At 69.9% G+C, this 57,671-nt stretch carries 41 protein-coding genes and 1 pseudogene (1 of these 42 running past the window's edge); 19 read left to right on the top strand and 23 right to left on the bottom strand.

Translation table 11 applies throughout. The features are described from left to right. The 7 genes from BG90_RS18520 to BG90_RS18495 form a co-directional block, all read right to left on the bottom strand. Positions 1–3,245 carry the beginning of a thioester reductase domain-containing protein gene (locus tag BG90_RS18520; protein ID WP_045568346.1) on the bottom strand. It extends 9,202 nt beyond the left edge of the window, so the window shows 3,245 of its 12,447 coding nt (coding positions 1–3,245); it begins with the start codon at positions 3,243–3,245; its stop codon lies off the left edge, out of view. A 42-nt stretch (positions 3,246–3,287) separates the two neighbouring features. Further along, complete coding sequence (locus tag BG90_RS18515) at positions 3,288–4,700, bottom strand: gamma-aminobutyraldehyde dehydrogenase (RefSeq protein WP_045568345.1); 1,413 nt, start codon at positions 4,698–4,700, stop codon at positions 3,288–3,290. Next, the gene (locus BG90_RS18510) at positions 4,694–6,118 is read right to left on the bottom strand and encodes an aminotransferase (RefSeq protein WP_010117944.1); all 1,425 of its coding nucleotides are present in this window, start codon (positions 6,116–6,118) and stop codon (positions 4,694–4,696) included. Before BG90_RS18510 ends, BG90_RS18515 begins: the two co-directional genes overlap by 7 nt. Before the next feature lie 8 nt (positions 6,119–6,126). Continuing rightward, positions 6,127–7,152 (bottom strand): TauD/TfdA family dioxygenase, encoded by a 1,026-nt coding sequence (locus tag BG90_RS18505; protein WP_010117945.1) that lies wholly within the window; start codon positions 7,150–7,152, stop codon positions 6,127–6,129. A gap of 133 nt (positions 7,153–7,285) precedes the next feature. Continuing rightward, on the bottom strand, positions 7,286–7,543 hold the full coding sequence (locus BG90_RS36475; protein WP_162486585.1) for a hypothetical protein: 258 nt from the start codon (positions 7,541–7,543) through the stop codon (positions 7,286–7,288). A gap of 262 nt (positions 7,544–7,805) precedes the next feature. Then, positions 7,806–8,324 (bottom strand): SET domain-containing protein-lysine N-methyltransferase, encoded by a 519-nt coding sequence (locus tag BG90_RS18500; protein ID WP_010117948.1) that lies wholly within the window; start codon positions 8,322–8,324, stop codon positions 7,806–7,808. A 99-nt stretch (positions 8,325–8,423) separates the two neighbouring features. After that, positions 8,424–16,703, bottom strand: a complete 8,280-nt coding sequence (locus tag BG90_RS18495; protein ID WP_045568344.1) for a type I polyketide synthase — start codon at positions 16,701–16,703, stop codon at positions 8,424–8,426. Between the two features lie 1,213 nt (positions 16,704–17,916). On the opposite strand from BG90_RS18495, the gene BG90_RS18490 reads away from it, so the two are divergent. From BG90_RS18490 to BG90_RS18460, 6 genes are all read left to right on the top strand, one after another. Continuing rightward, positions 17,917–18,621 carry a LuxR family transcriptional regulator gene (locus tag BG90_RS18490; RefSeq protein ID WP_197964314.1) on the top strand — a complete coding sequence of 235 codons (705 nt, stop codon included), beginning with the start codon at positions 17,917–17,919 and terminating at the stop codon, positions 18,619–18,621. A 341-nt stretch (positions 18,622–18,962) separates the two neighbouring features. After that, complete coding sequence (locus BG90_RS18485; protein WP_010117952.1) at positions 18,963–19,793, top strand: MetQ/NlpA family ABC transporter substrate-binding protein; 831 nt, start codon at positions 18,963–18,965, stop codon at positions 19,791–19,793. A gap of 16 nt (positions 19,794–19,809) precedes the next feature. Continuing rightward, positions 19,810–21,204, top strand: coding sequence for an LLM class flavin-dependent oxidoreductase (locus BG90_RS18480; RefSeq protein WP_010117953.1), 1,395 nt, complete (start codon positions 19,810–19,812; stop codon positions 21,202–21,204). A gap of 20 nt (positions 21,205–21,224) precedes the next feature. Next, positions 21,225–22,406, top strand: a complete 1,182-nt coding sequence (locus BG90_RS18475) for a methionine ABC transporter ATP-binding protein (protein ID WP_010117954.1) — start codon at positions 21,225–21,227, stop codon at positions 22,404–22,406. Beyond that, positions 22,399–23,055: a methionine ABC transporter permease gene (locus BG90_RS18470; RefSeq protein WP_010107774.1), complete on the top strand. Its 657-nt coding sequence runs from the start codon at positions 22,399–22,401 to the stop codon at positions 23,053–23,055. The genes BG90_RS18475 and BG90_RS18470 overlap by 8 nt, the downstream gene beginning before the upstream one ends. A gap of 826 nt (positions 23,056–23,881) precedes the next feature. Then, a complete protein-coding gene (locus BG90_RS18460) occupies positions 23,882–25,084 on the top strand; it encodes an acyl-CoA dehydrogenase family protein (RefSeq protein ID WP_010117956.1) in 1,203 nt (400 codons plus the stop codon). Positions 25,085–25,130: 46 nt separating this feature from the next. Here the strand turns inward: BG90_RS18460 and BG90_RS18455 are convergent, their stop codons facing one another. The 3 genes from BG90_RS18455 to BG90_RS18445 form a co-directional block, all read right to left on the bottom strand. Beyond that, entirely contained in the window at positions 25,131–25,871 is a 741-nt protein-coding gene (locus tag BG90_RS18455; protein WP_025990129.1) for a hypothetical protein, read from the bottom strand. Between the two features lie 241 nt (positions 25,872–26,112). Continuing rightward, complete coding sequence (locus BG90_RS18450; protein WP_010117957.1) at positions 26,113–26,682, bottom strand: hypothetical protein; 570 nt, start codon at positions 26,680–26,682, stop codon at positions 26,113–26,115. A gap of 65 nt (positions 26,683–26,747) precedes the next feature. Beyond that, on the bottom strand, positions 26,748–27,467 hold the full coding sequence (locus BG90_RS18445; protein WP_010107781.1) for a FadR/GntR family transcriptional regulator: 720 nt from the start codon (positions 27,465–27,467) through the stop codon (positions 26,748–26,750). 355 nt (positions 27,468–27,822) lie between these two features. Here BG90_RS18445 and BG90_RS18440 point away from each other — a divergent pair, with 355 nt between their 5' ends. The 6 genes from BG90_RS18440 (at position 27,823) to BG90_RS18415 (ending at position 33,636) form a co-directional block, all read left to right on the top strand. After that, complete coding sequence (locus BG90_RS18440) at positions 27,823–28,629, top strand: (Fe-S)-binding protein (RefSeq protein ID WP_010117959.1); 807 nt, start codon at positions 27,823–27,825, stop codon at positions 28,627–28,629. After that, entirely contained in the window at positions 28,626–30,071 is a 1,446-nt protein-coding gene (locus BG90_RS18435; RefSeq protein WP_010117960.1) for a LutB/LldF family L-lactate oxidation iron-sulfur protein, read from the top strand. Before BG90_RS18440 ends, BG90_RS18435 begins: the two co-directional genes overlap by 4 nt. After that, positions 30,068–30,793 (top strand): LutC/YkgG family protein, encoded by a 726-nt coding sequence (locus tag BG90_RS18430; RefSeq protein ID WP_010107787.1) that lies wholly within the window; start codon positions 30,068–30,070, stop codon positions 30,791–30,793. The genes BG90_RS18435 and BG90_RS18430 overlap by 4 nt, the downstream gene beginning before the upstream one ends. Positions 30,794–30,865: 72 nt before the next feature. After that, positions 30,866–31,009, top strand: a complete 144-nt coding sequence (locus tag BG90_RS18425; RefSeq protein ID WP_235363852.1) for a hypothetical protein — start codon at positions 30,866–30,868, stop codon at positions 31,007–31,009. A gap of 215 nt (positions 31,010–31,224) precedes the next feature. Further along, positions 31,225–32,943 (top strand): lactate permease LctP family transporter, encoded by a 1,719-nt coding sequence (locus BG90_RS18420; protein WP_010117961.1) that lies wholly within the window; start codon positions 31,225–31,227, stop codon positions 32,941–32,943. A gap of 255 nt (positions 32,944–33,198) precedes the next feature. Beyond that, positions 33,199–33,636: a DoxX family protein gene (locus BG90_RS18415; protein WP_010107891.1), complete on the top strand. Its 438-nt coding sequence runs from the start codon at positions 33,199–33,201 to the stop codon at positions 33,634–33,636. A 291-nt stretch (positions 33,637–33,927) separates the two neighbouring features. On the opposite strand, the gene BG90_RS37395 is transcribed toward BG90_RS18415, so the two are convergent. The 11 genes and pseudogenes from BG90_RS37395 to BG90_RS37870 all read right to left on the bottom strand — a co-directional run bounded on the left by BG90_RS37395 (position 33,928) and on the right by BG90_RS37870 (position 48,824). Next, the gene (locus tag BG90_RS37395) at positions 33,928–34,791 is read right to left on the bottom strand and encodes a hypothetical protein (RefSeq protein WP_232239097.1); all 864 of its coding nucleotides are present in this window, start codon (positions 34,789–34,791) and stop codon (positions 33,928–33,930) included. Positions 34,792–35,097: 306 nt separating this feature from the next. Beyond that, complete coding sequence (gene efeB, locus BG90_RS18405) at positions 35,098–36,420, bottom strand: iron uptake transporter deferrochelatase/peroxidase subunit (protein WP_045568342.1); 1,323 nt, start codon at positions 36,418–36,420, stop codon at positions 35,098–35,100. An 8-nt stretch (positions 36,421–36,428) separates the two neighbouring features. Then, positions 36,429–37,574 (bottom strand): hypothetical protein, encoded by a 1,146-nt coding sequence (locus BG90_RS18400; protein ID WP_025990496.1) that lies wholly within the window; start codon positions 37,572–37,574, stop codon positions 36,429–36,431. A gap of 78 nt (positions 37,575–37,652) precedes the next feature. After that, a complete protein-coding gene (locus tag BG90_RS18395; protein ID WP_010121796.1) occupies positions 37,653–39,119 on the bottom strand; it encodes a carbohydrate porin in 1,467 nt (488 codons plus the stop codon). 431 nt (positions 39,120–39,550) lie between these two features. After that, entirely contained in the window at positions 39,551–41,071 is a 1,521-nt protein-coding gene (locus tag BG90_RS18390) for an MFS transporter (protein WP_045568341.1), read from the bottom strand. 379 nt (positions 41,072–41,450) lie between these two features. Beyond that, complete coding sequence (locus BG90_RS18385) at positions 41,451–42,743, bottom strand: MFS transporter (protein WP_010117964.1); 1,293 nt, start codon at positions 42,741–42,743, stop codon at positions 41,451–41,453. A 331-nt stretch (positions 42,744–43,074) separates the two neighbouring features. Continuing rightward, on the bottom strand, positions 43,075–44,106 hold the full coding sequence (locus BG90_RS18380; RefSeq protein WP_010111125.1) for an Ldh family oxidoreductase: 1,032 nt from the start codon (positions 44,104–44,106) through the stop codon (positions 43,075–43,077). Next, complete coding sequence (locus BG90_RS18375; RefSeq protein WP_010117965.1) at positions 44,099–45,691, bottom strand: aldehyde dehydrogenase (NADP(+)); 1,593 nt, start codon at positions 45,689–45,691, stop codon at positions 44,099–44,101. The genes BG90_RS18380 and BG90_RS18375 overlap by 8 nt, the downstream gene beginning before the upstream one ends. Positions 45,692–45,765: 74 nt before the next feature. Beyond that, positions 45,766–47,391: an APC family permease gene (locus BG90_RS18370; RefSeq protein WP_010117966.1), complete on the bottom strand. Its 1,626-nt coding sequence runs from the start codon at positions 47,389–47,391 to the stop codon at positions 45,766–45,768. Positions 47,392–47,709: 318 nt separating this feature from the next. After that, the gene (locus tag BG90_RS18365; protein ID WP_010117967.1) at positions 47,710–48,630 is read right to left on the bottom strand and encodes a dihydrodipicolinate synthase family protein; all 921 of its coding nucleotides are present in this window, start codon (positions 48,628–48,630) and stop codon (positions 47,710–47,712) included. A 10-nt stretch (positions 48,631–48,640) separates the two neighbouring features. Next, positions 48,641–48,824, bottom strand: a pseudogene (locus tag BG90_RS37870) (hypothetical protein). A gap of 57 nt (positions 48,825–48,881) precedes the next feature. Between BG90_RS37870 and BG90_RS18360 the strand changes: the two are divergent. Genes BG90_RS18360 through BG90_RS18340 form a run of 5 tightly spaced genes read left to right on the top strand, consistent with a single transcriptional unit; the run spans position 48,882 to position 53,344 of the window. Next, positions 48,882–49,814: a 4-hydroxyproline epimerase gene (locus tag BG90_RS18360; RefSeq protein WP_010110985.1), complete on the top strand. Its 933-nt coding sequence runs from the start codon at positions 48,882–48,884 to the stop codon at positions 49,812–49,814. Then, on the top strand, positions 49,811–50,944 hold the full coding sequence (locus BG90_RS18355; protein WP_010117969.1) for an NAD(P)/FAD-dependent oxidoreductase: 1,134 nt from the start codon (positions 49,811–49,813) through the stop codon (positions 50,942–50,944). The genes BG90_RS18360 and BG90_RS18355 overlap by 4 nt, the downstream gene beginning before the upstream one ends. Beyond that, a complete protein-coding gene (locus tag BG90_RS18350) occupies positions 50,941–51,174 on the top strand; it encodes a (2Fe-2S)-binding protein (protein ID WP_010110983.1) in 234 nt (77 codons plus the stop codon). The genes BG90_RS18355 and BG90_RS18350 overlap by 4 nt, the downstream gene beginning before the upstream one ends. Then, a complete protein-coding gene (locus BG90_RS18345) occupies positions 51,171–52,463 on the top strand; it encodes an NAD(P)/FAD-dependent oxidoreductase (protein ID WP_045568340.1) in 1,293 nt (430 codons plus the stop codon). Before BG90_RS18350 ends, BG90_RS18345 begins: the two co-directional genes overlap by 4 nt. A gap of 35 nt (positions 52,464–52,498) precedes the next feature. Further along, entirely contained in the window at positions 52,499–53,344 is an 846-nt protein-coding gene (locus BG90_RS18340) for an AraC family transcriptional regulator (RefSeq protein ID WP_010117971.1), read from the top strand. Positions 53,345–53,755: 411 nt separating this feature from the next. Here the strand turns inward: BG90_RS18340 and BG90_RS18335 are convergent, their stop codons facing one another. Continuing rightward, the gene (locus BG90_RS18335; protein ID WP_025990132.1) at positions 53,756–54,025 is read right to left on the bottom strand and encodes a hypothetical protein; all 270 of its coding nucleotides are present in this window, start codon (positions 54,023–54,025) and stop codon (positions 53,756–53,758) included. 308 nt (positions 54,026–54,333) lie between these two features. Next, on the bottom strand, positions 54,334–55,116 hold the full coding sequence (glcC, locus tag BG90_RS18330; RefSeq protein ID WP_010122711.1) for a transcriptional regulator GlcC: 783 nt from the start codon (positions 55,114–55,116) through the stop codon (positions 54,334–54,336). A gap of 204 nt (positions 55,117–55,320) precedes the next feature. Here glcC and glcD point away from each other — a divergent pair, with 204 nt between their 5' ends. Together glcD and glcE are read left to right on the top strand one after the other, a co-directional pair. Continuing rightward, positions 55,321–56,820: a glycolate oxidase subunit GlcD gene (gene glcD, locus BG90_RS18325; RefSeq protein ID WP_010122710.1), complete on the top strand. Its 1,500-nt coding sequence runs from the start codon at positions 55,321–55,323 to the stop codon at positions 56,818–56,820. Further along, the coding region (glcE, locus tag BG90_RS18320; protein ID WP_045568339.1) for a glycolate oxidase subunit GlcE at positions 56,820–57,671 on the top strand (852 nt) is incomplete at its 3' end. The genes glcD and glcE, both read left to right, overlap by 1 nt.

Raw genomic sequence — 57,671 nt, 5'->3', positions numbered from 1 at the left:
AGATCGAGATCGAACGTGCGGCGGCCCGACGCGGCCGGCACTTCGCGAATCCATGCATGGACGCTGTCCGCGAGCGGCCCGACGAATTCGATGCGCGCGAGCGCCGCGGGCAGGAGCGCGCCGTCGATGCGTCCCGCATCCGCGAGCTGCAGGCCCGCGATCGCCTGGAACGCGCCGTCGAGCAGCGCGACGAGCCGCGCGTCGTCCGTCGTGCGCGCGAGCGCCGCCGCGTCGAACTCGGCGAGCACTTCTTCGCGGCCGACCGCGAGCGCGCGCAGCGGGCGAAAGGTCGGTCCGTAATCGATGCCGATCGCGGCGAATGCGTCGTAGCACGCGTCGGCCGAGATCGGCTGTGTGCAGCGCGCGCGGATCGCTGCGATGTCGAACGCGGGGGCCGCCGATCGGGAGCTCGCGGCGCGGGTCGCGCGTCCGCGGCCGAGCGGCGTGTCGATGGCGGGAGGGATGGCGATCGCGAATCGCGCGGCGCCTTCGTCTCCGTCGCGGTCGTCGTCATCGTTGCGGTCTTCGTCTTCGTCTTCGTCTTCGTCGCGCGCGAGCGTGACGTGCAGATCGGTCGGCGCGCCGATCGCGATCGGCGCGAGCCATTCGATATCGTGCAGCGCGACGTGCGTCGCGGCGCTTGCGTCGATCCCGTCGATCGAATGGCGCGAATCGTTCAAATCGTTCGAACGGTCGGAATCATGTGAACCGTTCGATTCATGCGATTCGCCCGGCCCGCTCGCGCTGTGCGCGCCGCCCGCGCTCGTGTGCGTTTCCAGCGCGCGCCATGCGATCACGATCTGCGCGGCGGCGGCGAGCACGGGTTCGCCCGCGAGCCGATGATCGGCGACGAGCGGCGCATCGGGTGCGATGTGCAGCCGGTACGCGCCTTCGCCCGCAGGCGCGAGCGCGAAGCGCGACGGCGTTGCTTCGTCGGTCGGCCAGTGCCGCTCGCCTTCGAACGGATAGACGGGCAATCGCAAGCGCGGCGTCGCATCGCGCCACGCGACGGGCAGCGGCGCAGGCTCGCCCGCGAGCCACGCGGCATGCGCGGGGGCGTGCGGCCGCAGGCGCGCGTCGTCGCGCGCGAGCGCCTCGGCGTTGCCGTCCAGCGCGATCGCGAGCTGCGCGCGGAGCGCGTCGAGCGACGCGCACGTGACGCCGAAGCGGCGCGCCATCGGCTCGCGGCCGATCGACAACGTTTTCGCGATCGCCGGCAGCAGTGAATCGTCGGCGCGCTCGGCATCGAGCCAGCGCGCGAGCTGCGCGGCGCGCTCGCGCAGCGCGGTGTCGGTGCGTGCCGACAGCGGAATGAACCAGGTCGGCGAATCGGTCGCGTCGGCTGCGTTCGCGGAAGCGGAGACGGATTCGGAGACGGATTCGGAGATGGATTCGGAGATGGATTCGGAGATGGATTCGGAGACGGACGCTGGCCGCGACGAGTCCGCGCCGTCGGCCGGCCGAGCATCGGCCGACTGCAGCACGACGTGCGCGTTCGACCCACCGAACCCGAACGAGCTGACGCCCGCGCGAAGCGGCGTCGGCGTCGCGTCGCCCGGCCACGGCGTCGGCTCGGTGACGATGTGGTAGCGGCTGTCGTCGAGCTTCAGGTACGGATTCGGCTCGCGGCAATGCAGGCTCGGCGGCAGCATCCGCCGGTTCATCGCGAGCACGACCTTGACGACGCCCGCGAGGCCCGCCGCCGCTTCGAGGTGCCCGATGTTGGTCTTGACCGAGCCGAGGCCGCAGCGCGCCGGCGCGCGCGCATCGGCGCGCTCGCGAGCGCACGCGTCGAAGCCCTGGCGCAGCGCCTGCACTTCGATCGGATCGCCGAGCGACGTGCCGGTGCCGTGCGCCTCGACGTACGAGACGGTCGCCGGATCGACGCCCGCGTCCCGGTACGCGGCCTCGATCAGCGCGGCCTGCGCATTCACGTCGGGCGCGGTCAGGAACGCCGCGCGGCCGCCGTGATTGATCGCGCTGCCCTTGATCACCGCGAGCACCGGATGCCGGCCCGCGCGCGCGCGTTCGAGCGGCATCAGCACGAGCGCCGCGACGCCTTCGCCGCGCACGTAGCCGTTCGCCGACGCGTCGAACGTCTTGCACCGCCCGTCGGGGCTCAGCATGCCGGCGGCGGCGAGCGCGCGATGCAGCCGCGTCGTCAGCATCACGTTGACGCCGCCGACGATCGCGACGCCGCTCTCGCCGCGCCGCAGCGCGCGCACCGCGCGGTGCAGCGCGACGAGCGAGCTCGAGCATGCGGTGTCGACGACCTCGCTCGGCCCGTGCGTGCCGAGCAGATGCGACAGGCGGTTCGGCAGCATCGCGTGCGCGTTGCCGACCGCGAGATGGCCGTCCGCGCCGGGCAGCAGATCGAGGTAGTCGGACGTGCTGACGCCGACGAACACCGCCGCGTCGCTGCCCATCAGATCGGACGGGCGGATCGCCGCGTCTTCGAGCGCGGCCCACGCGGTCTGCAGCAGCAGGCGTTGCTGCGGGTCCATCTGCTCGGCTTCGCGCGGCGAGATGCCGAAGAACGCGGCGTCGAAATATTCGATGCGCGGAATGAAGCCGCCCCAGCGCGACGCGGGCTCGCCGTCGACCGCACGCCAGTCCCAGCGCGACGGCGGCGTTTCGGCGATCAGGTCGTCGCCGGCGGCGAGGTGCCGCCAGAATTCGGCGAGATCGGCGGACTGCGGGAAGAGGCCGGCCATGCCGACGATCGCGACGTCGGTCGCTGCTTCGTCATGCGTATCTTCGTTCGCTTCGTCGCGCGACGCATCGTGTTGCGCGGTCGCGGCACGCGCGTCGCGAAGCGGCGCGTCCGCGCGCTGCGCGTCGACGGCCTGCTGCGCGGTAACGGGTCGCGCCGCGTCCGCTTCGGCCTCCGCGCGGCCGTCGGGCGCGGCGGCGGATGCGCCGGCCGCCGCGTCCGTTTCATTCTCGTTCTCGATCGCGCCGTCATGCTTGCGCACGACCTCGGCCGCGTGCCGCGCAAGCAGATACGCGGCGATCCGGCGCGGCGCGTGCACGTCGAAGAACAGCGTCGGCGCGAGATCGAGCCCGTAGTATTCGTTCAGGCGTCCGGACAGTTCGACGTACTGCAACGAATCGAAGCCCAGCGCGTGCAGCGGTCGCTCTGCGGCCGACGCGTCGAACGGGCGGCCGGCGACGTCGCCGGCGAGCGACAGGACGGCCGCTTCGACGGCCGTGGCGAGTTCGCGGGAAGGGGTGGATGCGGTCATGGGAATCGTCTGTGTCGGGTTCGAAAAAGCACGCGGTGCGCGTCAGTGCCGCCACATCACGTGGCGCGGCTGCGTGTAGTCGGCGAGGCCGAGCGTCGACAGATCGCAGCCGTGGCCGGACTGCTTGGTCCCGCCGTGCGGCATGTCGGCCGTGTAGGTGAAATGCGCGTTCACCCAAGTGACGCCCGCCTCGATGCACGCGGCGAGCCGCATGCCGCGCGCCGCGTCGCGGGTCCATACCGACGACGCCAATCCGTATTCCGAATCGTTCGCCCAGCGAAGCGCCTGAGATTCGGTATCGAACGGCGTCAGCGTGACGACCGGGCCGAACGCTTCGCGGCGCATCGCCGCATCGTCGTGCCGCACGCCGGCGATCACGGTCGGCGCGTAATAGCAGCCGGGGCCGGGAAGCGGCGCGCCACCCGTGAGCACGCTCGCGTGCGGCAGCGCGGCCGCTTCCTGCACGAAGCGATCGACGCGCGCGCGATGCGCGGCGCTGACGAGCGGCCCCATCTCGGCGTCGGCGCGGTCGGGCGCGCCGACGCGCAGCGTGCCGGCCGCGTCCGCGAGCCGCTGCGCGAGCGCGTCGTAGACGCCGCGCTGCGCGTAGATCCGCGTCGCCGCCGTGCAGTCCTGTCCGGCGTTGTAGAAGCCTGCGTAGCGGATGCCGGCGACGACCGCGTCGAGATCGGCATCGTCGAACACGAGGACGGGCGCCTTGCCGCCGAGTTCGAGATGCGTGCGCTTCAGATTGCCGGTGGCCGCGGCGAGCACGGACTTGCCGGCTTCGACCGAGCCCGTCAGCGAGATCATCCGCACGCGCGGATGCGCGGCGAGCGCGCGGCCGACCGTCGCGCCGTCGCCGAGCACGACGTTGACGACGCCCGCGGGGAAGATGCGCGCGAGCGCCGCTTCGAGCGCGACGATCGACAGCGGCGTCCATTCCGACGGCTTGAACACGATCGTGTTGCCGGCGGCGAGCGCGGGCGCGAGTTTCCACGCGGCCATCATCAGCGGGTAGTTCCACGGCGCGATCTGCGCGACGACGCCGACGGGATCGCGCCGCACCATGCTCGTATGGCCTTCGACGTATTCGCCCGCGGACGGCCCGCTCGCGGTGCGCGCCGCGCCCGCGTAAAAGCGGAAGCAGTCGGCGACGGCGGGCATTTCGTCCTGCACGACGAGATGCAGCGGCTTGCCGGTGTTGCGGCTTTCGATGCGCGCGAGCGTCTCGGCCTGGCGGTCGATTTCGTCGGCGAGCGCGAGCAGCAGGCTCGCGCGCGACTGCGGCGTCGTCGCGCGCCATGCGGGGAACGCGGCCTCGGCGGCCGCGACCGCGCGCTCGACGTCGGCCGCGTTCGCGCAAGCGGGCGACGCGAGCGGCTCGCCCGTCGCCGGATCGACGATCGAGAGCGGCTCGCCGCTCCCTTCGATGCAGACGCCGTTGATCAGCATGTCTCGTTTTCCTCGGGAAGGGGCGCGCATTCCGCGAGCTCGCGCTGCGTGCGTTCGAGCGCGGCGGCGAGAATCGCGCAGATTTCGTCGATGTCGTCGCGAGTCACGGTGAGGGGCGGCGACAGGATGCACATGCTCTCGTATGGCCGCACGAGCAGGCCCATCGCTTCGCAGTGGCGGTCGACGCGCTGCGCGATCGCGATGTCCGCGGGCGTCGGCAGTGCGCCCGTCGCGCCCGCGCCGCTCGTGCATTCGATGCACGCCATCAGGTGATCGCCGCGCACGTCGCCGACCACGGGGAAGCGCCGCAGCGCGTCGAGCTGGCGGATGAAGTACGGGCCGACGTCGCGCACGTGCTCGCAGATCCGCTCGCGCTCCATCAGCTCGATGTTCGCGAGCGCGGCCGCGCACGCGACCGGATGGCCGGAATACGTGAAGCCGTTCGTGAACACGCCGTTGCCGTAAGCATGCTCGCCCGACACCGCGTCGACGAGCCGCTCCGAGATCAGCACCGCGCCGAGCGGCTGATAGCCGGACGTGAGCCCCTTCGCGACGACGATCATGTCCGGTTCGATGCCGAAGCGCGCGCGCGACGCGAAGAAGTGGCCGACGCGGCCGAAGCCCGTCACGACTTCGTCGGAGATGTACAGGATGTCGTGCCGGCGGCAGCGCTCGCGCATCGCGGCGAGGTAGCCGGGCGGCGGCACGATCACGCCGCCCGACGCGAGGATCGGCTCGGCGATGAAGCACGCGATCCGGTCCGCGCCGAGCTTCGCGATCAGCGCGTCGAACTCGTCGACGAGCATCGCGCAGAACGCGTCGACGCTCAGCCCGGCCGGCCGCCGGTAAGGGTTCGGCGACGACAGGTGATGGACGATCGTGTCGTCGTAGTGGAAGCACGTGCGGTCCCACGCCTTGCCGGACACCGACGCCGCGAGATACGTGCTGCCGTGGTACGCGTCGCCGCGCGTGACGATGTGGCGCTTCTGCGGGCGGCCGGTCGCGCCGAAGTAGTAGTGCGCGAAGCGCAGCGCCGATTCGACCGCGGTCGAGCCGCAGGTGGTCAGGTGCACGCGCTTCAGGTCGCCGGGCGCGAGCTCGGCGAGGCGCGCGCCGAGCGCGGCGGCCGGCTCGTTCGTCATCGCGCCGAACGGCGTGTAGAACGGCATGCGCAGCGCCTGATCGCGGATCGCGTCCGCGATTTCATGGCGGCCGTAGCCGACCGTCACGCACCACATGCCGCCGATCGCGTCGAGATACGTGCGGCCGTTCGAATCGGTCACGCGCGTGCCGCGCGCGTCGACGATGACGGTCGGCGTTTCGCGGCCGAGCGCGGACAGGTCGGCCCACGGGTGCAGCAGATGCCGCGTGTCCTGCTGCTGCGCGCTCGTGAGGGGATGATCGTTTCGGTGTGCCATCGGAAGCCTCAGTCGGTCAGGCTGACGAGATGCAGGCGCGGCCCGGAGAACGCGAAACGGCCGTGCTGCACGTAGGTGTTGTCGAGCACGAGCACGTCGCCCGGCCGCATCGCGACCGCGCGCGACGTGCGCCAGAGCGCCGCGCGCAGCTTCGTGACGAGCTCGGGATCGATCGGCTCGCCGTCGCCGTACGTCGTCGTCGCCGGATAGCGCGCGTCGTCCCAGTCCGACGGGAAGAGCGGATGGCTGCGCCAGTACGACGCGTGCAGCTCCGTCACCTGGTTGAACCACAGCGGCGCGCCGCCCGCGGGATCGTCGAGGAACGCGTCGTGGACGTAGCCGTAGCCGAGGCCGTCGTCGTCGAGCCAGCGATGCTCGTAGCCTTTGTCGCGCATCAGCGCGTCGACGGCGTCGCGCTCGCGCACGCCGAACGTGTCGATCCAGCCGATCTGCGTGGGCGTCGATTCGCGCGGCAGATAGCGGTGATAGCCGATCCGCTTGCGCTCGAACTTCGCGAGAATCTCGTCGGGGATTTGCCCGGCGGCGAGCCGGATGTCGTTGATCGGCACCTCGCCGCCTTCGTCCGCGGCGGCCGCGCAGAAGAAGAACACCTTGCGCGGAGGATGGGGCAGATAGGCCATCTCGTTGTGCGGGGCCATCGTGATGCGCGGGTCTTCCTGGCTCGCGACGAGCGCGTAGCCCGCGTCGCGCGCGCGCACCGCGATGCCGCCGCTGTAGCTGTGCGGCGCGTAGCCGAGCGCCCGCATGAACGCGTCGAAGCCGGCGCGGCCGGCGATCGGCAGCCCGCGGAACAGCAGCGCGCCCGTGTCGGGCAGCCGCGCGTCGATCGTGCTGCGGCAGAGGGCGGCGGCGTCGGCGGGCGTGTCGGCCGGATGCGCGAGCGCGAGCGCCAGATCGTTCGCGATCGGAATCGTCACCGGCACGAGCGGGCTGTCGGCCCCCGCCAGATAGGCGCGGCCGCGGACCGGCACCTGGCGCCGGTCGGTTTCTTGCAGTTCGATGAAGGAATCCATAGCGCGTTCTCCATTCGTTGATGAGGCGGGCGGGGACGCGGCGCGGCGGCGCGCGTCGGACGCTCGCGGTGGGCGGGCGGCGCGTGATCGGGGCGTTGCGCGGCGGCGGCGATGGCGATAAGGATGTCGACGGCTATGCTGCCGAAGCCGAAGCCGAAGCCGAAGCCGAAGCCGAAGCCGAAGCCGAAGCCGAAGCCGAAGCCGAAGCCGAAGCCGAAGCCGAAGCCGAAGCCGAAGCCGAAGCCGAAGCCGAAGCCGAAGCCGAAGCCGTCGACGCAGACGCCGTGCCGATGCCCATCCGCATACGTCGGCCGATGCCGCCGCCCGTATCGACGCGCATGCCGCAGCCGTTGCCGCCGGAGATGCCGAGATCGACGTCGATGTCGCCCACGATTTCGAGATCACCGCGCGCTGCCGGCTACCGCACCGACATGAGCGCCATCCAACCGATTGCCGGGCATCGGATCGCCGATTGCCGAAGGCTCGACTGCCGAGCACAGGCCATCGGCCGTGGATCGGCGATCACGGAAGACCGGCCGCCGATCGCACGCCCCCATCGCACAACCGCGTCGCGCCGCACGCAACCGCCCGCCGGCGACACATCGCGGCCACGCCGAAGATGCGGCTCACGCGCCGCGCGCCGCACGCGCCAGTCAGGCGGGCACGGCGGTCCGCAAGCCGGCGAGGAGCGCCAGCCCGTTTTCGTTCGGCAGCTCCTTCGCGCCGGTGATCCAGCGCCGGCAGTTCGGCGCGCCGCAGTGGCACTCGAACTGGCGCATCAGCACGTCCTCGGTCGACGCGTAGTCCATCGTCAGCATCTCGCCCGGCGCGATGTCGCGCAGCGACCACAGCTCGAATCCCGCCATGTCGAGGCGCACGTTCGGATCGCACGAATGGAGCAGCAGGCCGCTGAAGTGCGGGTCGTACAGATGCGTGTGCGCGTTGATCTGCAGCGTGTGCAGCCGGCAGAACGCGGTGATCTGCCCGGACACGCGCGCCATCCGCCGGCCGCGCGCGAACGCACGGAGGACGCGGACGCCCGCGCCGCGACCGTCCTGCGTCTGGATGATCTGGAACGTGTCGGTCGACGGATAGCCGTCCTCGACCTTCAGGTCGGGTGACGGATAGATTCCCGTGCGTTGCTGGACAGGATCGATGAGGGTGATCGTCATGCTGCTCTCCTTGACTGGGTTCGTGCGCCGGGCGGGAAGACCCGGCGGACCTCTTCTTTGCGGCCGCGTCGGAATGCGCGGGTGACGGGATGGGCGGATCTACTCGTCCGCGATGCCGGCGACGTTCCGCATCCGGCGGGCCAGCTCGCCGATCTTCAGCGTCGGCGATGCGAGCGTCGAAAGCGGTATCTGCACACCGAATTTCTTGAAAAAGCCGTTTCGCATCTGCGCGAGATCGAGCGAATCGAGCCCGAGCGTCGCGAGATCGAGCCGCTCGTCCCATCGGCTCACGTAGTCTTCGAGGAACGCGCGGACGGGGTCGCGTGCGCTGGCGGACGGCATCGCCCGAGCGGCCGGCGACGAAGCGGAAGTCGCGGCTGCGAGGTGCGCGCGTTCGTGAGTCGGGCGCGCCGGCCGTGCGGAACCGGAACCGGAGTCGGAATCGGCGGAAATGCCGGCCGCTTTCCCGGACGCGGAAGCGGACGCGTCGGACATCGCGATCGCCGCCGCGCCGGTCGTGCTCGCCGTGTTCGTTCGATTCGCCGTGTCGCGCGCCGCCGCGGCAACGGACGCGCCTTCGTGCGCGAGCGCGGCGACGACCGGCGCGTCGCGCCACGGCGAGCGCGGCCAGTCGACGTCGCAGACCGCGAACTGGCGGCCGGGCAGCGCACCGCCGAGCGCGCCGGCAAGCAGCGCGCCGAGCGCGGCGAACGCGGCGTCGGGCGCGAGCGGGCGCTCGCCGTCCTGAATCGCGCGACGCAGCGCCCGGTCGCTGCGCGCGCTCATGCCGACGTCGGCCCAACTGCCCCATTGGATGCTCAGCACGGCCGGCTGCCCCGGTTGGGCGGGCCAGCACGCGAGCTGATCGAGCCACGCGTTCGCGGCCGCGTAATTCGCCTGTCCCGGCACGCCGAGCAGCGCGCTCGTCGACGAGAACGCGACCGCCCAGCGCGTGCGCCAGCGCGGCGCGTGCGCGAGCAGCGCGGCGAGGCTCTGCTTCGGCGCGAGCACGCGGCGCAGCCGCGCGTCGTCGAGATTGCCGATGACGCCGTCGTCCAGCACGCCCGCCAGATGGAAGACGCCTTCGACCGAGCCGATCGATTCGAGCGCGGCGTCGAGCGCGCGCGCGTCGGCGAGATCGGCCGCGACGGCGCGCACGCCGCGCGGCGCGGTGCGGGCGTCGCGGCACAGTGCGACGATCCGGTGCGGCGGCACCTGCTGTTCGTCGATCAGCCAGTCGACGAGCGCGCGGCCGAGGCCGCCCGCCGCGCCGGTGACGAGATACGGGCCGCCTGCCGCGCCGAGCGTGCCTTCGGGCAGCGCCGGCGCCGCGTGCGGCATCAGGCGCGGCACGAACATCCGGCCGTCGCGGCGCAGCAGCCAGGGTTCTTCCGCGAAGCTCGCGGCGTCGCGCGCGAGCGCGGCGGCCCAGCGCAAATCGGCGGCGCGCGGCGCGAGATCCGGATGATCGTCGGCGAGGACGAGCCGCACGCGCAGCGCCGCATGCTCGGCGCTCGCGACGCGCGCCGCGCCGACGAGCGGGCCGCTGCGCGCATCGGCCGGCAGCAGCAGCGTCAGCACGCCCGCGCATTCGCGCGCGGCGAGCGTCTGCCACAATCCGACGAAGCCCGCGCATTGCGCGACGCCGAGCGGATCGTCGCCCGCGCCGACGCACAGCAGCGCCGCATGGCCGTCGCCCGCGCGCAGACGCGGCATGAGCCATTCGAGCGCGTCGGCTTCGCGGCCCGTCGCGTAGACCGCGCATTCGGGCCGCGCGGGCGTTGTTTCGGGCGTTGCTTCGGCCGCTTCGGGTGCGACCGGACGCGGTTGCCAATGCAGCGCGAACGTCGGTGCGGGCGCCGTCGCGTGCGCCGCGCGCTGCGGCCGCAGCCAGGCGGCCACGCGCGAGACGATCTCCGATTCGCAGCGCATCATGAAATCGTGGCCGCCCGGATAGACGTGCCGGCCCGCAAGCGGCGCGGACGAGATCTGCGCCCAGTCGCCGGCGAGCCGCCAGTCGAACGCCGGATCGTCGGCGCCGCCGTGGATCTGCAGCGGGATCGTCAGCAGCGGATGCTCGCCGCCGTCGCGCCAGCGTTGCGCGATTCGGTGCGCGGTGCGCGTGTCGGCGTCGAGGTCGGCTTCGAGCACCGGCCGGAAGACTTCCTGCCACAGCGGATCGTCGCGCAGCGCGTCGGGGACGAGCAGGAAGCTGTCCGCCGGCGCGTCGATCGCCGGCTGTTCGAGGAGCGGCGCGCGTCCGACGACGACGAGCCCCTTCACCCGGCCGCTCGCGGCCCAGGCGCGCAGCGGCCCGCTCAGCAAGTCGGTCGCGGCGGCGCCGCCGTAGCTCAAGCCGCAGAACGCGACGGGCAATTCGCCCGCGTCCGCGACGATCGCGGCGGCAATCGCGTCGCGGGCGGCGAGATCGTCGGCGTCGTCGCGCGCGAGCGGCGCTTCGGCGCGCGCGTTGCGGCCCGGCCATTCGATCGCGACGATGTCGAGCCAATCCGGCGCGATGCGCGCCCAGCCGTCGAAGCTGCGGCTGCTGCCGCCTGCGTACGGGAAGCAGTACAGCTTCATCCGCGGCCGGCGGCGCGGCCTGAGGCGCGCGAGCCAGCGCGACGCGGGGGCTTGCGGCGACGCGATGTCGCAGTCGAAGGCGGCGTCGTGACAGGCAGCGCCGCACGATCGCGATTCCGCGGTGCACGTGCACGCCGACGCTGCGGTTGCGGCGTTCGACGCGATCGCCGTGTTCGCCGCATTCGTCGCATCGGCCGCGCGGCTCGCCGGCGTCGCGGATTCAGCGGATTCAGCCGATTCAGACGGCGCATCGACGTAGATCGACGCTTCCGGCCGCGTCCAATAGCTGTCGCGCTCGAACGAATAGCCGGGCAGCGGCGTGCGAGCCAGCGCGCGGCCGGGCGACGCCGCTTCGTGTGCGTGATACGCGCGCCAATCGATCGGCACGCCGGCGCACCACAATTCGCCGAGCATGTTGCTGAAATGATCGGCGTCGTCCGCGTCGCTGCGCGCGGCGGGCAGCGACGACAGCACGCGCGGCGCGATCGTCGCCGCCTGCTCATCCGCATCCGCCGATGCGAGGGCGTTCGCCCCGGCCGCGAGATGCTTGCCGAGCAGGCTGCACAGCACGGTGCCGGGGCCGATTTCGAGCACGACGTCCGGCTTCCAGCGCAGCAGCGCCGCGACGTTGTCCGACCAGCGCACCGGCGCGAGCAGATGGCGCGCCCAGTAGTCGGCCGACGCCGCATCGGCGCCGAGCCAGCCGCCCGACACGTTGCACGTCATCGGCATCCGCGGCGCCGCGCCTTCGATGCGCCGCGCGCCGATCGCATCGGCGACGGGCTGCATCAGCGGCGTATGGAACGGATGCGATACCGGCACCGGCCGGCATTGGCAGTCGAGCGCGGCGAGCGCGCGCCTGGCGTCCGCGAGCGCCGGCTCGGCGCCCGCCAGCACGAGCGCGCGCGGCGCGTTGCGCACCGCGATCCAGATGTCGGCGCGCCGCGCGACCCACTGCTCGACGCGCGCTTCGTCGCCCGTGACGGCGAGCATGCCGCCGCGCGCGCGCGTGCCGTCGGCGGCGGCGAACGTCGTCAGCGCCTGCGTCGCGCTCGCGCGCGCGGCGACGAGCGCGGCCGCCTGATCGAGCGTGAGCGCCTCGGCGACGACGGCGGCCGCGTACTGGCCGATGCTGTGTCCCGCGACGGCGACGGGCCGCACGCCGTATTCGCCGAGCACCGACGCGAGCGCATGTTCGACCGCGAACAGCCCGCATTGCGTGACGAGCGGACGACGCATCTCGGTGTCGTCGGCGTCGAGGATCGCGCTCGCGATCGGCATGCCGAGCGCGCGTTCGAGCGCCGCGCACGCGGCGTCGAAGTGATGACGGAAGCGGCCGGCTTCCGCGTTCGATCGATAGAGCTCGCGCGCCATGCCCGGATGCTGCGAGCCCTGTCCCGAGAAGCAGAACGCGACGGTTGCGCCCGGCTTCGCGCGAACGGGGGCGTCGAGCGCGTCGGGTGTATCGAGCGAGTCGGCAAGCGCGCCGGCGTTCGAGCGAAGCGCGGCGGCTGCTTCGGCCGGCTGCGCGGGCACGGTGAGCGCGACGCGCAGCGGATGCGCTTCGCGCGCGACGTGCAGCGTGTACGCGCCGCACGCGAGTTCGGCGGCGTCCATCGTCGCGACGCGCTCGGCGAGCGCGCGCAGATGGCGCGCGAGCGCACCCGGCGAGCGCGCGGAGGCGGTCATCAGATGGCGCGCGCGCGGCGTGCCGTCGGCGGGCGCGGCGGCGCGCGCGGGCGCTTCCTCGACGATCACGTGCGCATTGGTGCCGCCGATCCCGAAGCTCGACACGCCGGCGCGCCGCGGCAATTGCATCGACGGATCGGCGACCGTCCAGTCGCCGCCGTGCCGCTGCACGACGAACGGCGACGCATCGTGCTCGACGAACGGCACGAGCTTCGGATTGAGCGTGTCGAAATGCACGGTCGGCACGCGCTGCCGGTGCTGGAGCTGCAGCACCGTCTTGATGAGCCCCGTGATTCCGGCCGCGCAGTTCGCGTGACCGATGTTGCCCTTCACGCAGCCGATCGCGCAGCTGCCCGCGATGGGCGCGTCGCCGCCGCGCGTCTGCGCGAATGCGTCGGAGAGTCCCTTCAGCTCGATCGCGTCGCCGATCAGCGTCGCGGTCGCATGGCATTCGACGTACGAAATCTGCTCGGAGCGCACGCCGGCCATGTCGAGCGCGTCGACGATAGCGCGCCGCTGCGCGTCCGCGTTCGGCGCGGTGTAGCCCGCCTTCATGCGGCCGTCGTTCGACAGCCCGACGCCCGAGATCACGGCGAGAATCGGATCGCCGTCCGCCTCCGCGAGATCGAGGCGCTTCAGCACGACCGCGCCGACCGCGTCGCCGAACAGCGTGCCGCTCGCGCGCGTGTCGAACGGGCGCACGTGGCCGTCGGCGCTGCCGACGAGGCCGTCCTCGTGGCAGAAGCCGAAGTTCGGGAACGACAGCGCGGACGCGCCCGCGATCGCCATCTCGCACTGGCCGGAGCGGATCGCCTGCGCCGCCTGCACGACCGCGACGAGCGCGCTGCTGCACGCCGCGCCGACCGATATCGCGGGCCCGCCGAGATCGAGCTGGTACGCGACGCGCGTCGCGATGTAATCCTTCTCGTTGCCGATCTCGGTGAGCATCAGCCGGCCCGGATCGAGCGGCGTATGCAGGCCGCCGCCTTGCAGATGATGGACGAGATAGCCGTCGATCCCGCAGCTCGCGAACACGCCGGTGCGCGTGCGGTAGCGGTTGTCGCTGCGCGCGTAGCCCGCCTGCTCGAGCGCGCTCCACGCGACTTCCATGAAGAGCCGGTGCTGCGGATCCATCAGCACGGCTTCGCGCGAGCCGATGCCGAAGAAGAGCGCGTCGAACTTGTCGGCGTCGCCGATGACCTGTGCGGCCGATACCCAGTCCGGATGATCGAGCTGCGCGGCGTCGACGCCCTTCGCGAGCAGCTGCTCGCGCGAGAAGCGCGACAGACTGTCGACGCCGTGCGTCAGGTTGTGCCAGAACGCGTTGATCGAATCGGCGCCGGGGAAGCGTCCGGCCATGCCGACGATCGCGACCTTCGGCGCATCGGCGGCGGGCGTCGCGCGCGATGCGCGGGCTTCGTCCGCACGCGGGCGCGTCGCGTCGTCTCGCGAGCGGCGGCAGTGATCGGCGAGATCGCACAGCCGGCTGTGCTGATACAGATCGACGACGGCGAGCGCGAGCCCGAGCCGTTCGCCGAGCAGGCCGACCACCTTCGCCGCGCTCAGCGAATTGCCGCCGAGCTCGAAGAAATGATCGTCGCGCGCGACCGATTCGACGCCGAGCGCGTCGCGCCAGACGTCCGCGAGCCGCGCTTCGAGGCCGTCGCCCGCGACGGGCGTCGCGGCGTCGCGCGAGGCGGGCGGCGCGGCCGATGCCGGGGGCGGCGGCAGCGCGTGCTTGTCGAGCTTGCGCGACGTGCCCGCGCGCAGCGGAAACGCGTCGAGGCCGATGAAATGCGCGGGCACCGCGTATTCGGGCAGCTTCGCGCGCGCCTGCTGGCGCAGCCGCGCAAGCGTCGTCTCGGACGGCGCGCCGTCGTGGCCGACGACGTAGGCGGCGAGCGCCGACGGCTGCCGCGTGTGCGGATCGTCGATCGGCACGACGAGCGACTTGCTGACGCCGTCGACCGCGTCGAGCACGTTCTCGATCGCATGCAGCAGCACCTTGAAGCCGCGGATCTTCACCGTGTTGTCGATGCGGCCGAGGATCGCGATCTGGCCGTCCGGCAGCAGCCGCGCGCGGTCGCCCGTCCGGTAGACGGGCGTGTCGTGCCCGCGCTCGGCGAGCGCGCGCACGGACGGCAGGAACTTCTCGGCGGTGCGGGCCGCGTCGTCGAGATAGCCGGGCCCGAGGCCGGGCGACGCGACATGGAGCTCGCCCGTCGCGCCCGCCGGCACCGCGCGTCCCGCTTCGTCGAGCACCGCGAGCGCGCAGCCGGGCAACGGCCGCCCGATCGGCACGCGCCGCCCGCCGGCGTCGCTCCGCGACGGCAGCAGGTCCGCATAGCAGACGTCGAGGCTTTCCCACGTGCTGTACGCGTTCACGAGCCGCACCGACGGCGGAAACGCCGCGCGGGCCTTGTCGACGACGCGCTGCGGCACGACTTCGCCCATCAGGAACCACGCGGACATGTGCGCGAGCGCGTCGCGCAATTGCGCGGCGATGCCCGGGAAATCGAGCACGCTTTCGAGCAGCGATGGCGTGACGACGAGCCGCGTGATCCGCGCCTGCCGCAGCAGCGCGACGAGCCGCGGCGGATCGAAGATCACGTCGTCGCCGATGACGACGGCCGGGCGGCCGAACATCAGCGGACGCAGGCATTCCCAGGCGAGAAAGACGTTGAGCCCTTCGCGCTCGTCGTCGGCGTACGGATACAGCGCGTCGCGCGCATGGAAGCAATAGCTCGTGCCGACGTGCGTCGTGAGGACGGCCTTCGGCTTGCCCGTCGAGCCGCTCGTCAGCGAAACGAACGCGATGTCGTCGCGGCGCGGCGCAACGGGCGTCCAGGCGCGATCCGCGCGCGCCGGCGACGCGCCGACGAGCGTGCAGCGCGAGGCGGGCAGATGCTTGCTCGCGCGCGCGAGCAGCGCCGGGATCGTCGCGATCTGCTTGACGCGGCAGCTCGCGACGAATTCGCCGACGAGCGTGTCGGGCCAGCTCTTTTCGAGCAGGCACACCGACGCGCCGATCGACCAGGCGGCGACGATCGTCAGCACGTACTCCGCGCCGTGCGGCAACAAGACGCCGACGACGTCCTGCCGGCCGACGCCCGCCGCGCGCAGCGCGTCGGCGAGCTCGGCCGCGTGCGACGCGAGCTCGCGATAGGTCCACGTGCGCGCGCCGTCCTGCAACGCGAGCGCATCGGGCGTGCGCGCGACGCGCTCGCGAATCGCGGCGAGCACCGAATGCGCATCGCCCCAATCGTCCGCGGCGCGCAGACACGCCGCGACGCGCGTGTTCGAATCGGGCGTCGCCGTGACGATCGACGCGGGACGGTCCGCGAGGCGTCGCTCGGCGTGGCCGGCGAGACTCGCGCACAGCGCCGCGCGGGACGGCGCGTCGAGAAAATAGAAATGGTCGCCGTCGAACACTTCGACCGGGCACGCGTGTCGCGGCGAAACGTGCGCGCGCCAGGCGCGCAGGTCGTCGACGGTCGTGCTCGGATCGGCGGCGCCGCCGTAGATCACGCAATGCGCACGCAGCGCATCGCCGGGCGCATGCCGGTAGGTCTCCGCGAGCCGAAGGTCCGCTCTGAGCGGCGGGAGGACGTAGCGCGCGACGTCGGGATCGTCGAGCGCGCCGTCGGGGAAGAAGCCCCAGCGCCGCACGGCTTCGATGAAATCCGCATCGGGCAGCGTGTGCGTCTGCCGACGCCACGCGTCGGTGGCGCGTTCGCGCGCAGGCGCGGGATGGCCGGACAGGAACAGGCCGGCCGGTTGCACGCCGCTCCGTTGCTCGAGCACACGCGCGACTTCGTACGCGAGCAGCGCGCCGAGACTATGGCCGAACAGGAACAGCGGCGTCCCGTCGTCGAGCCGCACGATCTCGGCCGCGAGATCGTCGACGAGCGACGGCCAGTCGTCGTAGAACGGGATGTGCTGCGCCGCGCCGCGCCCGGGCAGACTGAGCGTCGTGAATGCGAACGCGTCGCCGAGCTCGCGTGCGATGTCCCCGTAACTGGAATCGCTTCCGCCCGCGAACGGGAACGCAATGATCCGGGCCTGGCTGTCGAGGGATCCGTCGCTCGTGGAAACTATTTGCCTCATGAGAACCACTCCGAATGATCGGCGGTAAATTATCAGAGGCAATGAATCAATCGATACTGCAACTTCTTACAGTCGCTATGTAATCGAGTTGCAGTGTATTTCGCGTAAAGCGGGAACGGGAAATGCGCATGAACAGCGCGGATTTCTGGAAAATCACATAGGAATGCTCCTAAACAGCACGAAAAATCGCTGGCCATGACATTCTGAATTCGCTGAAATCGCCGTTAATAAATGTGAACAAAATACAATTTCAAACCAGGGCGGCTGGTTTTTTTGCCGAATACCATACACGCACACTCAGGAAATTTTTATCTTTCGAAACGCCGGGCGCATAAATTCAATCATCGGAAACGATTCCGAAGTAAGATCATGACAGCCGTAAAACCGGGGTGCCGGCTTTCTTCATTGTGGATATCATCAAGGTCGATGGCTTCCAGCTCGATGTTGCAGTTAATTATGTAGCTACAGAAAATAAAAGCCGGAAATGCGATGAAATTAGTTTTCGCTGTCGATGAATGCACGTATGAAATTCAAATTTGATCCAGTATTTGAAATAGTACGGGCCAATTTAAAAATAAACTGAACTTCGATCTTCCCAAGATTGTCGGAAATGGCGTTGCCGATCCGTCGCGACGAAGGGCCGTCGTCGCGGGAGCGCGCAATACATGGTTCATCGCCGGCGCCCGCATTGCATGCTTCAGACGTTTTTTGGCCGACGAGGCATGCGAGCGTCGCGTTCGTTGATAGCCTTTCGGGGATTATTTTTTATTCGATCGTCGATCGACGTTTGCCCGCGTGTGTCGAGCGTGCTGAAAATTGCGTTCAGCCAGCGACGCTCGACCACGGTGCGCACGAGGGCGCATGCCGTCGCCGGAGCAGCGGCGGGCGAGGGTAGACGTCGTCGAGCGACAGCCGGTCTTCGGACGAACGCTGTCGACGAATGCAGGAATTCGAACGATGCTGGGTCGATCGCTTGTCCGGCGCCGGCGACGAATCGTCGCCCTGCGTCCGATGGATCGGGCGGCGCGGTTGCGCGCCGCGCGTCTGCGCTTCGGCGGCGCACGCTTCAGGAGACAGGCTCGCGCGACACGCGCAGCGAAGCCGCCGCCGCAAACGAGTGGCCATCGCCACATTGCCCTTTCGAGCACGCTTTCTTCATTGGTTCGCTAATCTAATATTCTTACTTGAGCTGGGCGGTTCTATGTTCGAAGGCTTGTCCATTTGTTCGTTTAACGAAATTCTGAGCGCGACTTGCAAAAAGAGCCTCTTTGAGCAGACGGCGTACCACGTTCGTCAACTGGGCTTCAAGAACTTCGCGTACCGGCATCAGATCGCGGGGATGTCGTCGAGCCGCTGCACGCTCGACGGCTTTCCCGCCGAGTGGCGCCTGCGATACGACTCCGCCGACTACCTGTCGATCGATCCCGTGGTCCAGCATTGCCGATGCCGGACCGTGCCGCTGATCTGGAGCGACGACCTCTACACGACCGGCCGCGCGAAGATCATGCGCGACGAAGCGAAGTCGTACGGTCTCGTCTACGGGCTCAGTTGCCCGGTTCACGACCGCGGCGGCACGATCAGCATGCTCAGCATGGCGACCGACGCTCCTTTCGAGCGCGACACGATCGACGTACTGAGATTGCTGAGCCTGTCGCAGCTGCTCGCGAGCTTCGTGCACGCGGCGATGCAGGAACTGCTCGACTGCCGGCTCAGGCGGCAAGGCTCGTGCGATCTGACGGCGCGCGAGCGGGAATCGCTGCAATGGGCGGGACGCGGCAAGACGGCCTGGGAAATCTCGAAGATTCTCGGCATTTCCGAGCGGACGGTCGTGTTCCATCTGTCGAACGCCGCACGCAAGATCGGCGCGAACAATCGCGCGCAGGCGGTCGTCATCGCATCGGCGCGCGGATTGATCTGACGTTGCGCGCCGGCGGGCGGCATGGGCGCGCGATCGCGGCGCGCGTCGTGTGCCCGCATCGCCGATGGACCAAGTATCCGGATCGCCATGGCGGACGCAAACGCCGCGGCGTGCGAGGATGCCGCGCGGCCGCGCGCTGACCCGTTTGCAGCGCTTCCAGCGCTATATCGCCCGCCGCGATTTACTTTGCGAAATCGCTTCGTAGACCGTCCCCCTGGGCGGTCCTATCATCGATCGAAGTTCATTCCCCAAACGAAGCAGCCGCACCGCCGCGCGAGCGCGGGCGGCTTCGCCCGCCCGCCGACATCGCTCGTTCCGGCATCCTGAAGAGAGTCCCTCCTATGTCGTCTCGCCTTTTTCTCGCGCGCATCGTCCGGCGCGTTTCGCGCGCTTTGGCCGCGGCGCTCGCGAGCGCCGCGTTCGTCGCGCCGCTCGCGCATGCCGATTCCGCGCCGCTCAAGATCGGCATCGCGACGAGCCCGCAGATCGAAGCGCTGAAGGTCGCCGCGAAGGAGGCGAAGGCGCAGGGGCTCGATGTGAGGATCATCGAGTTCACCGACTGGAACACGCCGAACGCCGCGCTCGCGAACAGGGACATCGACGTCAACTACTTCCAGCACATCCCGTTCCTCGAGAATGCGAAGCAGCAGGGCGGCTACGACTTCGTCCCGATCGCGCCAGGCACGATCATGAAGATCGGCCTCTATTCGAAGAAGATCAAGCGCTTCGATCAACTGAAGGACGGCGCGACGGTCGCGATCGCAAACGATCCCGTCAACGGCGGCCGCGGCCTGTTGCTGCTGCAGCGTGCGGGGCTCGTCAAGCTGAAGCCGGGCGCCGATTACCGCGCGACGACGCGCGACATCGTTGCGAATCCGAAGCATCTGAAGATCGTGCCGCTCGAAGCGTCGCAGCTCGCGCGCGCGCTCGACGACGTCGATCTCGCGCAGGGCTATCCGAGCTTCATCAAGCTCGCGGGCACGGCCGATCCGAACGGCGCGCTGCTGTTCGACGGCGTCGAGAACAAGCAGTTCGCGCTGCAATGGGTCGTGCGGCCGGAGAGCGTCGACGATCCGCGCATTCGGAAGTTCATCTCGATCTACCAGCGCTCGCCGGCGGTCCGCAAGGCGCTCGACAACGCATTCGGCTCGCTGTACGCGGTCGCGTGGTGACGCGGGAGCACGTGCGATGGCGAACAAGAAGATCCTGCTGAACGCGTTCAACATGAATTGCGTCGGCCACATCAACCACGGCTTGTGGACGCATCCGCGCGACCGCTCCGCACATTACACCGATCTCGACTACTGGGCCGATCTCGCGCGCACGCTCGAGCGCGGCAAGTTCGACGGGATCTTTCTCGCCGACATCGTCGGCGTCTACGACGTCTATGGCGGCAGCCCCGACGTCGCGCTGCGCGAAGCGGTGCAGGTGCCCGTCAACGATCCGCTGCTGCTCGTGCCGGCAATGGCGCAGGTGACGCGGCACCTCGGCTTCGGCGTGACCGCGAATCTCACGTACGAGCCGCCGTATCTGTTCGCGCGGCGAATGTCGACGCTCGATCATCTGACGAAAGGGCGCGTCGGCTGGAACATCGTCACCGGCTATCTCGACAGCGCCGCGCGCGGCATGGGCCTCGCGAAGCAGATCGGGCACGACGATCGCTACGCACGTGCGGACGACTACATGGATGTCGTCTACAAGCTGTGGGAGCGGAGCTGGGACGACGACGCGGTGCTCCGCGACCGCGACGCGCGCGTGTTCGCGCAGCCGGACAAGGTGCGGCGCGTGCGCCACGACGGGCCGTATTACTCGGTCGACGCGGTCCATCTGAGCGAGCCGTCGCCGCAGCGCACGCCGGTGCTCTATCAGGCCGGATCGTCGGCGCGCGGCGTCGAGTTCGCCGCGCAGCACGCCGAGTGCGTGTTCGTGAACGGGCAGAGCAAGGCCGCCGCGCGCTCGGCGGTGACGGACATTCGCGCGGCCGCCGCGCGGATCGGCCGCGATCCGGAGTCGATCAAGATCTTCGCGGGCATCACGGTCGTGACGGCCGAGAGCGAGCGGCTCGCGCGCGAGAAGTTCGACGAGTACCGGCGCTACGCGAATCCGGAAGCGGGGCTCGCGCATTTCGCGAGCTCGACCGGCATCGATTTCGCGCGCTTCGGCCTTGACGAGCCGATCGCGCACGTGAAGACCGATTCGATCCAGTCGGCCGTCGACGCGATCTCGAAGAAAAGCACGTCGGGCGCGTGGACCGTGCGGCGCATGCTCGAGCAGATGTCGATCGGCGGGCGCTATCACCCGGTCGTCGGCTCGCCGTCGCAAGTCGCGGACGAGCTTGCGGCGTGGATCGACGAAACGGGCGTCGACGGCTTCAACGTCACGCGCACGGTGATGCCCGAGTCGTTCGAGGATTTCGTCGACTGGGTCGTGCCGGAATTGCAGAATCGCGGACTTTATAAGGAGGACTACGATTGCGCGCCGACGCTGCGCGCGAAGCTCTTCGGCGGAAGCGGGCGGCTGCCCGACTGGCATGCGGGCGCGCGGCACCGGTTCGGCCGCGTGCGCGAAGCCGAGCAGGCGTGAGAAGGCGACGAGGCGATCCGATGGCGCAACTACTCGATTCCCTGGGTTTCATCGAACGCTCGACGGCTGCCCGGCGGGAAGCCGGCGCGGCCGTGCGCGACGCGGCGACTGCATCCGCGGCCGGCGCGGCCGTGTCGTTCGAGCACGCGAGCAAGGTGTTCAACGGTCCGCGCGGCCCGTCGGCCGCGCTGCGCGACGTGACGCTCGACGTCGCGCGAGGCGGCGTGTTCGGCGTGATCGGCCGCAGCGGCGCAGGCAAGTCGACGCTGCTGCGGCTCGTCAACGGGCTCGAACGGCCGTCGTCGGGTGCGGTGCGCGTGAACGGCGTCGACGTCGGCGCGCTCGACGCGCGCGGACTCGTCGCGCTGCGTCGCCGGATCGGCATGGTGTTCCAGCATTTCAATTTGCTGTCCGCGAAGACGGTCGCAGACAACATCGGATTGCCGCTGAAGATCGCCGGCGTGCCGAAGGCCGAGCGTGCGCGCAAGGTCGACGCGCTGCTCGATCTCGTCGGTCTCGCCGCGAAGCGCGATGCGTATCCGGCGAGCCTGTCGGGCGGGCAGAAGCAGCGCGTCGGGATCGCGCGCGCGCTCGTCCACGATCCGGATTTGCTGCTGTGCGACGAAGCGACGTCCGCGCTCGATCCGGAGACGACGCAGTCGATTCTCGCGCTGCTTGCCGACATCAATCGCCGGCTCGGCCTCACGATCGTGCTGATTACGCACGAAATGGAAGTGATCCGCGCGGTGTGCGACACGGTGGCCGTCGTCGAGCATGGCGAGATCGTCGAGACGGGGCCCGTGTGGCGCGTATTCGGCGATCCGCGGCACGGCGCGACGCGCGCGCTGTTGCGCACGCTCGTCCATGACTTGCCGGCCGATCTCGCGGCGCGCTTGCGGCCGCTCGACGGCGGCACGCCGCTGCCGCGCGGCGCGCAGTTGCTGCTCGACGTTCGCTACACCGGCGCGGACGACGGCGAGCCGGATCTCGGCGCGCTGACGCGCGCGCTTGCGCTCGATGCGGGCGACGCGGTGCGTTTCGTGCACGGCGGGCTCGACCGGATTCAGGGGCGCGCGCAGGGGCGGCTCGTGATCGCCGCGTCGCTTGCCGCGCGCGGTGCGGCCGGCCCGGAACGGATCGCAGCCGCGCTCGCCGCCGCGCGCCGGCATGCGAATCGCGTGGAGGTGCTCGGCTATGTCTGAACTGTGGTTTCCCGAACTCGCGGACGCGATCCGCGACACGATCCGGATGGTCGCCGCATCCGCATGCGTCGCGGCGCTCGTCGGCGTGCCGCTCGCACTCGTGCTCGTCACGACCGCGCCGGGCGGCATCTACGAACGGCGCGGCCTGAACGCGGCGCTCGGCGCGCTCGTCAACGCATTCCGCTCGACGCCGTTCATCATCCTGCTCGTCGCGCTGCTGCCGTTCACGCGCCTCCTGATCGGCACGACGATCGGCGTGTGGGCCGCGATCGTGCCGCTGTCGATCGCCGCGATTCCGTTCTTCGCTCGCATCGCCGAGGTGAGCCTGCGCGAAGTCGACAAAGGGCTCGTCGAGGCCGCGCAGGCGATGGGGGCCGAACGGCGTCACATCGTCTGGCACGTGCTGCTGCCGGAAGCGCTGCCCGGGATCGTCGGCGGCTTCACGATCACGGTCGTCGCGCTGATCGGCTCGACCGCGATGGCGGGCGCGGTCGGCGCGGGCGGGCTCGGCGATCTCGCGATCCGCTACGGCTATCAGCGCTTCGACACGACCGTGATGACGACGGTGATCGTGATCCTGATCGCGCTCGTCACCATCGTGCAATTCACCGGCGATCGCATCGTGCGGCGGCTGACGAAGCGCGCGTGAACGCGATCGGCGAACGAAGGGCTCGCACGATGCCGAAGAACGGATGGCGCGAACAGATGCGCGAGACGGCGCGCAGGACGCGGCGGCGGGCCTCGCGCGAGCGCGGGCCGGACATCGCGTCCGCTTGGCGGGCGTTGCGTCGGCTCCCGAAGAAGCTCACCGTTACGCCTGCGGAGCGATTCGGAGCGTGCGCGCCGCCCGCGTCGTTCAAGGCGCGCCGACGCGGCGCGCGGATGGCGAGCGCCGCGGCTGGCACATGGATTGGGATCGCGACGCGCACGACATGCGCCGTGCGAGCCTGCGCACATGGAACTGACATGAGGGCGCGTGACGATGGCGGTTTTCGGGAAGCGATGCGGCGGCCGCGTCGAGACGGCGACAACGAGACGATGACGATCGCAGTCGGTTCGCAGCACGGTGCGGTTCGAGCCGGCCGGGAAAGCTCGAAGGCTCTGCGGCGCGCAATGCATGAACGTCGCGCTGGCAACCGCGTTGCCGCGACGAGCGAATGTCCGGACAGAAGGGCTTTCGTAAGAAACGTAAGCAATCCTTGTCGCTCGTCGACGCGCATGCTGGCAAAGCGGCGCCGATCCTCCACGCGGCCGCGCGCCGCACATTTCGATGCACGTCGGCGCGGTTGTGTGACGCGACCATGTTCCGATACATATTTGTACATTGATTACAGGTGCCCGGCGCTAGTATTCGACGCACACCACACCGCTAATCGGGCGCTCGATAACAACCGGCGGCGCGGCGCGTGCGGTCGCGTGACATCGCGGCCCGCCGTCGCGTCGACCGACAAGCCCGCCACCTGGGAAGCCTCCGTATGAACGATCCACGAGTCCTGTTTGAACAGACTGCCGAAGCGGACCGAGAGCCGCGCACGCTCGCCGAGCTGATCGCGGCGCTGCGCGCGAGCGCGCCCGAGCGCGATCGAGCGGGCGGCCACGCGGCGCGCGAGAAGCGGTGGATCGCCGACGCCGGCCTGCTGACGCTCGCGGTGCCGCGCGAATTCGGCGGCCAGGAGGCCGGCTGGCCCGTGATCTATCACACGATCCGCGCGCTCGCGCGCGTCGACAGCGCGCTCGCGCACCTGCTCGGTTTTCAATGCTTGCAGATCGTCAGCGTCGACGTGTGGGGCAGCGCCGCGCAGCGCGAGCGCTATCTGCGCGGCACGGTCGAGCACGACTGGTGGTGGGGCAACGCGGTGAACCCGCTCGACGCGCGGCTCGTCGCGCACGCGACGGGCGACGGCGGCTACCGGCTCGACGGCGTCAAGGGCTTCTGCTCGGGCACGCGCGGCTCGCAGCGGATGACGATATCCGCGCACGATCCGGACACGGGCAAGCCGGTGTTCGCCGTCGTGCCGACGGAGCGCGAAGGCATCGTGGTGCGCGACGACTGGGATCCGATCGGCCAGCGGCAGACCGACAGCGGCAGCGTGTCGTTCGACGGCGTGCGCGTCGAGCCCGACGAGGTGCTGCATTGCTCGGAAACGCCGCCGACGCCGCGCGAGACGCTGCGCACGCTCGTGTCCCAGCTCGTGCTGACGAACCTCTTCGTCGGCATCGCGGAAGGCGCGCTCGCCGAGGCGCGCGACTACGTGCAGCGGGCGGGGCGGCCGTGGGTGCATTCGGGCGTCGACCGCGCGGCCGACGATCCGTACACGCTGCAGCGCTTCGGCGACATGCGCGTGCAGGCGGTGAGCGCCGAGGCGCTCGCGGATCGCGCGGCGCGGGCGCTGCAGGCCGCATGGGCGAAGAAGGAAGCGCTGACGGCCGATGCGCGCGCGGACGTCGCGCTCGCGGTGTCGGAGGCGAAGATCGTCGCGCAGCGCGCGGCGCTCGACGTCAGCGAGGCGCTGTTCGACGCCTGCGGCGCGCGTGCGACGGCCGCGCCGCTCGCGCTCGACCGCTTCTGGCGCAATGCGCGCACGCACACGCTGCACGATCCGCTCGACTACCGGCTGCGCGACGTCGGCCGCTATGCACTGACGGGCGTGCTGCCCGAAGCGTCGCTCTATACGTGACGCGGCCGCGCGCATCGCAGGTTCGCGAGCCGCGTGATCTTCCTGTTCATTCGATCGGCTGCCTCGCGAAGCGCGCGGCGAACGTCTCGAATGCGGCGATGTCGGCGCGCGGCGTGCCGATCGCCGCGTCGCTCGAGCCGGCGTCGTCCATCTGAACCGGCTGGCAGTCGATCAGATGCCGCGCATTCGGAAATTTAGACATCCTGGGCAATCGGTAGCGCAGCCGGAACAGTCGCGGCAGCATGCCGCGCGGCTTGCGCAGATCGTCGACCTGCTGCACCGACGCATCGAACCAGAAGCGCGACCACGCAGCCTGCTTCTCGCCGCGCGGCGCGGCGATGAACTCGGTCAGCACGAGCAGGATGTACGGGATGTCGCGTTGCGCGAGCGTCGGCCATGCCCATAGCTTCAGCACGTCCGCATGCTCGATCACGCGCATGAAGCGCGCGATCCCGAACGCGGACGCCGTCTGCCGGATCGTGTGCAGATGCCGCTGCCATTGGCGGAAGAAGGTTGCGCGCTGCCGCCGGCCGTGCTCGTCGAGCGGCGGGCCGACATGGACGGCGAGCGGGTTCGGCAGCGCGTCGTTGACGAGCGGGCAGCGCGCGAATTCGCCCGCCAGATGGACGAAGCGGCGCGCGTGCGAGCGGTCGCGCAACTGCACGACGTAGAGCGCTTCCAGACAGAGCGGGCAGCGCGCCCACCCGCGCGGGACGGGTTCCGCACGACAGAGTTCGTCGACGTGGATCAGTCGATCCTCCACCGGGTGCAGCGCGTATTCGAGCATCGGCCGTGCTTTCATGTCGGTGCCGGTCCGGTCCCGGACGGCGCGGCGCGCATGCGCCGGCGCCACGTGCGGGCCGTGAGATCAACGAAGTCAACCAAGATCGATATCCCGAATCAGACACGCGGCGTGTGACACGTTGATGTGCAGTCCGTGACGTTTTGCGGTTCTTGTCTCGGCAGATGTCGCGGCGGCCGGATGGCCCGACGGCTCGACGGCTGGGCGTCGCGCGCTGCCGCGGCTGTCATCGCGCAACGCCCAGCGACACGCGCAGCCCGTCCATGATGCGTTGATAGCGCGCCCTCACTTCGTCCCGCGACGCGACGTTCGCGCTCGAGAAGCGCGCCGACCAGGCTGGATCCCAATGATAGGTGCAGTGACCGATGCGGTCGCCGTCGGGGCTCGCGATCGTCGACTTGATCCGCGCGTCCTGCCCGGCGCCGGAATGCGTGTCGAACAGCGCGTCGAGGTACGCCTGATAGGCGCGATAGACGTCGTCGTCGAACAGGTGACGATAGATGTGGATCGTCCGGTCGAGCTCGCGTTTCGTGCGGATCACGTCGTCGGGCGAGATGTCCTTCCACGGGCCGACCCACGTGTAGAAGCACAGCAGGCGGTTGAGGAGCGGCGCGACCGCGTCATAGACGGCGAGCCGCTTTTCGATCAGCTTCTGGTTCGTCCACTGGACGAGTTCGAGCTGCTTGAGCCGATGACTGAGGAGCCAGCCGAACGCGGCGACGGAAAGCGGTGTGAGGACGTCGGCGGCGAGCTTGACGATCTCCAGCGAATTCCACGGATGGTCCGGCGTCGGCATGCGCGCTCCTCGTCGAAAAATCCCAATTTAGCATCGACGACGGCGACCGCGGCGTGACGAACGCGTCACGCAGCCCGTTCGTACAGCGTCCGCACGTACTGCAGATGCCGCTCGGCCGCGGCGCGCGCGCGTTCGGGATCCTTCGCGGCGATCGCTTCGTAGATTTCGGTGTGCTGCTCGAGGAGCGCGCGCTCCATCATGTCCGCATGGTTCACGAGCCGGTGCGACTTGTGCATCGATTCCTGCAGCAGCCCGTGGATGCCGTGCATCACGTGGATCAGCGCGACGTTGTGCGTCGCGTCGGCGATCGCGAGGTGGAAGTTCGCATCGACCTCGGCGAGCCGGCCGGGCTCGTGCTTCAGCGACAGGCCCGCGAGCGAGTCGAACGCGTTCTTGATCTTCGCGAGATCGCCGGGCGTCGCGCGCTCGGCCGCATAGGCGGTCGAGATCGTCTCGAGGCCGTGCCGCAGCTCGAGCACGTCGTGGCTCGCTTCGGGGTCCTGCAGCAGCAGATCGGCGAGCGGGTTCGACACGACGGGCGCCGTGATGTCCGCGACGACGAAGCCGCCGCGCCCGACCGAGCCGATGAAGCCGTCCGCTTCGAGCCGCACGAGCGCCTCGCGCAGCGACGGGCGCGACACGTTCAGCTGCGCGGCGAGCTCGCGTTCGGTCGGCAGCTTCTGGCCGGGCAGCAGCTTGCCGGCCGAGATGAGCGACTTGATCTGGTCGGACACCACGTCGGACAGGCGCACGCGGGTATAGGACTCGACAGGCTGAAACGTCATGCACGGGCCTTCTGGACGGTTGGGGTGCGCGGGCGCCGGCCCTTGCGGCCGGGCGCTCGCCGCGCGTCGGCCGACCTGCGCCGGGGCGTTCGGCGGCCGCGCGGAATTATACCCGCCGGGGCGCCGACGGCCGTCCGAGGCAATGCCGGCGCGGGTTTCGGCGCGATCGGCAACATTCGGATCGGCGTTTTCCCTGATGGCCGCGACATTGACAGCCGGTCGCCATCTCACTATCTTGGCCAGCGTGGTCAGACCAACATGACCAAGTATAGGTCATCGAAGCCAGCCGCGCGCGATCGCGCGGCGATCCGTTGAAGCGAAGAAACGGCCGCGACGAGCGGCCGGGATGAAACACATGGACCAATCCCCGCAGACCGCCGGCTCGTCCGGCGGCGCCCGCGAGACGCCGCGTGTCGGACTGTTCGTCACGTGCCTCGCGAATCTCTTTCGGCCGAGCGCCGCGCTCGCCGCCGTGCAATTGCTCGAGGCGGCCGGCTGCACGGTCGACGCGCCGCGCGCGCAGACCTGCTGCGGCCAGCCGGCGCTGAACAGCGGCGATTTCGACGACGTGCGCCGCATCGCGCGCCGCATGATCGACGTGTTCGAAGGCTACGACTACGTCGTCGCGCCGTCCGGCTCGTGCATCCGCACGCTGCGCCACGACTACCCGGACCTGCTCGCGAACGATCCCGCCTGGAAGCCGCGCGCCGAGCGGCTCGCCGCGCGCGCGCACGAGCTGACGAGCTTCCTGACCGACGTGCTCGGCTGGGCGGGCCCCGAGCACGTCGCGGTGCCGGACTGCACGCTGACCTATCACGATACCTGCTCGGGCCTGCGCGGCCTCGGCATCAAGGCGCAGCCGCGCGTGCTGCTGTCGCGCGTCGAGGGCGTCGCGCTGAAGGAAATGAAGGATGCCGAAGTCTGCTGCGGCTTCGGCGGCACGTTTTGCGTGAAGTATCCGGAGATCTCGACGAAGATCGTTTCCGACAAGACCGCGAACGTCGCCGCGAGCGGCGCGACCGTGCTCGCGGGCGGCGACCTCGGCTGTCTGATGAACATCGGCGGACGGCTGAAGCGCGAAGGGAGCCCGGTGCGCGTCTATCACGTCGCCGAAGTGCTGACCGGGATGAATGTCGAGCCGATCTGCGGGGAGGGCGAATGAGCGCGCAACCTTCCGCGACGACGACGTTCAAGGCGCGCGCGAGCGCCGCGCTGCACGATGCGCAGCTCCAGGAAGCGCTCGGGATGCTCGGCGAAGGCTGGATCGAGAAGCGGCGGCGCGTCGTGTCGCTGCTGCCGGAGTTCGAACTGCTGCGCGAGCGCGCGAAGGCGGTGAAGGACCACGTGCTCGCGAATCTCGACACATATCTCGAACGCTATGAAGCGGCCGTCACGCGCGCGGGCGGTGTCGTCCACTGGGCGAACGACGCGGCCGGCGCGCGCGAGATCGTGCTGAAGATCTGCCGCGACGCGAACGCGAAGACCATCACGCGCGGCAAGTCGATGGTCGGCGAGGAGATCGGGCTGCCCGCCGCGCTCGAGGGCGCGGGGATGGAGGTCGTCGAAACCGATCTCGGCGAATACATCGTGCAGCTCGCGCACGAAGGGCCGAGCCACATCGTGTTCCCGGCGCTGCACAAGACGATCGGTCAGGTTACCGAACTGTTCGCCGAGCATCACTCGGCCGCGCAATACGACGGCCCGCGCGAGACCGTCGCGGATGTCGTCGGCGAGGCGCGCAAGGTGCTGCGCGACAAGTTCTTCGTCGCCGACGTCGGCATCACGGGCGCGAACTATCTCGTCGCCGAGACGGGCTCGAACGTGATCTGCACGAACGAAGGCAACGGCGATCTCACGTCGACGCTGTCGCGCGTGCACATCGTGACGGCGGGCATCGAACGCGTCGTGCCGACGCTCGACGATGTCGCGCTGTTCGTGCGCCTGCTCGGCCGCAGCGCGACGGGGCAGGAGATCACGTCGTACACGACGTTCAGCACGGGCCCGAAGCGCGGCGACGATCTCGACGGGCCGCGCGAGTATCACGTCGTGCTCGTCGACAACGGCCGCACGCGGATGCTCGCGGGCGAGTTCCGCGACATGCTCCGCTGCATCAGATGCGGCGCGTGCATGAACCATTGCCCGGTGTACGGCGCGGTCGGCGGGCATGCATACGGCTGGGTCTATCCGGGGCCGATGGGCGCCGTCCTCACGCCGCTCCTGCAAGGCATCGAACACGACACCGATCTGCCGAACGCGTGCACGCTGAACGGGCGCTGCGCGGCAGTGTGTCCGGTGAAGATTCCGCTGCCGACGCTGCTCAAGAAGCTGCGCGGGATGCAGTTCGACGCGCGGCTCACCGCGCCCGGCACGCGCTTCCTGCTGCGCGCGTTCGGCGCGGTCGCGCGGCGGCCGGCACTGTATCACTGGCTGACGCGCGTCGGCGCGCGCGTGCTGCGCGGCCTCGGCGGCAAGCGCGGCAGCATCGCGAGCGTACCGTTCGCCTCCGGCTGGACCGATTCGCGCGAATTGCCGAAACCGCCGCCGCGCACGTTCTTCGAGACGTGGGACGCGACGCGCACGAACCAACCGGAGGTGCGTCGATGAGCGCGCGCGACGACATTCTCGGCCGTATCCGCGCGGCGCTCGGCAGCGAGCGCGCGCAGCTTGCCGCGCAGTTTCCGGCGCCGGCGCAAGCGAAGGGCGCGGGTGCGTCCGCGGCGCCGAATGCGAATGCCGCGTTCGCCCCGGACGCCTCGCTTTCCACCGCGTCTTCCGCCGCGCGGGGCTCGGCGATTTCGCTCGGCGACGTCGATCTCGTCGCGCGCTTCGTCGCGAAGGCGCAGCAGGTGTCGGCGACGTGCACGCGTATCGCGACGGCCGCCGGCGCGCCCGCAGCCGTCGATGCCTATCTGCGCGACGTGGGCCTGGCCGGTGCGCCGCTCGTCGTCGCGGCGGCGCTCGAGGCGCTGCCGTGGCGCACGCACGGCGCGCTGCCCGGCGTCGACCTGCGGCGCGACGGGCTCGTCAGCGTGACGCCGTCGTTCGCGGCGATCGCGGAGACGGGCAGCGTCATGTGCCTGTCGTCGACGGCGACGCCGACGTCGCTCAACTTCGTCGCCGCGACGCACGTCGTGCTCGTGAATCGCAGTGCGATCGTCGCGACGATGGAGGACGCATGGGTGCGCGTGCGCGCGTCGGTCCCGGCGTTGCCGCGCGCGGTCAACGTGATCACGGGGCCGTCGCGCACCGCCGACGTCGAGCAGACCGTTCAGGTCGGCGTGCACGGGCCGCAGCGGGTTCTCGTGCTGATTTGCGACGACGCGTGAAAGCCGGCGCGGGTGGGGCGTCCGGTGCGCGCTGCGTTCGAACGCGGCGTGCTCGATGGATGGCGCCGCGTCGTGTCGCGCATCGCATCGCATCGCGGGCCGATCATCGCCATGCTCGTCGCAATGTTGGCCGAAGCACGACGCGATCATGCAAAGACGTACGGCATGCTGATCGCCGCACGGTGCCGCCGCGATATCTCGAATGCGGCGCAGTGAGGCATCGAAGCATGAAAAGCGATGCGAAGCGGAAAGCCGGATGCAGCAACCCGGCGATCCAGCGACGTTGAATCCCCCCGACACCCAGAAGCAGGCGACGCGCGCCAACTCCGCGCATCGCACCGAAATCAAAGCGCCGGCACCGACCGGCGCATCGATTCGAACGGCCGCGAGGCCGTCGCCCGATTCAGATTCATTCATGGAAGGAGACACCCGTGCAGGTTTGGAACCAGGTCTATCTGCCGCTCGGCGGCGTCGGCTGGTCGGCGCTCGCAGCCGGCGCGCCGATCATTCTTTTCTTCGTGTCGCTCGCCGTGCTGCGGCTCAAGGGACACGTCGCGGGCGCGCTGACGCTCGCGCTTTCGCTCGTCATCGCGATTGCCGTCTACGGGATGCCCGCCGAGCGCGCGTTCGCATCGGCGGCTTACGGCTTCGCGTACGGCCTTTGGCCGATCGCATGGATCATCGTCACCGCGGTGTTCCTCTACAAGATCGTCGTGAAGAGCGGCCAGTTCGACGTCATCCGCAGCTCGATCGTGTCGCTGACCGACGATCAGCGCTTGCAGATGCTGCTGATCGGCTTTTCGTTCGGCGCGTTCCTCGAAGGCGCGGCGGGCTTCGGCGCGCCGGTCGCGATCACGGCCGCGCTGCTCGTCGGCCTCGGCTTCAATCCGCTCTACGCGGCGGGCCTCTGCCTGATCGCGGACACCGCGCCCGTCGCGTTCGGCGCGCTCGGGATTCCGGTGATCGTCGCGGGGCAGGTATCGGGCCTCGATCCGATGGCGGTCGGCGCGATGGCGGGGCGCCAGTTGCCGTTCCTGTCGTTCTTCCTGCCGTTCTGGCTCGTGTTCGTGATGGACGGCGTGAAGGGCGTGCGCGAAACGTGGCCCGCCGCGCTCGTCGCGGGCGGCAGCTTCTCGCTCGTGCAGTTCTTCACGTCGAACTACATCGGGCCCGAGCTGCCCGACGTGACGTCGGCGCTCGCGAGCCTCGTCGCGCTCGCGTCGTTCCTGAAGGTGTGGCAGCCGAAGCGCGCGCGCGAGGCCGCGGGCGCGAGCATGGTCGCCGCGGCGGGCGGCGGCACGCTCGCGTTGGGCGGCATGCCGGGCGGCCTGGGCGGCGCGCGCACGATGGGCGGCCGGCAGCCTTCGCCGTACTCGCTCGCGCAGATCGCGCGCGCGTGGTCGCCGTTCGTCGTGCTGACCGTGATGGTGACGATCTGGAGCATGAAGCCGTTCAAGGCGCTGTTCGCGAAGGGCGGCGCGCTCGCGTTCACGACGCTGCAGTTCCACGTTCCGCATCTCGACAAGCTCACGCAGAAGATGGCGCCCGTCGTCGCGCATCCGACGCCCGTGCCCGCCGTGTTCAACTGGGATCTGCTCGCGGCGACGGGCACCGCGATCCTGCTGTCGGCGATCGTATCGATGGCAATCCTGAACGTTCCGGCGCGCACCGGGCTGCGCACGTTTGTCGAGACGCTGAAGGACCTGAAGCGTCCGGTGCTGTCGATCGGTCTCGTGCTCGCGTTCGCGTTCGTCGAGAATTTTTCGGGGATGTCGACGACGCTCGCGCTGCTGCTCGCGGGCACGGGCGCCGCGTTCCCGTTCTTCTCGCCGTTGCTCGGCTGGATCGGCGTGTTCCTGACGGGCTCCGATACGTCGTCGAACGCGCTGTTCTGCTCGCTGCAGGCGACGACCGCGCAGCAGATCGGCGTGCCGAGCACGCTGCTCGTCGCGGCGAACACGACGGGCGGCGTCGCGGGCAAGATGATTTCGCCGCAGTCGATCGCGGTCGCTTGCGCGGCCGTCGGTCTCGTCGGACACGAAGCGGACCTGTTCCGCTTCACGCTCCGGCACAGCCTGTTCTTCGCGTTGATCGTCGGCGTGATGACCTGCGTGCAGGCGTACTGGCTGACGGGGATGGTCGTGCACTGAACGCGTCGGCGGCGAGCGCGCCGATGCGCTCGCCGCCGTTCGTGACAGCGCGGACTGGCTCGTTGCCGCCCGCGCAAACGCGAGGCGGGCGCGCCCGCGCTGCGGCCCTGTTTTGCGCCGTTTCGTACGAACTGCCGTGTAAAGATTTGCTACAACCTTTTGCTTGGAACGACGGACGAGACCTCCTATTCTGGCGGATTTACGAGATAGCCGCGCCCGGCGCGGCTGCGTCGATTCATCATCAGGAGGTCACGCATGACGCGTTCCGTCGATTCCGGCGTCATTTTTTTCGCACGGCTCCTGCTTGCCGTGCTGTTCCTCTGGGGCGGCGCGATGAAGCTTCTGGGCTACGGCGAGTTCGTCGGTTATCTGAAGGGGCTCGGCGTGCCGTTCACGCAGGTCGCGGCGCCCGCGATCGTCGCGCTCGAAGCGCTCGGCGGCCTGCTGCTCGTCGTCGGGTACAAGGTGAAGCCGCTCGCGCTCGTGCTCGCGTTCTACACGCTCGCCGCCGCGCTCATCGGCCACAATTTCTGGGATGCGACCAATTCGGCTTTGCAGCGCGACATGGTCGTGCATTTCTGGAAGAACGTCGCGATCGCGGGCGGCTTCCTGCTGCTGCATGTGACGGGCGCGGGCGGCGCGAGCATCGACGGCGCGCGGCGGTCGTCGTCTTCATACGGATCGCTGCGCTGAGTCCGCCCGGCGAATGCCGAGCACGAGAGTCGGGCGTCGAGGTTTGGCATCGGGCTTTGAGCAGCGCCCTGCGTCTCATCAGATAAGGCTCTGACGGGGAATCTACGTCGTCGCCTACGACCGTCGATCGGCGGCCGTTCTCGACCGACCCGTCGCGGCGACAGCTGCTCGGCGCTCGCGAACGGCCGACGAAGCGGCGGGGGGCCGCCGTCGTATGCTCGAACTCCTAGCCTCTCGTTTGGTTAGGAGATGCTTCTGGCGTTCGAGCGCGCCAGGCGGCCGGCGACGGATTTACCCGGTCTTGACGGACGAGAGGGATTCCACCGATATCTGGAATCCGCATTCCCCAAGATATGCTTTTACCGACGGCACTTCCTCGTCAGGAACGAAGACAACCGAAATTTGGCTGCAATCGCAACCGCCCCTGATGCCGCACTCTCCCGGAACGGACGACGAAACACCCACGACCTCGTCACGGCTGGGTTGTAATCCGTAAATGAGAGGGAAATTCGCGTTCACGAAGTGCGTCATCATGGAGTCGGCACCGAGTTCGTCGAGTTTCGCCGCGGCCGCTTCGTTCAGTTGCTTGGCTTTGTCGGAGGACCCCCGGGCACCGAACGATATGCTGACGGGCGGTCGTGATCGAATTGGCGAGCTCGATGCGTAGCGTGTATCTGTTGCATATCGGACGGCCTGATCGAAATTTTCCTCCCCCACGACCGAGAGGTGGTGGACGTTGAATGCGTTGTCCTCAAGAGAGTAGCCGCGCTCCCCGGAATAGACGGCGGCCTTGTGTGCGAGCAGCGTGCCCATGGGTAGCAACGAGCCACGTATTTCGGCATTCGTTGAGGGATGGAAAGTAATGAGGCTGCCTGAGCGCGAGCCATGAAAATGAGTGCTACCGTTCGACACATGTCTGAGCCTGTCCAAGCTTTCGGCTTCTTTCTGGCGCATCTTGGCAATATCGAGCGTCAATCCGACCTGCAGCCTTCGCGGGGGTTTCCGCCGCATGCTCTGGAGCTTATCCAAGGAGGCCGCCGTTGGTTGAGATACGGGGTGAGGCTGGTGCTCGATTTGCTGCGTTTCGACCAAAGAGACTTCCGATCCCGTGGTTGAGATGCTTGGCTGGAGCGATGAAATTTTTTGAGGCAGCATGGACGACGTATCCTGATGAACGGGGCAATGGAATCCCAGAAATGAATCTCGCGAATGCTCCATCCGAGTATATGCAGCGACCGGCTCGTCTTCGATCCGCACACGCGAAGTCCTGTATCGACAAGCGAAGACGTCAAAATTGCGCTGATTCTTGCCGACGACGCTATTCGAGGAGACAGGATCGGCTGGCTAGTGCGGCGGCGATGGCCGTCGTCGACGCATGGCGGCGCAGGCCGTGGCGGATGCAAGCGTTGTTCATGTCGGTGTGTGTCTTTCGGTGATCCGGATTGGTCGGGGCGTCGGCGTTCAGGCTTCGAACAGCGCGGCGCCGATGTACGAACCTGTTCGCGCACCCGGCGGGCACGCGAAGATCGCGCTGCCGACGTGCGTCGTGAACTGGTTCATGATGTCGAGCTTCGCGAGCTTTTCGTTGATCGGAATGAAGCCCGTGCGCGGATCGCGCTGGTGCGCGACGAACATCAGCCCCGCGTCGTACTCGGTCTGCTGGCGCCACGGCGGCCAGCGCTCGATGTAGAAGTTCGTGCTGTCGTTGTACGAGTACGCGCGGCGCAGGATCTGCGCGCCGTTGTTCGCTTGCGCGGACGCGAGCCGCGCGTGCGCGTTGTCCGGAATCACCGGATTGCCGTCGGCGTCGATGGCGTCGAGATCGAGCGGATCGGATTCGCTGCGCTTGCCGAGCGGCGCGCCGCTGTACTTGTGGCGGCCGACCACCTGCTCCTGGAAGCCGAGCTCCGTGCCGTCCCAGTGCTCGAGCGTGATGCGGATGCGGCGCACGACCGTGTACGTGCCATCCTTCATCCATGCCGGGCCTTCGTCGCCCGCCCAGACGAACTGCTTCATCGCGGCCGGATCGTCGCGCGGCGGGTTCTGCGTGCCGTCCTTGAAGCCCATCAGGTTGCGCGGCGTTTCGCCGGGCTTGCCCGAGATGAAGCCCGCCTGGCCCCAGCGGATGCTTGCGGCATGCGCGCCGAGGCGCGCGAGCTGGCGCACCGCGTGGAACGCGATTTGCGCGTCGTTCGCGCACGCCTGGATGAAAAGGTCGCCGCCCGTCTTCTCGGGCAGCAACTGGTCGCCGTTGAAGCGCGGCAGATCGACGAGCGCGGCCGGGCGGCGGTGCGCGAGGCCGTAGCGATCCCTGCCGTTCAGCACGAACATGCCCGGCCCGAAGCCGAATGTGATCGTGAGGCCCGCCGCGCCGAGGCCGAGCGCATCGCCCGAATCGACGGGCGGCTTGTCGTCGCCGGCTCCCTCGGCGGCGAGCGGCTGGGCGGTTTCGCCGCGGGCAAGGCGTGCGGCCGCTTCGGTCCAGGTCTTCAAGAGCGCGATCAGATCGGCGCGCGTCGCGGCCGTCAGGTCGAACGCCGCGAAATACGCGTGGCTCTGCTGCGGCGTCACGATGCCGCCCTGGTGCGGGCCGTAGAACGGCTCGACGGCATCGTGCGGCGCCGCGCCGGCGGGCGCGGCCTGCGCCGCGTTGGCCGCGGCGGGTACGGCGGGTACGGCGGGTACGGCGGCGGCCGCGAGGCCCGCCGCCATCGCCGCGCCGCCGGCTTTCAGGAAGCCGCGCCGCCGCGCGAGGCGTGAAGGAGAATGGAGATCGTCTGTCATCGGAGCGCTCACTTCGCGAGCATCAGGGTGTTCACGTCGTCCTCGACGTAATAGAAGCCGTCGCCTTCCGGCGTCATCGCGATGCCGAACAGGTCGCCGTTGCCGGGCGGCGATTGCGCCTTGTCGGTGTCGATCCAGCGCGCGTAGAGCTGCTTGCCCGTCGCCGGATCGACTTCGACGACCTGCCCGTTGAGCGCGTTGGTGACGAGCAGATGGCCGTTCGGCGCGGTCGCGAGCGCGAGCGGGCGGCGCAGGAAGCCGTCCGCCGTCACCTGGCGGCCGACGCCCGCGCTCGTGTCGCGCGTGAGCGGATCGTCGATCTCGACGATCCGGTTGCCGATCGCATCCGACACGTACAGCTTGCTGCGGTCGCCCGACAGCGCGAGGCCCGTCGGGCCGACCAGGAACACGCCCTTGTCGGCCTGCGCGCCGAGGCCGCTCGCGACGACCGTCTCTTGCTTCACGACGGGCGGCTTGCCGGCCGGAATCTCGAGATCGAGCCGCAGCACGGTGGCCTGCTTGAACACGGGCGGATCGCCGTTCGCGCCGCCGACGCCGAAGCCCGCGTTGCTGACGAAGAGCGTCGCGCGATCGCCGTCGTCGACGACCGCCACGTTGCCCCACGGATCGTTGATGTTCGGACTCGAGATCGTCGACGCGACCTTGCCTTCGCTGTCGAGCACGATCAGGCAGCCCGCGCCCTTCGTGCCGGTCGTGCCGTCGTTGCTCGGCGTGCTGCCGACGATCACCCAGCCGGATTTCAGCATCGTCATCGCGGTCGACAGGCCGACGCCGCCCGGGCACGCCTTCAGGTCGCGCGGGATCGCGGCGAACACGCTCATCCGCTTCGTCGACGGGCGATAGTCGACGATCGTGCTGCCGGTGCCTTGCAGGTTCGCCGAGTTGTTGAAGTTGTCGACGAGCACGTCGCCTTGATGCACCGCGCCCGACGACACCGGCGCGACGGCGATCGCGTACGGGTTCTGGTCGCCGTTGTCGGGCACCGTGTTGACGAGCGTCGCGTGGCGATGCAGCGTTTCGAGAAAGCCTTGCGGCTCCGCGCGCGCGGCGGCGGCCGCGGCCAGCGCGGCCAGCGCGGCGGCGAATGCGCGCGCGGCGCGGCGCACGCGCGGCGAGGATGGGGACGAAAGCATCGGTGGATCTCCTTGCGGGGGCGGCGGCGTTGCGCGCCGTCGCATGAACTGACGAAAACCGTGCCGCGGATGCGGCGCTCAGAACGAGATGTTCGTGCGCAGGCCGACGACGAACGTGTTGCGCAGCGGCTGCGCCGGATCGCTCGGGTTCTGGCCCGCGCCCGCGTGGAACGTGTATTGCGCGTCCGCCTGCAATTGCCACCACGGCGTGACCTGGTACTGGTAGGTCGCCTCGAGCGCCGTTTCGCTCGTGCGCACGCCGTACGGGCCGCCCGTGAAGCTCGCGAAGTTCGCGTCGAGCGCGCGCGCGTGCGAGCCGACCTCGATGTAGGTGACGGCGAGACCGACGCTGTCGTTGTCGCGGCCTTCGAACGGCGCTTTCAGCACGACGCCTGCGTTCGCCGCGACGCTCACGAGGTTGCGGTCGCCCGGCGCGGCCATCACGCGCGCGAACACGCCGAGACTCTTCGCGCCCGTCGGGTCCGGCCGCCACACCATCTGGTCGGCGACCGCGTAGAAGCTGTAATCGCCGTGATGCGCGCGTGCGACGCCGCTCGATGCCGGGTCCGCGAGCGACAGGCCGGCGCTGTCGATCTGCTGATCGGCGAAGCGTCCGTTGTGATACCAGACGCCGATCTTGTACGTGCCGGGCAGCGCGTTCGACGGCCCCGTGTCCATCTGGCCGTCGGCCGGCTGGTTGAGCGCGTATTGCAGCTCGCCGATGAAGAGCGTGCCGTTGTGCAGGTTGAAGCTGGTGCCGCTCAGGTCGTTCGGATGGTTGCCGAGCGGGTCGCCGTCGAACACGCCCGCGAGCGCCGTCAGCGACGGCGTGATCTTGCCGCGCACGCGCACGCCGAGCGCGGCGAGCGGGTACGCCGGCCCGCCGTTCGGCAGGTCGTACGACGGCAGCGCGGGCCAGCCGAACATCGTGTTGATGAACGTCGCGGCGTACTGGCTGACCATGAATTCCTGATCGAGGCTCTGCTGGCCGATCTTCACGTCGACGCGCTGATCGAGGAACGACTGCTGATACCACAGCTCCCAGAGGCGCGTCGTGTCCTGCGCCTCGATGCCGCTCGCGGTGTTCAGCGTGCCGAGGTTGTACTGGCTCAGGTTGCGGCCGTGAATCTGCAGTGCGCTCGCGTTGAACGTGCCGCCCGGCAGGCCGAACGCCTTTTGCGTGTCGACGGTGAGCGTCGCGGTCGTGAGGCCGTCGTAGGTGCCGCCGCGCTTCAAGCCGCCGCGCAGGTTCACGAGGTATTCGCTCGTTTCGGCGAGGCCGAGCGTGGCGCCGTATTTGCCGAGCCACGGACGCAGGCCGCCGATGTCGCCGAGCAGGTTTTGGCGCGTCCACACGCCTGTCCATTGCGTCACGGGCTGCGCGCGGATCGACAGGTCGGCCTCGGGCGCCGCGGGCGGCGCGCCGGGCGACGCTTCGGCGAAGGCGGCCGAACTGAAGAGCCACGCGCAGGCGAATGCCGCGTGCCGGACCGCGCGGCGTTGAAGGTGGCGAACGGGGCGTCCGAAGAGCGGCGAGAATTGCATTGATGTCCCTTCCCTTTGTCGTGCGATCGTCGTTGCGCAATGCTTGCTGCGATCGTTCGTGGAAGCGCACGAATGGCGCGATGCGGGCGCATCGTAGGCACGCCGGAATCGAAAGTCAATATAAATGAGAATGATTCTCGTATAGATTACCGTTCGTAATGGTGAGGGTTACGAACGGCGTGCCGAGGTCTCTTGGCAGAAGGGAAAATGCAATGTTCTTCGTAATGTAATTGTCGTGTTGATGTCGCGCGGCAAACGTCGCGCGAGCGGAAAGCGCGGCGGGATCGAGGGCGTCGAGAGACGCCGCGCTTCGGCCTCGAGCGATGCGGCGGCGATCCGGGCTGATCCGGCGCTGATCCGGCGCTGATCCGGCGACATCGGACACAAACGCGGCAGAGCCGACCGGGCCGGCCTCGGATTGTGTGGCCGCGTCAGCGCGCGTCCGCGCCTGCGGGATTCGCGTGCTTCGTGCGCGCGGCGGACGACGCGCGATGCGGCACGCCGCGCACCGCGGTCGCGATCGCCGCTGCGGCGACGAAGAGCGCCGCCGATACGAGCGCCGACGCACGCAGGCCCGAAACGATCTGCGCCGGCAGCGCGCCGCTCGCGAGCGCGCCGAATCCGGCGACGCCGATCGCGCCGCCCGCCTGCCGCGCGGTGTTCAGCACGGCCGACGCAGTCGCGGCGCGCGCACGCTCGACCGACGCGAGCACGGTCGTCGTCATCGCGGGCACGGCGAGCCCCATGCCGCCGGGAATCAGCAGGAACGGCACGACGAGCGCGGCGACCGGCGTATCGGCGCGCGTCATGCTGAGCAGCGCGAACCCGGTCGCGCCGATCAGCGCGCCGACGATCATCGGCCGGCGCGCGCCGTAATGCGCGGTCGCCCAGCCGCTCGCGACGTTCGACAGCAGGAAGCCGCCCGTGAGCGGCAGGAACGCGAGCCCCGCCTCGAGCGGCGTGTCGTGCCGCACGCGCTGCAAATACAGGCTCAGCACGAAGATGATGCCGTAGTACGACAGATTCATGCAGACGCCGAACAGCACGGCGACGCTGAACGTGCGCTGCTTGAACAGCGCGAGCGGCATCATCGGATGCGCGCTGCGCGATTCGACGAACACGAACGCGGCGGCGGCCGCGAGCGCGACGGCGACGAGCGTCGGATGCCAGTCGATCACCGCGCCGGTGAAGAGCGTCAGCGCGACGGCCGCGAGGCATTGACCGGGGAGATCGATGCCGCGCGGGCGAATGTCGGCGGCGCGGACGGCGGCGATCGGACGGGATGCCTCCGTATTCGCCGTCGAATCGGCGAAGCGAGAGGCGCTGGCGGCGCCCTTGCCGGAAGCCGCCGCGCTCGTTTCATCCTTGTCGATCCATCGCAACGTCGCAGCGAGCCCCGCGGCGCACAGCGGCAGATTGACGAAGAAGATGCTGCGCCAGCCGAATTGCGCGATCAGCACGCCGCCGATCACCGGGCCCGCCGCGATCGAGATCGCGCCCGACGCGGTCCACCAGCCGACCGCGCGCGCCCGCAGCCGCGGATCGTGCGCGCATGCGCGATTGAGGAGCGCGAGCGAGTTCGGCAGCATCGCGGCGGCCGCGAATCCTTGCAGCGCGCGTGCGGCGATCAGCGTCGTCGCGTTCGCGGCGATGCCGCAGACGAACGACGCGACCGCGAACAGCGCGAGCCCGGCCGCGAACAGCCGGCGTGCGCCGAAGCGGTCGCCGAGCGCGCCGGCCGACAGCATCAGCCCGGCGAGCGCGAGCGTGTACGCATCGACGATCCATTGCAGGCCCGCGACGCCCGTGCGCAGATCGATGCCGATGCGCGCGAGCGCGACGTTGACGATCGTGACGTCGAGCTGGGTGATGACGAAGCCGGCGCTCACGGTCGAGACGATGCGCACGAGCGCGGCGCGGGAAAGGGCGGGGTGGGGAGTGTGCGTGTCCATGCAAGGATCGTAGTGCCGGGCGGCGCGGCGACGTTGCGGACTCGTCTGAAATGTCGAATGCGGCGCGGGCGGCGAGCCGAGCCCGTTCGGGCGGCGTTCGCGGTGGCTCGCGGCGGGGACGGAGGCGAGCGGCGGAAACCGGGCGGCGGAAATCGGGCGGCGTAATGCGGGATGGAAGGCGAAGGCGGAAGGCGGGACGCGGAAAAGCGGAAAGCGCGATGCGCGAGGCGGGATGTCGCGGCGTCGCGGCGTCGCCGTGCACCGTGTCGCCGCCCGGGGGGATGCCGACCGCGCCGGTGTGTCCGCCGGCGCGCGCGATCGCGGTTTCCGCCGGCTCGGACGCGTACGGGCGGCCCGCCGCCGCCCGTATGAACACGCGTTATTCGGCGTCCTTCGCAAACATCGCCGCGACCGCGCCGAGCACGCAGATCGCCGCGACGTACAGCGCGGGCGCGAGCGGATTCGACTTCATCATCAGCGACACGATCACCGGCGTGAGTCCGCCGAACACCGCATACGCGACGTTGTACGAGAACGAGATTCCCGAGAAGCGCACGACGGCCGGGAAGCTCCTGACCAGCACGAACGGCACCGCGCCGATCGTGCCGACGACGAAGCCCGCGAGCGCGTAGAGCGGCACGAGGCGCGTCGCGTCGGCCGCGAGCTGCGTGAGCATCGCGTAGTAGCACGCGGCGAGCACGATGCCGCCGATCGACAGCACCGCCTTCGCGCCGAAGCGGTCGGCGAGCGAGCCGGCGGTGATGCAGCCGGCCGTCAGGCACAGCGTCGCGATGCTGTTCGCGAACAGCGCGGTCGCGGGCGCGATGTGGAATTGCTTTTGCAACAGCGTCGGCGTCATCAGGATCACGACGACGATCGCCGCCGACAGCATCCACGTGAGCAGCATCGACACGATCACCGCGCGGCCGTGGTCGCGGATCACCGCCTTCAGCGGAATCTCGGCCGCGAGCGTCTTGCGCGCCTTCATCTCGGCGAACACGGGCGTCTCGTGCAGCCAGCGGCGCAGATAGACGGAGAAGAGGCCGAACACGCCGCCGAGCAGGAACGGAATGCGCCACGCGAACGCGCCGACTTCGGCGGTCGAGAAGCGGCTGTTGACGGCCGTCGCGACGAGCGAGCCGAGCAGGATGCCCGCGGTGAGGCCCGCCGTCAGCGTGCCGCACGCATAGCCGATGCGCTGCGACGGCACGTGCTCGGACACGAACACCCATGCGCCCGGCACTTCGCCGCCGACCGCCGCGCCTTGCAGCACGCGAAACAGCAGGAGCGCGATCGGCGCGAGCAGGCCGATGCTGTCGTAGGTGGGCAGCAGGCCCATCAGGAGCGTCGGCACCGACATCAGCAGCACGCTCAGCGTGAACATCCGCTTGCGGCCGACGAGATCGCCGAAGTGCGCCATCACGATGCCGCCGAGCGGCCGCGCGAGATAGCCGGCCGCGAAGATGCCGAACGTCTGCAACTGGCGCAGCCAGTCGGGAATGTCGTGCGGAAAGAACAACTGGCCGATCGCGGGCGCGAAGAACACGAAGATGATGAAGTCGTAGAACTCCAGCGCGCCGCCCAACGCAGCGAGGCTCAGGGTCTTGTAGTCGCGGCCCGTGAGGGCGCGTGGCGCGGCGCTCGAAACGGCGCTCAATTCGGATGCGGGCATGGTCGGGGCGATCTTGGTTCGAATGGTTGTGCACCGCGCGGATCGGGGCCGGGCGGCGGGCCTCGTCGTCGGACAGACGGTGCAACGCGCGGGATGGCGCACGGGACACGAACCGCGCGGCGGCCGGATACGGGCCGCGCGGGGACGAACGTGACGCAATGCCGGCGATTCTACAGGACGGCGGAACGCCGAAAGGCGCGGGCGATATCGTGGAAATCGGCAATTGCGGACCGGCGGCGAACGATGCGTGGGGGCGCGTCGCTCGCTCGCGCGGGGCGGCGGGCGAGCGACGCCCGGTGACGCGGCCGATCGGTCAATCCGGTCAATCCGGTCAATCGAGCAGCGCGAGGATCTCGTCGTGGAGCCGGGCCGGAATCCGCACGCCGTTCGCGACGCTGCGCGCGCGTGCGTCGAAGCGCCGTTGCGACGGCAGCCGCGCGCCCTGCGCGACGATCGCATCGAGCATCCGCTCGCCGCGCGCGAGGCCCGCGTCGAGATCGTCGCCGAGGAACACCTTCGGATCGAATGCGACGACGAGCTCGCCATGGCACGGTGTCGCGCCGACGCCGTCGTCGAACGCCATCGATTCGAGACTCGTCATGTCGCCGATCAGCGCGCCGCCCATCAACTCGACCATCGCCGCGAGCGCCGAGCCCTTGTGGCCGCCGAACGTGCGCATCGCGCCTTGCAGCGCGGCCTTCGGATCGGTGGTCGGCTTGCCGTTCGCGTCGATCGCCCAGTGCGGCGGAATCGGCTTGTCCTCTTTCGCGTGCAATTCGATGTCGCCGCGCGCGATCGCGCTCGTCGCGAAATCGAACACGAACGGCAGGCCGCCCGGCCGCGGCCACGCGAACGCGAGCGGGTTCGTGCCGAACACCGGTTGCGCGCCGCCTTCCGGCGCGACCCAGCTATGGCTCGGGTTCATCGCGATGCCGGCGAGGCCGTGCGCGGCGATCGCCTCGACTTCCGGCCACAGCGCGGAGAAGTGATAGCAGCGGTTGATCGTCATCGCCGCGATGCCGTGCCGCCGCGCCATCTCGACGAGCACCGGCAGGCCGGTCTCGAACGCGAGCAGCGAGAAGCCGCGATGCGCGTCGACCGACACGATCGACGACGAGAGCCGGCGCAGCGTCGGCACCGCCTGTGGATCGACCTTGCCGAGGCGCAGCGAGCGCACGCAGACGAGCAGCCGGTAGACGCCGTGCGAATGGCATTCGTCGCGCTGGCCTTGCGTGACGACGTTCGCGATCGCTTGCGCGTGCGCGCCGGACAGCCCGTGGCGCGTCAGCACGCGCAGCGCGAGCGCATGCACGTCGTCGAGCGGCAGGACGACGTCTGGCGCGAGGTCTTGCGGATCAGGCATCGCGCGGCTCCCGCGGCGCGATCACGCCGTCGATGCGTTGGGGAACGCGCAGCGGATTGCCGTCGCGGATCGCGTCGGGCAGCAGCGCGGCGGGCAGGTCCTGATACGACACCGGCCGCAGGAAGCGCTCGATCGCGCGCGCGCCGACCGACGTCGTGCGCGTGTCCGACGTCGCCGGGAACGGGCCGCCGTGCACCATCGCGTGGCCGACTTCGACGCCCGTGCCGAAGCCGTCGACGAGGATGCGGCCGGCCTTGCGCTCAAGCGTCGGCAGCAGCGTGCGGAAGAGGGGCGCGTCGCCGTCGCCGAGATGCGCGGCGATCGTCAACTGGCCTTCGAGCGACTTCAGCACGCGATGCAGCGCGTCGGCGTCCGGACAGCGGACGATCAGCGACGCCGGGCCGAACACTTCGTCGCGCAACGCCGCGCGGTCGACGAACGCGTCCGCCGTCGTCGCGAACAGCGCGGCGCGCGCCTGATGGCGGTCGCCCGCGGCGCCTTCGCCGAGCCGCTCGACCGCGTCGTGCGACGCGAGCCTCGCCACGCCTTCGCAATAGCTCGCGTGGATGGGCGGCGTCAGCATCGTCGCGGGCGCGGCCGCGCCGACGGCCGCCGCCGCCGCGCGCTCGAACGCGCGCAGCGCGGGGCCGTCGATGCCGAGCACGAGGCCCGGATTCGTGCAGAACTGGCCGGCGCCGAGCGTCAGCGACGCGACGAACTGCTGCGCGATCGCGTCGTGCCGTGCGGCGAGCGCGCCGGGCAGCAGCAGCACCGGGTTGATCGAGCTCATTTCCGCATAGACCGGAATCGGCTCGTGGCGCGCGGCCGCGATGTGCATCAGCGCGACGCCGCCGCGCCGCGAGCCGGTGAAGCCGACCGCCTTGACGCGCGGATCGGCGACGAGCGCCCGGCCGATCTCGCGCGACGCGTCGAACAGCAGCGAGAACACGCCGGCCGGCAGCCCGCATTCGCGCACGGCCGCCTGGATCGCGCGGCCGACGAGCTCGGAGGTGCCCGGATGCGCGGAATGCGCCTTGACGATCACGGGGCAGCCGGCCGCGAGCGCGGACGCGGTGTCGCCGCCCGCGACGGAGAACGCGAGCGGAAAATTCGACGCGCCGAACACGGCGACAGGCCCGATCGCGACGTTGCGCAGCCGCAGGTCGACGCGCGGCAGCGGCTTGCGGTCCGGGCGCGCGGGATCGATCCGCGCGTCGAGGAAACCGCCGTCGCGCACGACCGACGCGAACAGCGCGAGCTGCCCGACGGTGCGCGCGCGCTCGCCTTCGATCCGCGCGCGCGGCAGGCCCGATTCGGCGACGCAGCGTTCGATCAGCGCGTCGCCGAGCGCGATGATGCGCCGGCCGATCGCGTCGAGAAACGCGGCGCGCGCGTCGAGGCTCGTCTCGCGATACGCGTCGAACGCGTCGTCGGCGAGCGCGCAGGCCGTTTCCAGGTCGTGCGGGCTCGCGCCGCCGAATGCGGGTTCGAGCGGCGCGCCGGTCGCGGCGTCGATCGCGCGGAATGCGCCGTTCTGCCCGAACGCCGCCGATTGACCGATCAAAAGCTGGCCTGTGAGTCGCATGGTTTTTTCCTCGAAGCGTGCAGGCCGGGCGTTGCCGGCCCGGCCGATGAAAAGAAAGGCGAATGCGCGGCGCGTCAGTCCTCGTCGTCGCCGAGCCGCAGCTTCGCGGCCGGCACGCCGGTATGCGCGCCCCAGTAATAGATGACGAGCGCGATGACCGCGACGGCGGCGGTGTCGTACGGATGCGCGAGCTGCCCGGTGCCGCCGAAGCCGCCGAAATACGACGCGACGATCATCAGCGCGTAGAACGCGATCAGCCACAGCGACGAGCGCACCTGCTCGGCGAGGCTCAGATGCGCGGTCGGCACCCAGCGGCGGCACGCGAGATAGACGACGAACATCGCGATCTGCAGGCCGAGCAGCCAGGACACCGTGCTCCAGCCCGACCAGTAGACGATCAGCGCGGCGATCACGAACGACGCGGGGCCGGTGATCGCGAACGCGCTCGCGCGGAACGGCCGCGGCAGGCCGGGCGCGGTGCGCCGCAGCGCGGCGACCGAAATTGGCGCGACCGCGTAGCTCAGCACGAGCGCGGCCGACACGATGTTGATGAGCGCCTCCCACGACGGAAACGGCATCGTCCAGAACACCGCGAGGCCGAACGTCAGCCACAGGCCCGCGCGCGGGATGCCGGACGCTTCGTCGACGCGCGTGAAGACCTTGAAGAACGTGCCCGTCTTCGCCCAGCCGTAGACGACGCGCGGCGTCGCGTTCATGTAGATGTTACCGCAGCCGGAGGGCGAGATCATCGCGTCGGCGACGACCATGTACGCGAGCCAGCCGACGCCCAGCGCGAGCGCGATGTCGCGATACGGCAGCGAGAAAGCCTTGCTGACGTCGTGCCAGCCGCCCGCGAGCATCGCGGACGGGATGCCGCCGATGAACGCGAGCTGCAGCAGCACGTAGATCAGCGTCGACAGCACGATCGACAGGATCAGCGCGATCGGGATCGTGCGCTGCGGATTGCGCACTTCGCTCGCGACCGACACGATCGGCGTCAAGCCCAGATACGCGAAGATGATGCCGCCCGCCGACACGGCCATTTCGATGCCGGGCATGCCGAACGGCGCGAAGCCGTGCATCGTCAGGTTCGCGGGCTTGAAGAACGCGAACAGCACGCCGATCACCGCGAGCGGCACGACGAACTTGAAGAGGCTGATGATGTTGTTCGCCTTGGCGAACGTCTTCACGCTCGAGTAGTTCAGGTAGAAGAAGAAACAGAGGAGGGCCGCCTGCACGAGCCAGCCGAGCGTCGTCGGATTGCTCGAGCCAACGACCGTCAGGCCCGGAAGCCACGCGGCCGCGTACTGGCGCGCGGCGACGACTTCGATCGCGATCAGGCTCGAGAACGCGATCAGCGTGATCGCGCCCATCAGGTAGCCGAGCAGCGGGCCGTGCGAGAACACCGGATAGCGGACGACGCCGCCCGCGCGCGGCAGCGCGGCGCCGAGCTCGCAGTAGACGATGCCGAGCAGCAGCACCGCGAAGCCGCCGAGCAGCCACGAGAAGATGCCGGCCGGGCCCGCGATCGTCGACACGTGGCTCGCGGCGAACAGCCACCCCGAACCGAAAATCGCGCCGAGGCCGATGAACGTCAGATCGGTCAGCGAAAGCTGCTTCTTGAACTTGCCGTGTCCGGCTTCGGAAGGCGCGGACCGCGCGAGCGGCACGGATCGATGGGCGTTGCCTTGGGCGGGCATGGGCTTGTCTCCTTTTGATTGATGATTTCGTTTCGGTCTGCGGCCGGGTGCGCGGCGGCTTGCGCGCGCCGCGGCTGAGGCGGTCGGCCTCGTCGGGGCGGCCAAATCGGGGCCGACGGGCGGCGGGGGCGATCCAGTCGGCGGGCGGTACTTCGCGCGGCCCGCTGTGGTGGCGGCGCGGCCGTCGCGCGTGACGGAAAGCGGCGCGCGCCCGCTTGCGGGCGGCGTCCGGCCCGAACCGGCCCGAACCGACGCGCGCGCGATGTCGTGCCCGACGCGCCGGGGCGCTGCGCCCCGGCCGGCCGCCGGGCGCGTCGATCAGAGGCCGACGTCCGGCAGCGTCGGACGCGCGGCGAGCGCCTTCGCGACGATCGCCTTCACTTCGTCGAGCGTGCCGCCCGAGAGCGCGAGGCGCGGCGGGCGCGTGACCGCGCTGCCGCGGCCGACGAGCTCTTCGCACAGCTTGATGCACTGGACGAGGTCGGGGCGCGCGTCGAGATGCAGGAGCGGCATGAACCAGCGATACAGCGCGAGCGCTTCGTCGAAGCGCTTTTGCTTCGCGAGGCGGAACAGCGTCTCGCCTTCCTTCGGGAACGCGTTCGACATCCCCGACACCCAGCCTTGCGCGCCGACCGCGATGCTCTCGACGACGACGTCGTCGAGGCCCGCGAACAGCACGAAGCGGTCGCCGACCGCGTTGCGCAGGTCGATGAAGCGGCGCGTGTCGCCCGACGAATCCTTGAAGCAGACGATGTTTTCGCAGTCCTGAAGCGCGATCAGCACGTCGGGCGTGACGTCGTTCTTGTAGATCGGCGGGTTGTTGTAGACCATCACCGGCAGGTCGGTGCTCGTCGCGACCGCGCGGAAGTGCGCGGCCGTCTCGTGCGGCTTCGCCGAGTAGACGAGCGCGGGCATCACCATCACGCCGTCGACGCCGACGCGCGCCGCTTCGCGCACCGTGTTGCGCGCGAACTCGGTCGTGAACTCGGCGATGCCGGCGATCACCGGGATCTTGCCGCCCGCGGCGTCGCGCGCGGCTTCGATCACCGCGAGCTTCTCGGCCGTGCCGAGCGACGTGTTCTCGCCGACCGTGCCGCAGACGACGAGGCCCGACACGCCGTCGTTCACCAGGTTCTTCACGACGCGGTGCGTCGCGTCGATGTCGAGGGAGAAGTCCGGCTTGAACTGGGTGCTGACGGCGGGAAACACCCCGCTCCACTGAATGGCGTTACGGCTCACTGAGAATCTCCTACGTTCGAATGGGATGGCCGACGGGCGTCGTCGGAGCGGGAATCAGTATCGCCGTCGAGAGGCCGCGAGGCTTGAGCCTTTTCCAGCCGCGAAAAGATGAAATCGGCACAATCGGGGCGCGATCGCCGGCGCGCGCGCCGGCCTGTGCCGATTTCGTCGCGCGCATCATCGAAAACCCACAAGCGGCGGGAGGCGCCACAGGGGAAGCTGTGCGCCTTTCCACCTTGAATCGACGCGACATGAAGCACATCCACATCATCGATTCGCATACGGGCGGCGAACCCACGCGCGTCGTCGTGTCCGGCTTCCCGGCGCTGGGCGGCGGGCCGATGGCCGAGCGCCTCGCGGTGCTCGCGCGCGACCACGACCGTTTTCGCACGGCGTGCATCCTCGAGCCGCGCGGCAGCGACGTGCTCGTCGGCGCGCTCTTGTGCGAGCCGGTCGCGGCCGACGCGGCGGCCGGCGTGATCTTCTTCAACAACGCGGGCTACCTCGGCATGTGCGGACACGGCACGATCGGCCTCGTGCGCACGCTGCATCACATGGGCCGCATCGCGCCCGGCGTGCACCGGATCGAGACGCCCGTCGGCGACGTCGAGGCGACGCTGCACGACGATCTGTCGGTGAGCGTGCGCAACGTGCTCGCATACCGGCATCTGAAGAACGTCGTCGTCGACGTGCCGGGGCACGGCGCGGTGACGGGCGACGTCGCGTGGGGCGGCAACTGGTTCTTCCTCGTGAGCGACCACGGCCAGCGCGTCGCCGGCGACAACGTCGCGGCGCTGACCGCGTACGCGTCGGCGGTGCGCGCGGGGCTCGAACGCGCGGGCGTTGCCGGCAAGGATGGCGCCCAGATCGATCACATCGAGCTGTTCGCCGACGATCCCGAGCACGACAGCCGCAGCTTCGTGCTGTGCCCGGGCCACGCGTACGACCGCTCGCCGTGCGGCACCGGCACGAGCGCGAAGCTCGCGTGCCTCGCCGCGGACGGCAAGCTCGCGCCCGGCGCGGCGTGGCGGCAGGCGAGCGTGATCGGCAGCGTGTTTTCGGCGAGCTACGCGGCGGCCGACGGCGGCGTCGTGCCGACGATCCGCGGCAGCGCGCATCTCTCCGCCGAGGCGACGCTCCTGATCGAAGACGACGATCCGTTCGGCTGGGGCATCGCGTCGTGACGGATACGAAGACCGACGTCGTCGTGATCGGCGCGGGCATCGTCGGCGCCGCGTGCGCGCACGAGTTCGCGCAGCGCGGGCTGCGCGTCGTCGTCGTCGACGACGGCGGCGGCGGCGCGACGGGCGCCGGCATGGGCCACCTCGTCGCGATGGACGACAACGCGGCCGAGCTCGCGCTCACGCATCACTCGATCGCGCTGTGGAGCGGGCTGCGCGACGCGATGCCCGACGGCTGCGCGTATCGCAACTGCGGGACGCTGTGGCTCGCGGCCGACGCGCACGAGATGGACCTCGCGCGCGCGAAGCAGGCGGCGCTCGCCGAGCGCGGCGTCGCGGGCGAGCTGATCGATCGCGCGACGCTCGCGGCGCTCGAGCCGATGCTGCGCGCGGATCTCGGCGGCGCGCTGAAGATTCCGGGCGACGGCATCCTGTACGCGCCCGCCGCCGCGAACTGGCTGCTGCACCGGCTGCCGGGCGTCACGCTGCGCCGCGCGAAGGCCGTCGCCGTCGAAGGCCCGGGCGTGACGCTCGAAAGCGGCGACACGCTGCGCGCGGAACGCGTCGTCGTCGCGAACGGCGTCGCGGCGCGCGCGCTGCTGCCCGAGCTGCCGCTGCGGCCGAAGAAGGGCCATCTGCTGATCACCGACCGCTATCCGGCGCAGGTGTCGCATCAGCTCGTCGAGCTCGGCTATGCGGCGAGCGCGCATGCGAGCGACGGCACGTCGGTCGCGTTCAACGTGCAGCCGCGGCCGACGGGACAGCTGCTGATCGGCTCGTCGCGGCAGTTCGACACCGAAGACCCGCGCGTCGAGGCGCCCGTGCTCGCGCGGATGCTGCGTCGCGCGGTCGGCTATCTGCCCGCGCTCGCCGGCCTGAACGGCATCCGCGCATGGACGGGCTTTCGCTCGGCGAGCCCCGACGGCCTGCCGCTCCTCGGCGAGCATCCGTCGCAGCGCGGCCTGTGGCTCGCGGTCGGGCACGAGGGGCTCGGCGTGACGACCGCGCCTGGCAGCGCGCGCGTGCTCGCCGCGCTGATGTTCGGCGAGCGCGCGGCGATCGACGTCGAGCCGTACTTGCCGGGGCGCTTCTTGTCGACGTCGAAATCGGCCGTGGCCGGAGAGCTTCAATGATCATTTATCTGGATCGCCGCGCGCTGACCGTGGCCGACGGCATGACCGTCGCGGCCGCGGTCGCGCTGAGCGGCGACGACACGACGCGCACGTCGTGCACCGGCGCCGCGCGCGCGCCGTTCTGCGGGATGGGCATTTGCCAGGAGTGCAGAGTGACGATCGACGGACGGCGCCGGCTCGCGTGCCAGACGCTCTGCCGCGAAGGCATGCAGGTGGAGCGCACGCGATGACGAACGAGCATCTGGCGGTCGATGTCGCGATCGTCGGCGCGGGGCCGGCTGGGCTCGCCGCCGCGCAGGCGGTCGCGAAAAGCGGCCGCACGGTCGCGATCGTCGACGACAACCCGCGCGCCGGCGGGCAGATCTGGCGGCAGGGGCCGGACGTCGCGCCGAGCGCGCCGGCGCGCGCGAGCCTCGACGTGCTGCGGCAGCCGAATGTGCGCCATCTCGCGGCGACGCGCGTCGTCGCCGCGCCGCGGGCCGGCGCGTTGCTGCTCGAGGATGCGGAGCACGGGCTGCTGCTCGACTACCGGAAGCTGATCCTGTGCTGCGGCGCGCGCGAACTGCTGCTGCCGTTCCCCGGCTGGACGCTGCCCGGCGCGACGGGCGCGGGCGGGCTGCAGGCGCTGATCAAGGGCGGCATGCCGGTGCGCGGCGAGCGCGTCGTGATCGCGGGCAGCGGGCCGCTCCTGATCGCGTCGCTCGCGACCGCCCGCGCGGCGGGCGCGAAGGTCGTCGCGGTCGTCGAGCAGGCGCGGCTCGCCGCGCTCGCGCATTTCGCGCTGTCGCTCGCGGCGACGCCGTCAAAGCTCGCGCAGGCGGCGCGGCTCACGCGCGGCTTCGCCGGCACGCGCTATCTGACGGGCGCGGTCGTGCGCGAAGCGCACGGCGATGCGCGGGTGCGCGCGGTGACGATCGAACGCAACGGAGCGCGCGAGACGATCGACTGCGACCGCGTCGCATGCGGCTTCGGCCTCGTGCCGAACCTGACGCTCGCGCTGGCGCTCGGCTGCGCGGTGCGCGACCGGGCGATCGCGATCGAAGACGCGCAGCGCACGTCGGTCGAGCACGTTTATGCGGCGGGCGAATGCACGGGCGTCGGCGGCGTCGAGCTCGCGCGGATCGAAGGCGAGCTCGCCGGGCTCGCGGCGAGCGGCGCCGACGCGACGCCGGACGGCCGCGCGCGTTTCGCCGCGTTGCTGCGCCGCCGCGCGACGTGGCGGCGCTTCGCGGCGCGCGTCGCCGATACGTTCGCGCTGCGCGAAGCGGCCCGCGCGCTGCCGCCCGACGACACGCTGCTGTGCCGCTGCGAGGACGTGACGATCGGCGCGGTGCGCGCGCACGCGTCGGCGCGCGACGCGAAATTGCAGACGCGCTGCGGGATGGGCGCGTGCCAGGGACGCGTGTGCGGCGCGGCGGCGCACGCGTATTTCGGCTGGGACGACACGCCGCCGCGCCCGCCGTTCTCGCCCGCGCGAATCGACACGCTGCTCGTCGCGACCGACGATGCGCTCCTATAATCGACGCCATCCGTGTGTCGACGCGCGAGATCCGCATGATGCCCTTGCTTGCCGTACCGCCCGAGAAGTTGTCCGCCACGGCGGCCGTGTCCACGGCGGCGGCATCGCCCGCGTCCACCGTCGCGCAGCCCGCCGCATCGGACGGTGACGACGGCTTCGCCGCGATGCTCGCGCACTACGTGCAGCTCGAGCCGGTGTTCGATGCGCTGCCCGACGTCGCGTTCTTCGTGAAGGACGCGCACGCGCGCTACGCGCTCGTGAACCGCACGCTCGCGCAGCGCTGCGGCTACAAGGACAAGCGCGACCTGTACGGCAAGGCCGCGGACGAAGTCTTTCCGCGCCGCTTCGGCCGCAGCTACGTCGAGCAGGATCTGGCGATCATCGCGGGCGGCCGGCAGCTGACCGATCAGCTGGAGCTCCATCTGTACTCGGGCCGCCAGCCCGGCTGGTGCCTGACCTGCAAGGAGCCGCTGCGCAACGCGCAGGGGAAGATCGTCGGGATCGCGGGGCTGTCGCGCGACCTGCGCGCGCACGAGAGCTCGCACCCGGCGTACAGCCGCATCGCGGACGTCGTCCGCTACATCCACGCGCACTACGTGCAGCCGCTGAACCTGAAGTACCTTGCCGCGATGGCGGGGATGTCGGTCGCGCAGCTCGAACGCTACTTCCACAAGGTGTTTCACCTGACGCCGCGGCAGATGCTGCTGAAGGCGCGGCTCGACGCGGCGACGGCGCTCCTCGTCACGCACGACAAGGTAACGGACGTCGCGGCGCTGTGCGGCTACACCGACCATAGCGCGTTCACGCGGCAGTTCAAGGCGACGGTCGGCGTGACGCCGACCGAGTATCGGCTGATGCTGCAGGAGGGGCGGGGGGCTTGAGCGCGAGCGTCGCGCCTGGGGGGCGCTTGCGCGTGCGGTGCGTGCGATGTTGCAGGGCGAGCGGGCCGCGAGCGAGTGGTCTTGTCGAGCGCAGCGCCGGAGGAACGCCGGCAGATCGAGAAACAGGCGGCGGGCGCGCCGGGAGTCGAGGGTTCGATCGATCGGACATCGAGCGTTCAAGAACCGACGAACCCGACAATTCTGAAAGCGGAAAGCGGAAAGCGGAAAGCGGAAAGCGGAAAGCGGAAAGCGGAAAGCGGAAAGCGGGAAGCGGGAAGCCAAGAACCCGGCAGCCAAAGCGCATCAACAGAAACTCGCCGGCAAAAACAAACCGGCCCACCGGCCGGTCATCATCGGAACGTCGGCGCGTGCGACCGGCATCGCCCGGCCGTCGCCGCATCGATCAGACGATTACCGATAGCCGAGGCCCTTCAACACGGCGGTGCCGTTTTCCGTCAGACGAAAGGACGGCGCCGTATCCATGTCGGAGCGAATCATCTCGACGAGTCCGGCTTCCTGCAGCGCAGGCAGCTCCGGCTTCGCATTCGCGCCGATCGGCGCGTGCAGCAGGATCAGCAGCGTCGCGATCTCGTGATGGCTGAGCAGGCGGCGCAGCATGGTTTTCGGTTTGGCCGGGGGGGCGGCCGGGCGGACCGCGGCAGATGTGTCGACGGTGCTCATGGCTAACCTCCTGAACGGGTATTGATCATGGATGGTGCCGACGCAGACTTAAACGATTCTTAAAGCGGCCGGGATATGCCGAACAGGCAGGTTACGGCGTGTAACGGCCTTGCCGGACAAGGATTGCAGCGGGGCCGGATCATGCCGCGCCGACGGGCGCGAAGCCGCTTGGCGATGTTGCGGCGCGGCACATTCGCGCCGGCCGGATGCCGACGAACGCGCGCGTCCCGGCACGCTCGCCGGCGGCGCCGGGCGCGCCGGGCGCGCCGAGCCGCCGAGCCGCCGAGCCGCCGTTGTGCGGCGCGCCGTCACTTCCACCCTTCGAGCCGCAGCGTCGCGCGCACGAGCCGCTGCTCCTCCTGCTCGATTTCCCGCAGACATTCGACGACGCTCTTGATGTGCTCGCTCGCCGCCTTGCGCGCCTGCTCGGGCAGCCGGCCGACGACCGCGTTGTAGAGCCGCGCGTGCTGCCGGTCGATCTGCTTTTTCAGCGGCTCGCGGTGATAGAGATTGTTGACCGACGCGAACACCGAGCTCAGCAGCAGATCGGTCAGCGACTGCAGCGTGTTGACGAGCACCGGGTTGTGCGACGCCTCGCAGATCGCGCGATGGAACGCGTGATCGAGCTTCGCGCGCGCCTCGGGTGCGAGGTGCTGCGATTGCGGCGCGGTCATTTCCTCGTAGCGCCGCGTGATCAGGATGAAGTCGGCGTCGGTGCCGCGCAGCGCGGCGAGGCGCGCGGCTTCGGTCTCGAGCATCCCGCGCACTTCGAACAGATCGTAGAGCGTGCGCGGCTGCGAGCCGAGCAGATGCATGAGCGGCGTGATCTGCTCCTGCGGCGTCAGGCTCGCGACGAACGAGCCTTTGCCGTGCGCGGTCTCGATGATGCCGCGTGCGCGCAGCAGCTTCATCCCTTCGCGCAGCGCGGTGCGCGACACGCCGAGCTTCTCGGTGAGCCGCCGCTCGGACGGCAGCGCCTGTCCGACCTTCAGCACCCCGTCGACGATCAGCTTCTCGATCCGTTCGGCGACCGCGTCGGCGACGCGCCGCCTCGACGCTTCATCTTCCGCTTCCTTAACTGGTATGACCACTTTTCAGGGATTCCCCGCATCGATGGATAACGTATTGTATCCATTGAATTTATTGGATGGCAGGGAGGCTCGATAAAGGGGCAGGCGAAAAAACTGGTGTGACCACTATCGGAGGCGCTGGACAGCGGCCCGCGCGCACCGAAGAATCGCCGAATTCGATGACGGAAACGCGCGTTGCGCACCGTCGATGGAGGAGACGTTTCGATGAGCTTCATGTATGACGAAACGATCGACGGCCCGCTGCCGCCGGTCGATCGAGCCGAACTCGCCGCGGCGCTGCGCGCCCGCGCGCCGCAGATGGAAATCCTGACCGACCGCGAACACCTGCGCCCGTTCGAGTGCGACGGCCTCGCCGCCTATCGCACGGTGCCGCTTCTCGTCGTGCTGCCGTCGACCGTCGACGAAGTGCGCGCGGTGCTGCGCATCGCATCCGAGCGCGGCGTGTCCGTCGTCGCGCGCGGCGCGGGCACCGGCCTGTCGGGCGGCGCGATGCCGCTCGAAAAAGGCATCCTGCTCGTGATGGCGAAGTTCAACCGGATTCTCGACGTCGATCCCGACGCGTGCATCGCGCGCGTGCAGCCCGGCGTGCGCAATCTCGCGATCTCGCAGGCGGTCGCGCAGCACGGTCTCTACTACGCGCCCGATCCGTCGTCGCAGATCGCGTGCTCGATCGGCGGCAACGTCGCGGAGAACGCGGGCGGCGTGCACTGCCTGAAATACGGCCTCACGGTGCACAACATCCTGAAGGTCGACGTGCTGACGATCGACGGCGAGCTCGTCACGCTCGGCGCAAACGCGCTCGATGCCCCCGGCTTCGATCTGCTCGCGCTCTTCACGGGCTCGGAAGGGATGCTGGGCGTCGTCGTCGAGGTCACGGTGAAGCTGCTGCCGAAGCCGCAGAGCGTGAAGGTGCTGATGGCGAGTTTCGACGACGTCGGCCGCGCCGGCGGCGCGGTCGCGGCGATCATCGGCGCGGGGGTCATCCCGGGCGGCCTCGAGATGATGGACAACCTCGCGATCCGCGCGGCCGAGGATTTCATTCACGCGGGCTATCCGGTCGATGCCGACGCGATCCTGCTCTGCGAGCTCGACGGCGCGCGCGACGACGTCGAAGAGGACGCGGCGCGCGTCGCCGAGCTGCTGCGCGCGGCGGGCGCATCGGAGCTGCGCGTCGCGCGCGACGAAGCGGAGCGGCAGCGCTTCTGGGCGGGCCGCAAGAACGCGTTTCCGGCGGTCGGCCGCATCTCGCCCGACTACTACTGCATGGACGGCACGATTCCGCGCCGCGAGCTGCCGCGCGTGCTGAAGGGAATCGCCGCGCTGTCCGAGCAATACGGCCTCGCGGTCGCGAACGTGTTCCATGCGGGCGACGGCAACATGCATCCGCTGATCCTGTTCGATGCGAACCGTCCCGGCGAGATGGACCGCGCGGAGGCGCTCGGCGGCCGGATCCTCGAACTGTGCGTCGAGGTGGGCGGCAGCATCACGGGCGAGCACGGCGTCGGCCGCGAGAAGATCAACCAGATGTGCGTGCAGTTCAAGCGCGACGAAATCGAGTACTTCCACGCGGTGAAGGCCGCGTTCGATCCGTCGGGGCTGCTCAATCCCGGCAAGAACATTCCGACGCTGCATCGCTGCGCCGAATTCGGCGCGATGCACGTTCACCACGGGCAATTGCCGTTTCCCGAACTGGAGCGCTTCTGATGCGACGCGAATTCGATTCGATCGACGACAGCGCCGCGTTGATCGCGCAGGTCGAGCAGGCGATCGCCGACCGGACGCCGCTGCGGATCCGCGGCGGCGACAGCAAGGCGTTTCTCGGGCGCACGCTCGACGCGCGGACGATCGACACGCGCTCGCACCGCGGCATCGTCCACTACGATCCGACCGAGCTCGTGGTGACGGCGCGCGCGGGCACGCCGCTCACGGAGCTCGAAGCGGCGCTCGACGAAGCGGGGCAGATGCTGCCGTGCGAAGCGCCGGCGTTCGACGGCCGCGCGACCGTCGGCGGAATGTTCGCCGCCGCGCTCGCCGGGCCGCGCCGGCCGTGGGCGGGCGCGGTGCGCGATTTCGTGCTCGGTTGCCGGATCGTCACGGGCCAGGGCCGGCATCTGCGCTTCGGCGGCGAAGTGATGAAGAACGTCGCCGGCTACGACGTGTCGCGGCTGATGGCGGGCAGCTTCGGCTGTCTCGGGCTCGTCACCGAAGTGTCGCTGAAGGTGCTGCCGAAGCCGCGCGCCGTGCGCCACCTCGCGTTCGAGGTCGATGCGGCGTCCGCGCGGCGGCGGCTCACGGTCTGGCATCGCGCCGGGCTGCCGATGACGGGCGCGTGCCACGCGAACGGCGTGCTGCACGTGCGGCTCGAGGGCGGCGTCGGCTCGGTGCGCGCCGCGCGCGAGACGATCGGCGGCCAGGAAACGCCGGACGCGTTCTGGATGCGGCTACGCGAGCTGCGCCTGCCGTTCTTCGCCGATCCGCGTCCGCTGTGGCGGCTGTCGCTGCCCGTCGCCGCGCCGCTCGCCGCACTGCCGGGCGACGCGCTGCTCGACTGGGGC

It is taken from the genome of Burkholderia oklahomensis C6786, assembly GCF_000959365.1.
Taxonomy (GTDB): domain Bacteria; phylum Pseudomonadota; class Gammaproteobacteria; order Burkholderiales; family Burkholderiaceae; genus Burkholderia; species Burkholderia oklahomensis.
The sequence above is the reverse complement of the archived record's forward strand: the minus strand, read 5'-3'. Positions and strand labels throughout refer to the sequence as shown.

What these genes read in the sequence shown, in the direction of transcription:
- BG90_RS18515 (WP_045568345.1), bottom strand. Translation starts at nt 4,700, where the DNA reads ATGCTGATCAACGGCGTCTGCATCGAAGGGAGCGGCGAGCCGCTCTCG.
- BG90_RS18510 (WP_010117944.1), bottom strand. Translation starts at nt 6,118, where the DNA reads ATGGCACACCGAAACGATCATCCCCTCACGAGCGCGCAGCAGCAGGAC.
- BG90_RS18505 (WP_010117945.1), bottom strand. Translation starts at nt 7,152, where the DNA reads ATGGATTCCTTCATCGAACTGCAAGAAACCGACCGGCGCCAGGTGCCG.
- BG90_RS18500 (WP_010117948.1), bottom strand. Translation starts at nt 8,324, where the DNA reads ATGACGATCACCCTCATCGATCCTGTCCAGCAACGCACGGGAATCTAT.
- BG90_RS18495 (WP_045568344.1), bottom strand. Translation starts at nt 16,703, where the DNA reads ATGAGGCAAATAGTTTCCACGAGCGACGGATCCCTCGACAGCCAGGCC.
- BG90_RS18485 (WP_010117952.1), top strand. Translation starts at nt 18,963, where the DNA reads ATGTCGTCTCGCCTTTTTCTCGCGCGCATCGTCCGGCGCGTTTCGCGC.
- BG90_RS18480 (WP_010117953.1), top strand. Translation starts at nt 19,810, where the DNA reads ATGGCGAACAAGAAGATCCTGCTGAACGCGTTCAACATGAATTGCGTC.
- BG90_RS18475 (WP_010117954.1), top strand. Translation starts at nt 21,225, where the DNA reads ATGGCGCAACTACTCGATTCCCTGGGTTTCATCGAACGCTCGACGGCT.
- BG90_RS18470 (WP_010107774.1), top strand. Translation starts at nt 22,399, where the DNA reads ATGTCTGAACTGTGGTTTCCCGAACTCGCGGACGCGATCCGCGACACG.
- BG90_RS18460 (WP_010117956.1), top strand. Translation starts at nt 23,882, where the DNA reads ATGAACGATCCACGAGTCCTGTTTGAACAGACTGCCGAAGCGGACCGA.
- BG90_RS18455 (WP_025990129.1), bottom strand. Translation starts at nt 25,871, where the DNA reads ATGCTCGAATACGCGCTGCACCCGGTGGAGGATCGACTGATCCACGTC.
- BG90_RS18450 (WP_010117957.1), bottom strand. Translation starts at nt 26,682, where the DNA reads ATGCCGACGCCGGACCATCCGTGGAATTCGCTGGAGATCGTCAAGCTC.
- BG90_RS18445 (WP_010107781.1), bottom strand. Translation starts at nt 27,467, where the DNA reads ATGACGTTTCAGCCTGTCGAGTCCTATACCCGCGTGCGCCTGTCCGAC.
- BG90_RS18440 (WP_010117959.1), top strand. Translation starts at nt 27,823, where the DNA reads ATGGACCAATCCCCGCAGACCGCCGGCTCGTCCGGCGGCGCCCGCGAG.
- BG90_RS18435 (WP_010117960.1), top strand. Translation starts at nt 28,626, where the DNA reads ATGAGCGCGCAACCTTCCGCGACGACGACGTTCAAGGCGCGCGCGAGC.
- BG90_RS18430 (WP_010107787.1), top strand. Translation starts at nt 30,068, where the DNA reads ATGAGCGCGCGCGACGACATTCTCGGCCGTATCCGCGCGGCGCTCGGC.
- BG90_RS18415 (WP_010107891.1), top strand. Translation starts at nt 33,199, where the DNA reads ATGACGCGTTCCGTCGATTCCGGCGTCATTTTTTTCGCACGGCTCCTG.
- BG90_RS37395 (WP_232239097.1), bottom strand. Translation starts at nt 34,791, where the DNA reads ATGCTGCCTCAAAAAATTTCATCGCTCCAGCCAAGCATCTCAACCACG.
- efeB (WP_045568342.1), bottom strand. Translation starts at nt 36,420, where the DNA reads ATGACAGACGATCTCCATTCTCCTTCACGCCTCGCGCGGCGGCGCGGC.
- BG90_RS18400 (WP_025990496.1), bottom strand. Translation starts at nt 37,574, where the DNA reads ATGCTTTCGTCCCCATCCTCGCCGCGCGTGCGCCGCGCCGCGCGCGCA.
- BG90_RS18395 (WP_010121796.1), bottom strand. Translation starts at nt 39,119, where the DNA reads ATGCAATTCTCGCCGCTCTTCGGACGCCCCGTTCGCCACCTTCAACGC.
- BG90_RS18390 (WP_045568341.1), bottom strand. Translation starts at nt 41,071, where the DNA reads ATGGACACGCACACTCCCCACCCCGCCCTTTCCCGCGCCGCGCTCGTG.
- BG90_RS18385 (WP_010117964.1), bottom strand. Translation starts at nt 42,743, where the DNA reads ATGCCCGCATCCGAATTGAGCGCCGTTTCGAGCGCCGCGCCACGCGCC.
- BG90_RS18380 (WP_010111125.1), bottom strand. Translation starts at nt 44,106, where the DNA reads ATGCCTGATCCGCAAGACCTCGCGCCAGACGTCGTCCTGCCGCTCGAC.
- BG90_RS18375 (WP_010117965.1), bottom strand. Translation starts at nt 45,691, where the DNA reads ATGCGACTCACAGGCCAGCTTTTGATCGGTCAATCGGCGGCGTTCGGG.
- BG90_RS18370 (WP_010117966.1), bottom strand. Translation starts at nt 47,391, where the DNA reads ATGCCCGCCCAAGGCAACGCCCATCGATCCGTGCCGCTCGCGCGGTCC.
- BG90_RS18360 (WP_010110985.1), top strand. Translation starts at nt 48,882, where the DNA reads ATGAAGCACATCCACATCATCGATTCGCATACGGGCGGCGAACCCACG.
- BG90_RS18350 (WP_010110983.1), top strand. Translation starts at nt 50,941, where the DNA reads ATGATCATTTATCTGGATCGCCGCGCGCTGACCGTGGCCGACGGCATG.
- BG90_RS18345 (WP_045568340.1), top strand. Translation starts at nt 51,171, where the DNA reads ATGACGAACGAGCATCTGGCGGTCGATGTCGCGATCGTCGGCGCGGGG.
- BG90_RS18340 (WP_010117971.1), top strand. Translation starts at nt 52,499, where the DNA reads ATGATGCCCTTGCTTGCCGTACCGCCCGAGAAGTTGTCCGCCACGGCG.
- BG90_RS18335 (WP_025990132.1), bottom strand. Translation starts at nt 54,025, where the DNA reads ATGAGCACCGTCGACACATCTGCCGCGGTCCGCCCGGCCGCCCCCCCG.
- glcD (WP_010122710.1), top strand. Translation starts at nt 55,321, where the DNA reads ATGAGCTTCATGTATGACGAAACGATCGACGGCCCGCTGCCGCCGGTC.